Origin of the sequence: Shinella sp. WSC3-e, from assembly GCF_945994535.1 — a bacterium.
GTDB classification, from domain to species: Bacteria; Pseudomonadota; Alphaproteobacteria; order Rhizobiales; family Rhizobiaceae; genus Shinella; species Shinella yambaruensis.
In genome coordinates this window covers 1,286,679-1,343,489 of the sequence record NZ_OZ000530.1, presented here as the reverse complement: position 1 = coordinate 1,343,489, position 56,811 = coordinate 1,286,679, and the positions used below count along the sequence as shown (strand labels likewise).

At 65.4% G+C, this 56,811-nt stretch carries 52 protein-coding genes and 2 tRNA genes (2 of these 54 running past the window's edge); 19 read left to right on the top strand and 35 right to left on the bottom strand.

The genetic code is table 11. From position 1 onward, the window contains the following. Positions 1–326 carry the 5' portion of an SHOCT domain-containing protein gene (locus AABF56_RS06825; RefSeq protein WP_272805376.1) on the bottom strand. It extends 7 nt beyond the left edge of the window, so 326 of the gene's 333 nt are visible here — the first part of the coding sequence; the start codon lies at positions 324–326; its stop codon lies beyond the left edge, outside the window. Positions 327–451: 125 nt separating this feature from the next. On the opposite strand from AABF56_RS06825, the gene AABF56_RS06820 reads away from it, so the two are divergent. From AABF56_RS06820 to AABF56_RS06795, 6 genes are all read left to right on the top strand, one after another. Beyond that, positions 452–2,308, top strand: a complete 1,857-nt coding sequence (locus tag AABF56_RS06820; protein WP_244765596.1) for a PHA/PHB synthase family protein — start codon at positions 452–454, stop codon at positions 2,306–2,308. Between the two features lie 12 nt (positions 2,309–2,320). Beyond that, complete coding sequence (gene sfsA, locus AABF56_RS06815) at positions 2,321–3,040, top strand: DNA/RNA nuclease SfsA (RefSeq protein WP_272805375.1); 720 nt, start codon at positions 2,321–2,323, stop codon at positions 3,038–3,040. A 30-nt stretch (positions 3,041–3,070) separates the two neighbouring features. Next, positions 3,071–3,898 carry a type I methionyl aminopeptidase gene (map, locus tag AABF56_RS06810; RefSeq protein WP_272805374.1) on the top strand — a complete coding sequence of 276 codons (828 nt, stop codon included), beginning with the start codon at positions 3,071–3,073 and terminating at the stop codon, positions 3,896–3,898. Positions 3,899–3,906: 8 nt separating this feature from the next. Continuing rightward, positions 3,907–4,737, top strand: coding sequence for a RadC family protein (gene radC / locus AABF56_RS06805; protein ID WP_244765599.1), 831 nt, complete (start codon positions 3,907–3,909; stop codon positions 4,735–4,737). 181 nt (positions 4,738–4,918) lie between these two features. After that, positions 4,919–6,325, top strand: a complete 1,407-nt coding sequence (sthA, locus tag AABF56_RS06800; RefSeq protein WP_272805373.1) for a Si-specific NAD(P)(+) transhydrogenase — start codon at positions 4,919–4,921, stop codon at positions 6,323–6,325. Positions 6,326–6,415: 90 nt separating this feature from the next. After that, positions 6,416–7,219, top strand: coding sequence for an endonuclease/exonuclease/phosphatase family protein (locus AABF56_RS06795; RefSeq protein WP_272805372.1), 804 nt, complete (start codon positions 6,416–6,418; stop codon positions 7,217–7,219). A 949-nt stretch (positions 7,220–8,168) separates the two neighbouring features. Here the strand turns inward: AABF56_RS06795 and tig are convergent. The 4 genes from tig to AABF56_RS06775 form a co-directional block, all read right to left on the bottom strand. Further along, complete coding sequence (gene tig, locus AABF56_RS06790) at positions 8,169–9,647, bottom strand: trigger factor (protein ID WP_272805371.1); 1,479 nt, start codon at positions 9,645–9,647, stop codon at positions 8,169–8,171. Positions 9,648–9,826: 179 nt separating this feature from the next. Then, a tRNA-Leu gene (locus AABF56_RS06785) sits at positions 9,827–9,911 on the bottom strand. Positions 9,912–10,035: 124 nt separating this feature from the next. Further along, entirely contained in the window at positions 10,036–10,626 is a 591-nt protein-coding gene (locus AABF56_RS06780) for a GDYXXLXY domain-containing protein (protein ID WP_272805370.1), read from the bottom strand. Positions 10,627–10,628: 2 nt separating this feature from the next. Then, positions 10,629–11,732 (bottom strand): DUF2157 domain-containing protein, encoded by a 1,104-nt coding sequence (locus AABF56_RS06775; protein ID WP_272805369.1) that lies wholly within the window; start codon positions 11,730–11,732, stop codon positions 10,629–10,631. A 1,104-nt stretch (positions 11,733–12,836) separates the two neighbouring features. On the opposite strand from AABF56_RS06775, the gene AABF56_RS06770 reads away from it, so the two are divergent. The 3 genes from AABF56_RS06770 (at position 12,837) to trmFO (ending at position 15,019) form a co-directional block, all read left to right on the top strand. After that, positions 12,837–12,980, top strand: coding sequence for a DUF1127 domain-containing protein (locus tag AABF56_RS06770; RefSeq protein ID WP_024270460.1), 144 nt, complete (start codon positions 12,837–12,839; stop codon positions 12,978–12,980). Between the two features lie 342 nt (positions 12,981–13,322). Next, a complete protein-coding gene (locus AABF56_RS37760) occupies positions 13,323–13,466 on the top strand; it encodes a DUF1127 domain-containing protein (RefSeq protein ID WP_023511883.1) in 144 nt (47 codons plus the stop codon). Between the two features lie 143 nt (positions 13,467–13,609). Then, on the top strand, positions 13,610–15,019 hold the full coding sequence (gene trmFO, locus AABF56_RS06765; protein ID WP_272805368.1) for a methylenetetrahydrofolate--tRNA-(uracil(54)-C(5))-methyltransferase (FADH(2)-oxidizing) TrmFO: 1,410 nt from the start codon (positions 13,610–13,612) through the stop codon (positions 15,017–15,019). A 201-nt stretch (positions 15,020–15,220) separates the two neighbouring features. On the opposite strand, the gene AABF56_RS06760 is transcribed toward trmFO, so the two are convergent. Beyond that, positions 15,221–15,673: a hypothetical protein gene (locus AABF56_RS06760; protein ID WP_272805367.1), complete on the bottom strand. Its 453-nt coding sequence runs from the start codon at positions 15,671–15,673 to the stop codon at positions 15,221–15,223. A 375-nt stretch (positions 15,674–16,048) separates the two neighbouring features. Here AABF56_RS06760 and AABF56_RS06755 point away from each other — a divergent pair. Then, positions 16,049–16,802 (top strand): IS5 family transposase gene (locus AABF56_RS06755; protein ID WP_443021094.1). Its coding sequence is split into 2 segments (ribosomal slippage): positions 16,049–16,381 and positions 16,383–16,802, totalling 753 coding nucleotides; the frame shifts between segments, so codons are not numbered across the junction. 9 nt (positions 16,803–16,811) lie between these two features. Here the strand turns inward: AABF56_RS06755 and AABF56_RS06750 are convergent. From AABF56_RS06750 to yajC, 4 genes are all read right to left on the bottom strand, one after another. Further along, on the bottom strand, positions 16,812–17,624 hold the full coding sequence (locus tag AABF56_RS06750; protein ID WP_272807454.1) for a phytoene/squalene synthase family protein: 813 nt from the start codon (positions 17,622–17,624) through the stop codon (positions 16,812–16,814). A gap of 63 nt (positions 17,625–17,687) precedes the next feature. Next, positions 17,688–18,074 (bottom strand): Mth938-like domain-containing protein, encoded by a 387-nt coding sequence (locus tag AABF56_RS06745; RefSeq protein ID WP_272805365.1) that lies wholly within the window; start codon positions 18,072–18,074, stop codon positions 17,688–17,690. After that, a complete protein-coding gene (gene secD, locus AABF56_RS06740) occupies positions 18,067–20,574 on the bottom strand; it encodes a protein translocase subunit SecD (protein ID WP_272805364.1) in 2,508 nt (835 codons plus the stop codon). Before secD ends, AABF56_RS06745 begins: the two co-directional genes overlap by 8 nt. An 88-nt stretch (positions 20,575–20,662) precedes the next feature. After that, positions 20,663–20,998, bottom strand: a complete 336-nt coding sequence (yajC, locus tag AABF56_RS06735) for a preprotein translocase subunit YajC (RefSeq protein ID WP_244765610.1) — start codon at positions 20,996–20,998, stop codon at positions 20,663–20,665. A 183-nt stretch (positions 20,999–21,181) separates the two neighbouring features. On the opposite strand from yajC, the gene AABF56_RS06730 reads away from it, so the two are divergent. Together AABF56_RS06730 and AABF56_RS06725 are read left to right on the top strand one after the other, a co-directional pair. Then, positions 21,182–22,051 (top strand): ATP-binding protein, encoded by an 870-nt coding sequence (locus tag AABF56_RS06730; protein ID WP_272805363.1) that lies wholly within the window; start codon positions 21,182–21,184, stop codon positions 22,049–22,051. 125 nt (positions 22,052–22,176) lie between these two features. After that, positions 22,177–22,656: a hypothetical protein gene (locus AABF56_RS06725; protein WP_338341905.1), complete on the top strand. Its 480-nt coding sequence runs from the start codon at positions 22,177–22,179 to the stop codon at positions 22,654–22,656. A gap of 105 nt (positions 22,657–22,761) precedes the next feature. On the opposite strand, the gene AABF56_RS06720 is transcribed toward AABF56_RS06725, so the two are convergent. The 15 genes from AABF56_RS06720 to AABF56_RS06650 all read right to left on the bottom strand — a co-directional run bounded on the left by AABF56_RS06720 (position 22,762) and on the right by AABF56_RS06650 (position 40,657). Beyond that, complete coding sequence (locus tag AABF56_RS06720; RefSeq protein ID WP_244765612.1) at positions 22,762–24,342, bottom strand: peptidoglycan DD-metalloendopeptidase family protein; 1,581 nt, start codon at positions 24,340–24,342, stop codon at positions 22,762–22,764. A gap of 151 nt (positions 24,343–24,493) precedes the next feature. Next, positions 24,494–25,123, bottom strand: a complete 630-nt coding sequence (locus tag AABF56_RS06715) for a biotin biosynthesis protein BioC (protein ID WP_272805361.1) — start codon at positions 25,121–25,123, stop codon at positions 24,494–24,496. Between the two features lie 259 nt (positions 25,124–25,382). After that, complete coding sequence (locus tag AABF56_RS06710; RefSeq protein WP_244765614.1) at positions 25,383–26,039, bottom strand: protein-L-isoaspartate(D-aspartate) O-methyltransferase; 657 nt, start codon at positions 26,037–26,039, stop codon at positions 25,383–25,385. Next, positions 26,036–26,806, bottom strand: coding sequence for a 5'/3'-nucleotidase SurE (gene surE, locus AABF56_RS06705; protein ID WP_244765615.1), 771 nt, complete (start codon positions 26,804–26,806; stop codon positions 26,036–26,038). The genes AABF56_RS06710 and surE overlap by 4 nt, the downstream gene beginning before the upstream one ends. Before the next feature lie 19 nt (positions 26,807–26,825). Next, positions 26,826–28,109 carry a serine--tRNA ligase gene (serS, locus tag AABF56_RS06700; protein ID WP_272805360.1) on the bottom strand — a complete coding sequence of 428 codons (1,284 nt, stop codon included), beginning with the start codon at positions 28,107–28,109 and terminating at the stop codon, positions 26,826–26,828. Between the two features lie 69 nt (positions 28,110–28,178). Further along, positions 28,179–29,015: a twin-arginine translocase subunit TatC gene (gene tatC / locus AABF56_RS06695; protein WP_244765617.1), complete on the bottom strand. Its 837-nt coding sequence runs from the start codon at positions 29,013–29,015 to the stop codon at positions 28,179–28,181. Beyond that, a complete protein-coding gene (tatB, locus tag AABF56_RS06690; RefSeq protein WP_272805359.1) occupies positions 29,012–29,638 on the bottom strand; it encodes a Sec-independent protein translocase protein TatB in 627 nt (208 codons plus the stop codon). Before tatB ends, tatC begins: the two co-directional genes overlap by 4 nt. A gap of 146 nt (positions 29,639–29,784) precedes the next feature. Then, entirely contained in the window at positions 29,785–29,982 is a 198-nt protein-coding gene (locus tag AABF56_RS06685) for a twin-arginine translocase TatA/TatE family subunit (RefSeq protein WP_023511864.1), read from the bottom strand. 42 nt (positions 29,983–30,024) lie between these two features. Continuing rightward, the gene (locus AABF56_RS06680) at positions 30,025–31,128 is read right to left on the bottom strand and encodes an ABC transporter ATP-binding protein (protein WP_244765619.1); all 1,104 of its coding nucleotides are present in this window, start codon (positions 31,126–31,128) and stop codon (positions 30,025–30,027) included. A 164-nt stretch (positions 31,129–31,292) separates the two neighbouring features. Beyond that, positions 31,293–32,006: an SMC-Scp complex subunit ScpB gene (gene scpB / locus AABF56_RS06675; RefSeq protein ID WP_432347650.1), complete on the bottom strand. Its 714-nt coding sequence runs from the start codon at positions 32,004–32,006 to the stop codon at positions 31,293–31,295. Then, the gene (locus AABF56_RS06670; protein WP_272805358.1) at positions 31,999–32,808 is read right to left on the bottom strand and encodes a segregation and condensation protein A; all 810 of its coding nucleotides are present in this window, start codon (positions 32,806–32,808) and stop codon (positions 31,999–32,001) included. The genes scpB and AABF56_RS06670 overlap by 8 nt, the downstream gene beginning before the upstream one ends. Before the next feature lie 112 nt (positions 32,809–32,920). Further along, positions 32,921–33,940 carry a beta-N-acetylhexosaminidase gene (gene nagZ, locus AABF56_RS06665; protein ID WP_272805357.1) on the bottom strand — a complete coding sequence of 340 codons (1,020 nt, stop codon included), beginning with the start codon at positions 33,938–33,940 and terminating at the stop codon, positions 32,921–32,923. A gap of 125 nt (positions 33,941–34,065) precedes the next feature. After that, a complete protein-coding gene (locus AABF56_RS06660) occupies positions 34,066–37,545 on the bottom strand; it encodes an SPOR domain-containing protein (protein ID WP_272805356.1) in 3,480 nt (1,159 codons plus the stop codon). Positions 37,546–37,608: 63 nt separating this feature from the next. Next, positions 37,609–39,369: an arginine--tRNA ligase gene (gene argS / locus AABF56_RS06655; protein ID WP_272805355.1), complete on the bottom strand. Its 1,761-nt coding sequence runs from the start codon at positions 39,367–39,369 to the stop codon at positions 37,609–37,611. Positions 39,370–39,436: 67 nt separating this feature from the next. Beyond that, positions 39,437–40,657, bottom strand: a complete 1,221-nt coding sequence (locus AABF56_RS06650) for a deoxyguanosinetriphosphate triphosphohydrolase (protein WP_244765625.1) — start codon at positions 40,655–40,657, stop codon at positions 39,437–39,439. A gap of 218 nt (positions 40,658–40,875) precedes the next feature. Between AABF56_RS06650 and erpA the strand changes: the two genes are divergently transcribed. Next, on the top strand, positions 40,876–41,208 hold the full coding sequence (gene erpA, locus AABF56_RS06645; RefSeq protein WP_244765626.1) for an iron-sulfur cluster insertion protein ErpA: 333 nt from the start codon (positions 40,876–40,878) through the stop codon (positions 41,206–41,208). A gap of 34 nt (positions 41,209–41,242) precedes the next feature. Next, complete coding sequence (xth, locus tag AABF56_RS06640) at positions 41,243–42,034, top strand: exodeoxyribonuclease III (RefSeq protein ID WP_272807452.1); 792 nt, start codon at positions 41,243–41,245, stop codon at positions 42,032–42,034. A 145-nt stretch (positions 42,035–42,179) separates the two neighbouring features. Here xth and exoR read toward each other — a convergent pair whose 3' ends face one another. The 6 genes from exoR to AABF56_RS06610 form a co-directional block, all read right to left on the bottom strand. Then, positions 42,180–42,983 carry an exopolysaccharide production regulator ExoR gene (gene exoR / locus AABF56_RS06635; RefSeq protein ID WP_244765995.1) on the bottom strand — a complete coding sequence of 268 codons (804 nt, stop codon included), beginning with the start codon at positions 42,981–42,983 and terminating at the stop codon, positions 42,180–42,182. Positions 42,984–43,348: 365 nt separating this feature from the next. Then, complete coding sequence (locus AABF56_RS06630; protein ID WP_272805354.1) at positions 43,349–44,602, bottom strand: OmpP1/FadL family transporter; 1,254 nt, start codon at positions 44,600–44,602, stop codon at positions 43,349–43,351. A 357-nt stretch (positions 44,603–44,959) separates the two neighbouring features. After that, entirely contained in the window at positions 44,960–47,887 is a 2,928-nt protein-coding gene (locus AABF56_RS06625; RefSeq protein WP_272805353.1) for a valine--tRNA ligase, read from the bottom strand. 139 nt (positions 47,888–48,026) lie between these two features. After that, the gene (locus tag AABF56_RS06620) at positions 48,027–48,797 is read right to left on the bottom strand and encodes a PopZ family protein (protein ID WP_272805352.1); all 771 of its coding nucleotides are present in this window, start codon (positions 48,795–48,797) and stop codon (positions 48,027–48,029) included. 310 nt (positions 48,798–49,107) lie between these two features. After that, positions 49,108–50,508, bottom strand: a complete 1,401-nt coding sequence (locus AABF56_RS06615) for a TolC family outer membrane protein (protein WP_272805351.1) — start codon at positions 50,506–50,508, stop codon at positions 49,108–49,110. A gap of 258 nt (positions 50,509–50,766) precedes the next feature. Next, positions 50,767–51,417, bottom strand: coding sequence for a protein-L-isoaspartate O-methyltransferase family protein (locus tag AABF56_RS06610; protein WP_398430730.1), 651 nt, complete (start codon positions 51,415–51,417; stop codon positions 50,767–50,769). A gap of 328 nt (positions 51,418–51,745) precedes the next feature. Here AABF56_RS06610 and exbB point away from each other — a divergent pair, with 328 nt between their 5' ends. The 3 genes from exbB to AABF56_RS06595 all read left to right on the top strand — a co-directional run bounded on the left by exbB (position 51,746) and on the right by AABF56_RS06595 (position 53,521). Beyond that, positions 51,746–52,819 (top strand): tonB-system energizer ExbB, encoded by a 1,074-nt coding sequence (gene exbB, locus AABF56_RS06605; protein WP_272805350.1) that lies wholly within the window; start codon positions 51,746–51,748, stop codon positions 52,817–52,819. A 4-nt stretch (positions 52,820–52,823) separates the two neighbouring features. Further along, positions 52,824–53,261, top strand: a complete 438-nt coding sequence (gene exbD, locus AABF56_RS06600) for a TonB system transport protein ExbD (protein WP_244765633.1) — start codon at positions 52,824–52,826, stop codon at positions 53,259–53,261. Positions 53,262–53,447: 186 nt separating this feature from the next. Beyond that, positions 53,448–53,521 (top strand) — tRNA-Cys (locus AABF56_RS06595). Positions 53,522–53,732: 211 nt separating this feature from the next. Here AABF56_RS06595 and AABF56_RS06590 read toward each other — a convergent pair. Both AABF56_RS06590 and AABF56_RS06585 read right to left on the bottom strand, forming a co-directional pair. Continuing rightward, entirely contained in the window at positions 53,733–53,975 is a 243-nt protein-coding gene (locus AABF56_RS06590) for a hypothetical protein (RefSeq protein WP_272805349.1), read from the bottom strand. Between the two features lie 519 nt (positions 53,976–54,494). Next, on the bottom strand, positions 54,495–54,701 hold the full coding sequence (locus AABF56_RS06585) for a hypothetical protein (RefSeq protein WP_244765635.1): 207 nt from the start codon (positions 54,699–54,701) through the stop codon (positions 54,495–54,497). 83 nt (positions 54,702–54,784) lie between these two features. Between AABF56_RS06585 and AABF56_RS06580 the strand changes: the two genes are divergently transcribed. Next, positions 54,785–54,988 (top strand): hypothetical protein, encoded by a 204-nt coding sequence (locus AABF56_RS06580; RefSeq protein WP_272805348.1) that lies wholly within the window; start codon positions 54,785–54,787, stop codon positions 54,986–54,988. A gap of 81 nt (positions 54,989–55,069) precedes the next feature. Here AABF56_RS06580 and AABF56_RS06575 read toward each other — a convergent pair whose 3' ends face one another. After that, the gene (locus AABF56_RS06575; protein ID WP_244765637.1) at positions 55,070–55,564 is read right to left on the bottom strand and encodes a YciE/YciF ferroxidase family protein; all 495 of its coding nucleotides are present in this window, start codon (positions 55,562–55,564) and stop codon (positions 55,070–55,072) included. 492 nt (positions 55,565–56,056) lie between these two features. Next, the gene (locus AABF56_RS06570) at positions 56,057–56,632 is read right to left on the bottom strand and encodes a hypothetical protein (protein WP_272805347.1); all 576 of its coding nucleotides are present in this window, start codon (positions 56,630–56,632) and stop codon (positions 56,057–56,059) included. Between AABF56_RS06570 and AABF56_RS06565 the strand changes: the two genes are divergently transcribed. Beyond that, positions 56,598–56,811, top strand: the 5' portion of a protein-coding gene (locus AABF56_RS06565; RefSeq protein WP_272805346.1) for a hypothetical protein. 65 nt of this gene lie beyond the right edge of the window; the window shows 214 of its 279 coding nt (coding positions 1–214); it begins with the start codon at positions 56,598–56,600; the stop codon falls past the right edge of the window. The genes AABF56_RS06570 and AABF56_RS06565 overlap by 35 nt on opposite strands.

Sequence of the window (56,811 nt, the reverse complement as noted above, 5' to 3'; positions counted from 1 at the left end):
GTCTTCTCGATTTGCGAAAGCGCCGCCTTGCCATGACCGTCGCGCAGCGCCTGCAATTCGGCGAGCTGGCGGCGGTATTCGGCTTCCGAAATCGCGCCCGAGCGGCGGCTGTTGGAGAGCGCCGTCAGGCGCGCGCTGTAGCCGGCCGCCTCCTCGTCGCTCATCTGCTGCGTCTCGGCGCTGACGATCGCCGTGATGTCGGGATAGACGTCGGCCCGGTTCGCGCCGGCATTCGACGTCGTCTCGCTCGAGGCGCAGGAGGCGAGCGCCGCCGCGGCGGCGGCCATGAGAAGAGCGGCGCGCAAGCGCCTGATTTCGAACGCCATGTGGCTGTATGCTCCTGTCGAAACGACCGGTTCCCGATATTGCCTTGTGCGGCTGTCAGGCCCTTGTAATCTGTTTCGTAGAGAATGTAAAAATACAAAAGTAACAATAAAATCGGGAGGGAACCATGGCCGACGAACGCAAGGCGAATGAACGCGATGCGGCCGGAAACAAACCCGGTTTCCAGCCCTTCGACCCCGCGACGATCGAGCCCTACATCGTCAAGGATCCCGAGGCGCTGACGGTCAACTTCGCGCGCACCATCGAACAGCTCGGCAAGGCCGCCTCCGCCTGGCTTGCCCCGCGCGAAAGCGGCGAGAAGGTCGACACGGTTTCCGAGCCGATGGTCGACATGGTGAAAACCCTCTCCAAAGTCTCCGAATACTGGCTGACGGACCCGCGCCGCACGCTGGAGGCGCAGACGCTGCTGCTCGGCAGCTATTTCAACATCTGGTCGCGCACGCTGGGACGCCTTTCCGGCGAGGCGCAGGACGCCGCGCCCGATCCGCATAGCAAGGACAAGCGCTTTGCCGACGAGGACTGGGTGAAGAACCCCTTCTTCGATTTCCTGCGCCAGGCCTATTTCGTCACCTCAGACTGGGCGGAGAAGCTGGTCACCGATGCCGAAGGGCTTGACGAGCACACGCGCCACAAGGCGGGCTTCTATGTGAAGCAGATCGCCAGCGCGATCTCGCCGACGAACTTCATCACCACCAATCCGCAGCTCTACCGCGAGACGGTGGCTTCCAACGGCGCGAACCTGGTGCGCGGCATGAAGATGCTGGCCGAGGACATCGCCGCCGGCCGCGGCGACCTGAAGCTGCGCCAGACCGACACGAGCAAGTTCGCCATCGGCGAGAACATGGCGCTGACGCCGGGCAAGGTGCTGGCGCAGAGCGACGTCTGCCAGGTCATCCAGTACGACGCGACGACGGAAAAGGTGCTGAAGCGCCCGCTGCTCATCTGCCCGCCCTGGATCAACAAGTTCTACATCCTTGATCTCAACCCGGCGAAGTCCTTCATCAAGTGGGCGGTGGACCAGGGTCACACGGTGTTCGTCATCTCCTGGGTGAACCCGGACGAGCGGCATGCGGACAAGGACTGGGAAGCCTATGCCCGCGAAGGCGTCGGCTTCGCGCTCGACACGATCAGCCAGGCGACCGGCGAGGACGAGGTGAACGCCATCGGCTATTGCGTCGGCGGCACGCTGCTTGCGGCCACCCTCGCCCTGCACGGCCAGGAGGGCGACAAGCGCATCCGCACGGCGACGCTCTTCACCACGCAGGTCGACTTCACCCATGCCGGCGACCTGAAGGTCTTCGCCGACGAGGAGCAGATCGACCTCATCGAGCGCGGCATGAAGGCGACCGGCTATCTCGACGGCTCGAAGATGGCGACCGCCTTCAACATGCTGCGCGCCTCCGAGCTGATCTGGCCCTACTTCGTCAACAACTACCTGAAGGGCCAGGATCCCATGCCCTTCGACCTGCTCTACTGGAATTCGGATTCCACGCGAATGCCCGCCGCCAACCACTCGTTTTACCTGAGGAATTGTTATCTCAACAACACCCTCGCCAAGGGCGAGATGACGCTTGCCGGCAAGACGCTGTCGCTGAAGGACGTCAAGATCCCGATCTACAACCTCGCCACCAGGGAGGACCACATCGCGCCGGCGAAATCGGTCTTCGTCGGCAGCAAGTTCTTCGGCGGCAAGGTGACCTATGTGATGGCCGGCTCCGGCCACATCGCCGGCGTCGTCAATCCGCCGGACAAGATGAAGTACCAGTACTGGACCGGCGGGCCGGTGAAGGGCGAATTCGAGGACTGGGTGGAAAAGGCGAAGGAAACGCCCGGCTCCTGGTGGCCGCACTGGCACGACTGGATCAAGGCGCAGGACGACCGCATGGTGCCGGCGCGCAAGACCGGCGGCACGATGAACTCGATCGAGGAGGCCCCCGGCTCCTACGTGCGCGTGCGCGCCTGACCGCCGACGCCCATGAAATTCGATCCGCCGCTCGTTTCCGGCACCCTCGTGCAGCGCTACAAGCGCTTCCTGTTCGACGCCATCCTCGACGACGGCTCGGCGATCACCGGCTCCTGCCCCAATACCGGCTCGATGCGCGGCCTGACGGCGCCCGGCTCGCGCATCTGGATGTCGCAGAGCGACAGCCCGACGCGCAAGCACCGCCATCGCCTCGAACTGGTGGAGGCGGACGACACCGTCGTCGGCATCAATACGGGCCTGCCGAACCGGCTGGCGGAGGAGGCGATCCGCGCCGGCCTGGTCGCCGATCTCGGCACCTATCCCGTCCTTGAGCGGGAGAGGAAATACGGCCGCAATTCGCGCATCGACATCCTTCTCTCCGCGTCGGACCGGCCGCTTGCCTATGTCGAGGTAAAGAACGTGCATTTCCGCCGCGCCGCCGGCCTTGCGGAATTTCCCGACACGGTGACGGCACGCGGCGCGAAACATCTCGAGGAGCTCGGCGACATGGCCGAGGCCGGTTTCCGCGCGGTCATGCTCTATCTCGTCCAGCGGGAGGATTGTTCGCGGTTCCGCATCTGCGCCGATCTCGATCCCGCCTATGCGGCCGGCTTCCGCCGGGCGCTTTCGCGCGGCGTCGAGGCCTATGCGGTCAAATGCGCCGTTACATCCCAGCAAATCCGGCCCGTGGCGTCGATCGCCATGGACGAACCCGGTCTGGCTGATCTATGAACATGCGGACAGACTAGCGAAAGTTCGACCATGGTGACCTATATCGACGCGACCTCCGCGCCGCTGAAGAACACGGGCGTGATCCGCCTTTACGACGCCGAGGCCTTTGCCGGCATGCGCAAGGCCTGCCAGCTCACAGCGCGCTGCCTCGACGAACTCTACCCGCTGGTCAAGCCGGGCGTTGCCACCGACGTCATCGACCGCTTCGTCTTCGAATTCGGCATGGACCACGGCGCGCTGCCCGCGACGCTGAACTACCGCGGCTACACCAAGTCGAGCTGCACCTCGATCAACCACGTCGTCTGTCACGGCATCCCCAACGACAAGCCGCTGCGCGAAGGCGACGTCGTCAATATCGACGTCACCTTCATCCTCGACGGCTGGCACGGCGATTCGAGCCGCATGTATCCCGTCGGCGAGATCAAGCGCGCCGCCGAGCGCCTGCTCGAAGTCACGTACGAATGCCTGATGCGCGGCATCGCCGCCGTCAGGCCCGGCGTCCGCACCGGCGCCATCGGCGAGGCGATCCAGGCCTATGCCGAGGCCGAGCGCTGCTCGGTGGTGCGCGATTTCTGCGGCCACGGCGTCGGCCGCCTCTTCCACGACGCGCCGAACATCCTGCATTACGGCCGCGCCAACGAGGGGCCGGAAATGAAGGAGGGCATGATCTTCACCATCGAGCCGATGATCAATCTCGGCCGGCCGCATGTGAAGGTGCTCTCCGACGGCTGGACGGCGGTGACGCGCGACCGCTCGCTCTCCGCCCAGTACGAGCACACGGTGGGCGTGACGGCGGATGGCTGCGAGATCTTCACGCTTTCGCCCGGCGGCCTCGACCGCCCCGGCCTTTCCGCTTAAGGCCGCCCATGACGGGATCGCGCGGACGAACGGACACGACCTCCCCCCTTGATACGGGAAACGACCCGCCGACCGCCGACGACCTCTTCGACACGCTCGACGAGCGGGGCCATTTCTTCGAGCACCCCGCCCGCGCGACGCCCGCCAAAGCCCTTCCGGCAGCGGAAGACAAACACTATCACGGCCACCGCGAGCGGCTTCGCCTGCGCTTCCGCGACAGCGGCGACGGGGCGCTCGCCGATTACGAGATCCTCGAGCTCCTGCTCTTCCGCCTCATCCCCCGGCGCGACACGAAGCCGGTCGCGAAAGCCCTGCTCGACCGCTTCGGCACGTTGGCCGGCGTCTTCGGCGCGACGCCCGCCCTGCTGCAGGAGGTGAAGGGCATCGGCGAGGCGGTGGCGCTGGACCTGAAGCTCGTCTCGGCCGTCGCCCAGCGCACGCTGAAGAGCGAGATCCGCAACAAGACCGTACTCGCCTCCTGGTCCTCGGTCATCCAGTATTGCCACGCCGCCATGGCGCACGAGCCGCGCGAGCAGTTCCGCATCCTCTTCCTCGACAAGCGCAACACGCTGATCGCCGACGAGGTGCAGGGCCACGGCACGGTGGATCACACGCCGGTCTATCCGCGCGAGGTGGTGCGCCGCGCGCTGGAGCTCTCGGCCACCGCGATCATCCTCGTGCACAACCACCCGTCCGGCGACCCGACGCCGTCGCGGGCGGACATCGATATGACGAAGACGATCGTGGAGACCGCCCGGCCGCTTGGTATCACGGTGCATGACCACATCATCATCGGCAAGGACGGGCATGCCAGCCTCAAGGGGCTGAGACTGATCTGAAAGGAAGGGCGGCGCCCTGCGGGAAACCGCCGAATCGCGTTACAAAACAACGAAATCGGGTGCGTTCCTTCATCCGATTGAAACGGTTTGCTGCCACATTCGGTTGACGAAAATTTGCACGGCGAAGACAATTGCTGCATCGCAATATGATTCTTCCCGCAAAAGGCTGGGGCCATCTCACATGCAGGAATATGATCTCGTCGTCGTGGGCAGTGGCCCCGCAGGCCGCCGCGGCGCCATCCAGGCGGCAAAGCTCGGTCGCAAAGTCCTCGTCATCGAGCAGGGAAAACGCGTCGGCGGCGTCTCGGTGCACACCGGCACGATCCCCTCGAAGACGCTGCGCGAGACGGCGCTCAACCTTTCCGGCTGGCGCGAGCGCGGCTTCTACGGCCGCGCCTACCGCGTCAAGCAGGAGATCAGCGCCGACGACCTGCGCCGCCGCCTGCTCATCACGCTCGACCACGAGGTGGAGGTGCTGGAGCACCAGTTCGCCCGCAACCGCGTGCAGCACATGCGCGGCAAGGCGAAGTTCGTCACGCCGGAGACGATGGAGATCGTCAAGGACGACGGCGAGACCGTTCACGTCCAGGCCAAGAGCATCATGCTGGCCGTCGGCACCAAGCCGTACCGCCCGGAGAGCATTCCCTTCGACGGCGTCAGCGTTCTCGACAGCGACGAGCTCCTTGACATCAAGGAGCTGCCGCGCTCCATGGCCGTCATCGGCGCCGGCGTCATCGGCATCGAATATGCCACGATCTTCTCCGCGCTCGACACGCAGGTCACCGTCATCGACCCGAAGCCGACGATCCTCGATTTCATCGACAGGGAGATCGTCGAGGAGTTCATCCACGATCTGCGTGACCGCAACATGAAGCTCATCCTCGGCCAGAAGGCCGACAAGGTGGAGAAGCTGGAAAACGGCAAGTGCGAGATCACGCTGGACAACGGCCGCCACGTCATCTGCGACATGGTGCTCTATGCCGCCGGCCGCGTCGGCGCGACGGACAGCCTGAACCTCGCCGCAGCGGGCCTGACGGCCGATTCGCGCGGCCGCCTCAGCGTCAACCCGGAGACCTTCCAGACCGACGTGCCGCATATCTATGCCGCCGGCGACGTCGTCGGCTTCCCCTCGCTCGCCTCCACCTCCATGGAACAGGGCCGCATCGCCGCCCGCGTCGCCGTCGGCGCGATCGCCAAGGAGCCGCCGAAATACTTCCCCTACGGCATCTACGCCGTGCCGGAAATCTCCACCTGCGGCCTCACCGAGGAAGAGGTGAAGGAGCGCGGCATCCCCTATGAATGCGGCATGGCGCGTTTCCGGGAGACCTCGCGCGGCCACATCATGGGCCTCAATTCCGGCCTGCTGAAGATGATCTTCTCGCTGAAGACGCGGCGTCTGCTCGGCGTACACATCGTCGGCGAAGGCGCGACGGAGCTCGTCCATATCGGCCAGGCGGTGCTCAACCTGAAGGGCACCGTCGAATATTTCGTCGAGAACACGTTCAACTACCCGACGCTCGCCGAAGCCTACAAGATCGCCGGCCTCGACGCCTGGAACCGCATGGGCGACCTGTCGCAGGCGAAGTGATCCGCTTCGCCGGCCAAGGCCGCTCCGGCAGATATGCGAAGCGGTCTTGCGCCTGCAGCGCCGGAAGAACGGGCAGAAGGAACGGCACGCATGAGGATCCTGTCGCTGAACGTCTGGGGCGGCATGCTGCACGCGCCGCTCATCGACTATCTCAGGGCCGTCGATGCCGATGTCTATTGCCTGCAGGAGGTGCCCCGCGCCATCGCCGCGCGGTCGGCATGGCTGACCTATCGCGACGGCGCGGTGGAACTCCAGCAGCGCGCCGATCTCTACCGGGACATCGCGACGGCCCTGCCCGGCCATGACGGCTTCTTCGCGCCGGCCATGCGCGGCGAGCTGGCGGACGGCGATCGTCCCTGCTGGCAGGAGTTCGGCCTTGCCACCTTCATCCGCCAGGATATCGCCGTGATCGGCCAGGCGCTCGATTTCGTGCACGGCGCGTTCTCCCCGCACGGTTTCGGCCCCCACCCCCGCCCCCGCAACGCCCACGCCTTCCGCCTCTACGACTATGCCGCGGACCGCGCGCTCACCGTCGCACAGCTGCACGGCCTTCGAACCGTCGACGGCAAGGGCGACACGCCGGAGCGCGCGGCGCAGGCCGAGGCCCTCGTCGCCCTCATCGCGCGCCTGCACCGCCAGGACGAAGGCCTCGTCCTCTGCGGTGATTTCAACGTGCTGCCCGAGAGCAAGACGTTCAAGACACTCGCGCGGTTCGGCCTCACCGACCTCGTCACCACCCGCGGCTTCACCGACACGCGGACCTCGCTCTACACGAAGCCCGGCCGCTATGCCGACTACATGCTGGTGAACGCGCCGGTAAGCGTTGCGGATTTCACCGTCGTGGAGGCGCCGGAAGTGTCGGATCACCGGGCGTTGCTTCTCAGCGTCGGATAAAACCCGCCAAGCACGGTGCGTTGGATCCTCGGGTCAAGCCCGAGGATGACGGAGGGGAGGAAACGCCGCCTGCTCTTCAAGCGGCACGGCATGCCGCCCCCGCATTTTCCGACGAGTTTCCTCTTCTTGCATCATTTTCCGGCATCATCCGGGGATGGCGGCGAGGAGGAAGCGGCGCAAGCCCCTCCCATGGCGCGGCACGCAGCCCCTTCGCCGATACCTCCAAACCTCTCGTCTTGCGTCATCCTCGGGCTTGACCCGAGGATCCAGGCCCCACGCCGCAGCTATTCCTCATCCCCGTTCCCACCGCACATTTTCCCCGCCCCCTCCATCCATGCCTACAATCTCCCCATCCCGCCGCGGATACACCGCGAGGCGTCGTGGCGAGGCGGGGTCGGCGCGGGGCGTGGGGGGAAGACGCAGAACCCCATGCACCGGGCCTGCGGAAAATGGTCTCCCTCCGGCGACACGGGGGAAGCGGCGGGCGTTGGACCGAGCCTTCCGCTTCACGCCCCGAACGGCGCGCCGGGCGTGCCTGTGCGGCACACAAGGGGGCCGGTCTGGCGGATGCGTCGGCATCGTCCGCCGGGATGAAGCCCGTCCGGAAAGGCTTGCCTTTCCGTCCGTCATCGCCAAGGCGTGCAATGGCGGATGCAAAAACGGAAAACGGCGTCATCCCGGAAACCGACGGGAAACGTCCGCCCGGCCCGGCCTTTGCAGAGAGGCCCAGGTCGCGGGCAAAAACCGCCGAACGGGGCGCTGAAAGGCGTCATATACATATTTCTGACCCGGCGGCTTCCAGCGCCCCGTCCGATGCTCTTTGAAAACCCACGGGTGGAAACCGCCGCGTGGATGACGGTGCGAGAACAGCAGGAACGCGGCCCTTGCCGCGCAAACAAAAAGGCCGCCCCGAAGGACGGCCTCTTTACATGATATCCGGTCGGACCGATTATTCGGCGTCGCCTTCGGCGGCCTTCTTCTTGGCCGGGGCCTTCTTCTTCGGAGCGGCGTCTTCGCCTTCGGCGGCTTCGGCCTTGGCGGCGGCCTTCTTCTTCGGCGCGGCCTTCTTGGCTTCCTTCTCGGAACCTTCGGCCTCGTCGTCCGCCATCAGCTCGTCCTTGGAGACGGTCTTGTCCGTCACCTTGATCTCGCCGAGCAGGTGGTCGACGACCTTCTCTTCGAAGATCGGCGCGCGGAGCGAAGCGGCGGCGCCCGGGGTCTTCTGGAAGTATTCGAGGATCTGCTTTTCCTGGCCCGGGAACTGGCGGAGCTGCTGGTAGAGCGACTGCTGCATTTCCTCGTCGCTCACCTGGACGCCGGCCTTCTCGCCGATTTCCGAGAGAACGAGGCCGAGGCGGACGCGGCGCTCGGCAAGCTTGCGATATTCTTCGCGCGCAGCCTCTTCCGTCGTGTCCTCGTCAGCGAAGGTCTTGCCGGACTGCTGGAGGTCCGTGTTGATCTGGCGCCAGATGTTTTCGAACTCGGCGTCGACCAGGCGCTCCGGCGTGTCGAACTTGTACATCTCGTCGAGCTGGTCGAGGATCTGGCGCTTGACCTTCTGGCGGGTGACCGAGCCGTACTGGCTCTCGATCTGGCCGCGGACGATCTCGCGCAGCTTGTCGGCCGATTCGAGGCCGAGCTTCTTGGCAAGCTCGTCGTTGATCTCGACATCGGCCGGGGCGGCGACGTCCTTGACGTTGATGTCGAAGGTCGCTTCCTTGCCGGCAAGGTTGGCGGCCGGATAGTCGGCCGGGAAGGTCACGATGATGACCTTCTCGTCGCCGGCCTTCAGGCCGACGAGCTGCTCTTCGAAGCCCGGGATGAAGCGGTTGGAGCCGAGAACCAGCTCCGCGTCCTCGTCCTTGCCGCCGTCGAAGGGCTCGCCGTCGACCTTGCCGAGATAGTCGATGGTGACGCGGTCGCCGTCGGCGGCCTTGCCCTTCTTCGTCTCGTAGGAACGGGCGCTTTCGGCGATCTTGAGGATCTGCTCGTCGACTTCGGCAGCGTCGACTTCGACGACTTCGCGCGTGACGGCGATGCCGGAATTGTCCTTGAGGTCGATGGCCGGGATCACTTCATAGGAGAGCGTGAACTCGAAATCGGCCTGGCCGGCAAGGATCTTCTCGGCCTCGGCCTGGTCCTCGGTCATCGCGATTTCCGGCTGCGTCGCGGACTTTTCGCCGCGCTCGGAAAGGATGGCCGACGGACGGTCGCGGACGATCTCGTTGACGAGTTCGGCCATGATGGACTTGCCGTACATCTTCTTGAGATGGGCGAAGGGCACCTTGCCCGGACGGAAGCCGTTGATGCGGACACGGCCCTTGGCGTCTTCAAGACGCTCGTTCATCTGAGCTTCCATGTCCTTGGCCGGGATGACGACCTTGATTTCGCGCTTCAGCCCTTCAGCGAGCGTTTCGATAACCTGCATGTTCAAACCTTCATTTCGAGTTGGCGGTGCTCAAACCGGCCTGCCGGTTATGGCGAACACCCCGCCGGTCCATTTGCCGGCAGTGGCTTTACTGAATTTCGTGGCCTTTTGGCAAGCAAAATGGCGCTCTCATATATCCACAACCCGCCGAAACCTTCTGTTTCGGCGTTCGGTGGCTCTGGTGCGGGTAGAGAGACTTGAACTCCCACGCCTTGCGGCACCAGAACCTAAATCTGGCGTGTCTACCAATTTCACCATACCCGCGTCTCAGAAACCGCTTTGCCACGGGCAGCGTAGCCGCGCACCGTGGCGCCTTCCGAGCGCGGCGTCTCTATATCACCCGTTTTGGGCGGATCAAAGGAAAAATGCGGGGTTTCGGGCACCGCGCTCAATAGAGCGGTTCGTCGTAGACGGGCTCCCCCCGAAGGACCAGCCGGGCGATCTGCGGCGTGCCGTCCTTCGAGACGCGCGCCTCCACCTCCAGCTCCTCCTGGTTGCGGGCATCCTCCAGCACCCTGCCCTCGCCCTCCGGCACGTAGTAGCGCTCGATACCGTAGTTGACGAAGAGGGCATCCGGCAGGCCGCCGTCGCCGGCGGAATAGTAGTCGAAGGGCAGCGTGCGCAGGATGACGCTGCCCGCCTCCGGCGCAAGGTCGCCGAAGCGCGCCTCGCTCGCCGTCCACAGGCCGTCCGCGCCGGGCGTCAGCCGCACGGCAAGGCGCACGCGGCCGCTCGCCTTCGGCGCCTCGCCGGTGACGATCGCTTTCGGGATGGTCGAGATCGGGTAGGACAGGATGACATAGTCGCCGCGCAGCAGATCACGCGGATCGACCGGCAGCGTCTTCAGCTTGATGTCGGCGCCGCTGCGCAGGATCGAAGCACGGCTTTCGACCATGTAGCCGAGTACGGCGGTCTGCAGCGCGGCCGCGAGGATGCCGGCGACGAGCGGGGGCACGCGGAGAAAGCGGGATGTCGTCATGGTCAGGCCTCCGCCCTGGTTTCAGCCTTGGAAAAGCGCCGCTCCAGCGCGATCACCGCCCAGGCGACCAGCGCCACGACCAGGCCGGACACCAGGAAGAAGCCGGACGTGCCGATGATCGAGCCGATCGTCTCGGAGGCGAGATAGAGCGTCTCGGCGGCGAAGGTCGCATAACCGAGGTAACGCACCGCGCCGTTCTCCTTGCCGGACAGCGCGATGCCGGCAATGGCGGCGACGAGCGTGATGATGCCGAGCAACAGCCGGTTCGCGATGTCGTCGAATTCGGCATGCAGCACGAGAAGGCCGACCACCAGCACCAGGTAGGAATAGAAGGCCGGTGCCGCGCCGGCGCTGCGGGCGAGCGCATGGAGCGGCGATTGCGGCACGGCGGCAAGGAGATAGGCGACGGCGCCGAGCCCCGCGATCGCGATGGCGGTCTCGGGCGTCTCGTATTCGCTATAGATAAAGGCGAGCCAGGCGACGAGCAGCAGATAGGCGAGATGCCGCACCCGCGCCGCGCCGGTATAGCGCACCAGAAGGATGATGACGGCCGCCATCAGCGGCATCAGCCAGAGCAGCACCATCTCGTCGACATTGTAGGATTGCGTCCAGTCCGCGCCGGAGACGACGAAGGCGAGGACACCGGCAATGGCCGTGACGGCGCCGGAGCGGAAGAGCGCGGCGGCGGCGACCGCGCCGGCGAACCAGACGAGCATCGCCTGGAACGTGTCGCCGGAGAGATGATACATCTGCCCGACAAGCGCGATCGCGCCGCCGAAGGCGAGCGTGCCGAAGACGAGGAAGGCGGCCGCCAGCCGCTCCGCGCCGCGGCTGACCAGCACCGCGCCGCCAAGATAGGCGCCCCAGATCAGGCCGACGATGCCGACGAGCCGCACGAGCCGCGGGATCGCTTCCCAGTTGGCCGCAACGAGCAGCAGAACCGCGGCGGAGACGAGAAGGGCCGCGATGATCATCAGCACCCGCCCGAGGCTGAAGGAACTGGGCCGGGAATCGTATTCCTGCAGCAGGCGCCCGGCCGTCGGGGCATCGAGCAGGCCCTGTGCCGTCCAATGTTTGAGGTCGCGCTCCAGCCTGCCCCTGTACATCCGTTCCCGCTCCGTTCGGAAAAACACCTGTGGTTCACGCCGATTCCGGCTTTGTCAACAGGAACGATACAGATCGGCCGGAAATTCGCAATCGGAGCAAAAATCCGCTAAAAGGGCATTTATTCGCGCTTGTCGCCCTTGAAGACGGGCCTCCGACCACCAAGATTAACGGGAAATAAAGAAAGACTGGATAAAACTGGCCTTTACAGGCCGATTGGCCCGGTGATTTCGGACATGCAGGTGGCGCATATCATCCATGCTCATATTGCACTGCACAAAATCGACGGCCAGGGCTATAGTGCAGACATCGGATCAGAAGCGATCCGGCCCGCAAATCAAGGCGCCGCGTAGTGTAGGGCGACAGAGGAACGGGAAGGCGGAGGGGTCGAACCGCCCGGCATGATGCCGAAAGACCCGGGCCCCGCAAGCGGGGAACGACATGGAATTCGGAACGACGCACTCCTCCTCCCAGCGTCGTTTCGATACGATTGGCAACACTCCTCCTCCCAGTTGCCAATCAACTTTAGTGACGCCCGCTGGATCTCCTCCCCCAGCGGGCGTTATTATTTGCGCAAACGCATGGCAGGCCGCGCCAAAGCGGCCCGATCGCCAGACAAGCCCACCGTTTCGCCCAACACCTGGGCAACCCTGTCCCGCACAGCGCGGAATACATGCGCCCTGCGCATAGGTGCCATTCCGATCGCGCTCTACCGCGCACGGCTGCGGCGGCCTATATGGTTCTCATCGGTCGGGCGACGATCTCCTCCTCCCAACGTCCCCGACAGGATTGGCGGCCCTCCCTCCTCCTCCCAGGCTGCCAATCGATATCAGCAACGCCCGCCGGACCTCCTCCCCCGGCGGGCGTTGTTTTTTGCGTCGCAACCAAGCAATGTTGCATAGCGGCCTTAAACTTTATGGCCGAACGCCCGGAATTTGGCCTGAATTTTGCCAAAATTTCTGCTTGACATGCTCAAAACGCATAGGTGCCGTGCTGTAACAGCGCTGTTCTTTTCGGCGGCGCAGCGTATATTCCAATCATCAGATCGGGGCGGCGCCAAGGACGAGCGGCCGCCCCAGCAGGAAGCCCAAGAAAGGGGTAAGAACATGAACCTGGCACGCTCTTTCAACAACTGGCGCAAGTACCGTCAGACCGTCAACGAACTCGGCCGCATGTCGGACCGGGAACTCCGTGACCTCGGCATCGGCCGCAGCGATATCCCGTATATCGCCCGCAAGGCCGCCAACTAAGCCGATCGACCTTTAACGGTCCCGTTTCGAACGCCCTCCGGCTCCCGCCGGAGGGCGTTTTCGTTTGCGCGTCTTTTTGCGCCGCACAATGTCGCAATTTTCCATGCGCGACATGCAGGGCCGCCCTTCCCCGGCACGCATTTTTCCTATCTGCCTGGAATGGCGGCATTTTCTGCCCATTTTGCCTGCAGGCGATCCATCTGCCCGATTGATGGTCGTCTTATTGCACAAATGCATAGCAGCTGCATTTTCTTTGCACTGCACATTAACAAGGGGATCGCCTATATAGAGCTCACACACCGGCGAGACAGACCTCCCGGCCAACACTTCGAGGAGATGACCATGAACCCGATCCGCATTGCAAAGAACTGGATTTCCTACCGCCGCACGATGAACGAACTCGGCAACCTGTCGAACCACACGCTGTCCGACATCGGCCTGACCCGTTACGACATCCGCGACATCGCAGCCCGTTCCTTCCGCTAAGACATAGCCGGTTTCCGCCGCTGCGGCCGGAAACGGCGACGCGCGAGGAACGCTTCAAACGGCACCATTCGGTGCCGTTTTTGATTCGGGCTTTTGAAGTTCCGCCATGGAAGTCGGCCCGCGGGCATGGTAACGAACCGCCCATGACACAGACCTCCTCCCTCGCTCCCATCCACGTCATCGGCGGCGGCCTTGCCGGCTCGGAAGCCGCCTGGCAGATCGCCGAGAACGGCGTCCCCGTCATCCTGCATGAAATGCGCGGCGTGCGCGGCACGGATGCCCACAAGACGGACGGCCTTGCCGAGCTCGTCTGTTCCAATTCCTTCCGCTCGGACGATGCGACCAGCAATGCCGTCGGCGTGCTGCACGCCGAAATGCGGCTCGCCGGCTCGCTGATCATGCGCGCGGCCGATGCCAGCCAGGTGCCGGCCGGCGGCGCGCTCGCCGTCGACCGCGACGGCTTTTCCGCCGCCGTCACCGCCGCACTCGAAAGCCACCCGCTGATCACCATCACGCGCGAGGAAGTCACCGGCCTGCCGCCGGAGGACTGGGACCAGGCGATCATCGCCACCGGGCCGCTCACCGCCCCCTCGCTCGCCGCGGCGATCCAGGAACGCACCGGCGCCGATTCGCTCGCCTTCTTCGATGCCATCGCGCCGATCGTGCACACGGCCAGCGTCGACATGGACATCTGCTGGTTCCAGTCGCGCTACGACAAGGTCGGCCCCGGCGGCACGGGCAAGGACTACATCAACTGCCCGATGGACGAGGCGCAGTACAACGCCTTCGTCGACGCCCTCATCGCCGGCGACACGACGGGCTTCAAGGAATGGGAAGGCACGCCCTATTTCGACGGCTGCCTGCCGATCGAGGTGATGGCGGAGCGCGGCCGCGAGACGCTGCGCCACGGGCCGATGAAGCCGATGGGCCTCACCAATACGCACAACCCGACGGTCAAGCCCTATGCTGTCGTGCAGCTGCGGCAGGACAATGCGCTCGGCACGCTCTACAACATGGTCGGCTTCCAGACGAAACTGAAATACGGCGCGCAGGCAGAAATCTTCCGCCTGATCCCCGGCCTTCAGAATGCCGAGTTCGCCCGCCTCGGCGGCCTTCACCGCAACACCTACATCAATTCGCCAACGCTGCTCGACCGCTCGCTGACGCTGAAGGGCCGCCCGGGCCTGCGTTTCGCCGGCCAGATCACCGGCTGCGAGGGCTATGTGGAGAGCGCCAGCATCGGCCTGCTCGCCGGCCGCTTCGCGGTGGCCGAACGGCGCGGCGAAACGCCGTCGCTGCCGCCGGAAACCACGGCCTTCGGTTCGCTGCTCGGCCACATCACCGGCGGCCACATCGTCTCCGACGACGAGCCGGGCAAACGCTCCTTCCAGCCGATGAACATCAATTTCGGCCTGTTCCCGCCACTGGAGCCGGGCACGGTGACGAAGCCGGAAGGCATGAAGCGGTTCCGCGGCAAGGACAAGGCCCTCGCCAAGAAGCAGGCGACGGCCGCAAGGGCGCTCGAAGACTGCGCCCGCTGGCTCGGCCGCTGACCTCGGGCGGCCGGCCCGCGGCCGCACCCTCAAAATGCACGACACCCGTATAGGCCGGGAGCGCGCCTCTTGCCCTTCTCCACGAGAGGCTGCAGGCGCAAGACGGACACGCCCCCTTATCCGACCCTTCGGGCCACCTTCTCCCCGCAGAGGAAAAGGAAAAGGAGGCAATGTCGTCCCATCGGCGATTGGCCCGCCTTTTTAGATTTGCCGGCCTGCGGCCTCCGGGCCAAGACCGACCACCGCCGGCATGAAGCTGCCGAGCAGCCAGAGCGAGACCTCCGCGGCCTCCCGCTCGTCGCGGAACTCGAAGACGCCGCCCTCGAAGGCGGCATTGGCGAACTTCACGGCGAGGCGCTTCGGGCCGGCGCTTTCGACGCGCACGGTGCCGGGTTCGATCCGGTGGCAGGAATAGTGGTGGCCGTGGGCATGCATGCAGCCGGCCTTGCCGTCATGCAGGCGCAGGAACACCGTGCGGCCGTCCGTCGTGGCGATGACCTCGCGGATCGCCTCCTCGGGAAAGGCCCGGCCGAATTCCAGGATCGCGAGCCCGGCATCCTCGCCGGCCATCTCCTGCGCATCCTCCCGGCGAAACATCTGACGGAAGACGAGGCCGGCCAAGAGCAAGCAGGCGATGGTGACGGTCCAGAGCATCGGCGCGATTCCTCCACGAAAAACATCCTGCCGCTGTAGCGGACAAGGCTTGCGCCAGTTTTGCGTCTTGTCAGGTGCCAAGGCACGTCGCGCGGACATGCGCGGCGATTTTACGCGACATGCGAAGAAACGGGAACCCGGCCGGGCGCCTTAGGGTCCGTACCCCAACAGAACACCTATCCTGAGGGGGGACGGATCCTGGAGCATTTCCAACCGAAGCGAAGTCGCTTTGGCGTCGGATAATGCGGTAAAACAAGAATCTGGGCTATTTCCGGTGAACCGGAGTTCACCGGAAATGCTCTAGGGTCAAAACCCAATCAACTGATTGATTATAGTTTTCCTTTGTGATTCTCTTCCTGTCCTGGGAGGAAATTCATGAACAATCTCTTCTGGTTGAATGACCGCCAATGGGCTGCGATCGAGCCCTTGTTGCCAAAGAACCGCCCCGGCGCTCGCCGGGTCGATGATCGTCGGGTTCTCAGCGGTATTGTCCATGTCTTGCGTGTTGGCTGCCGGTGGCAGGATTGCCCTGCCGCCTACGGCCCGCCGACGACCATTTACAATCGCTTTCATCGCTGGGCAGGGCGCGGCCTCTGGCAGAAGCTGTTCGATGCGCTGGTTGAAGCCAGCCCTGCCGACATGCAGATGATCGATTCCACCACAGCCAAGGCTCACCGATCGGCGGCTGGCGGAAAAGGGGGCGCAAACGCAAGCGATCGGCCGCTCGCGGGGTGGCAGGACTACGAAAATCCACGTCCTCGTAGACGGTCGTGGCCGCCCGCTCAACCTTCTGGTCTCGCCGGGCCAGATGGGAGACGTAAAGGCTGCGGTTCCTCTGCTGGACTGCGTGAGCGCAGCATACTTCCTGATCGCAGATACTGCTTATGACAGTGATCGTCTCAGACAGTACCTGCTCAGGCGAAAAACCGTCCCCGTCATTCCGAATAATCCGACACGCAAACGAAAGCATCCTTTCGATGAAAGGCCCTATCGTCGGCGAAACGTCATCGAGCGCACCTTTTGCAGGTTGAAAGACTGGAGACGCATCGCAACCCGCTACGACAAGCTCGCCGCAAACTTCAAAGCCACAATCCTCATCGCCGCAATCGTCATATGGTGGGCTAATTGAGTCTCGTGCCTAGAACGGGCCGCGGCGCAGCGCTCGCCACATCCACCACTGTCGCCGCCACTGGGCAGGCTGGAGAGAACGCTCCAGTGCCGCCGCGCCGGCCTTCTCCACTGCATCCAGTATAGGCGAAACGAGGGCGACCGGCAAAAAGGCCGGGCGATTGGCCGGTGCAATGCCGCCGGCGGCCCTGGCCTTGGCGAGATGTTCCCGGCCGAGGCCGATAAAGGCATCCACCGCCCGCGCGGCCGCGGCGGTGTCGTCGCCGGCAAGCAGGGCCTCCGGCGTCAGGCCCGTGGCGGCGAGAAGATCGGCCGGCAGGTAGACCTGGCCGCGCCGCCGGTGGATCGGCAGCATCAGCAACGTGCCCGCGACAGTCTGCGCCACGCCGGCATGCCCCGCGGCCTCGGCCGATCCGGGCGCCCTCGCCGCATCGAGGATGAGGCTTGCGAGCTGAATCAGCGCCGAGGCGGTTTCGCCGGCATAGCCCTCGAAGGCAGCGCGGCTCTCCATCGGGTCGTTGTAGACATCGAAGATGCGCGCCTCGGTCATGTCCGCCAGCACGGCGACCGGCAGCCGGTATTCCTCCACGCAGGCCATCAGGCCGGCGGCAAGCGGGTTGGCCATGGCATCGCCCTCTGCCGTGCCGTCGAGCACGTCGCGCCACCATTGCAGGCGGATCTCGCCGGGCAGCGCCTCGCGCACCACGTCGCGCACGCGGGCGATCTCGGCATTGAAGGCATAGAGCGCGGCAAGCGCGCCGCGCTTTTCCGCCGGGGCCAGCAGGCAGGCGAGATAGCGGTCGCGATCGGTGTCGCGAAGCATCGCCAGACAGTGCGCGTAGTGGGCTTGCCGTGTATCGGTCACGTCGAAGAACCGCCTTCCGCGTCACACCGCGATCAGCGCGGCGGCGACGGCCCGGCTCTCGGCCAGCATGACATTGAACGTGCGCACGGCAGCGCCGGTGCTCATCGGGTCGGAGCGGACCTTGCGCTCCGTCAGCGCCGCCTTGATCTCGGCCGAGAGCGGACGGATCTCCTTGCCGGTGCCGACGAGCAGCACCTCGATCTCGCCCGCCTCGTCCAGCACGCGCTGGAGGTCGGCCAGCGTCAGCGGCGTGCCTTCCTGCTTGTTCCAGCCGTGGATGCCGGACGGCAGGCAGAGAATGGAGCCGCGATGCGACATGTCGGCGAAGCGGAAGCCGCCATTGCCATATGCGTCGATCGGCGCACGCCCGGGGAAATGCGCCTCCCGGATTTCGATGCCCTTAGCCATTGGCTCCCGTCGCCTCCGTGGCCGGTCCCTTGCCGCCCTTGCCCGGGCGGTAGCGCTCCGGCTGCAGGCGGAACAGGATGAGGATCGGCCCGGCAATGTAGATAGAGGATATGGTGCCGATCGCCACCCCGAAGAGCAGCGTCAGCGCGAAGGTGCCGATCGCCTCGCCGCCGAAGAGCGCGAGCGCGGCAAGCGCGATCAGCGTGGTCGCAGACGTCAGAACGGTGCGCGACAGCGTGCGGTTGATCGCGTCGTCGATCAGGATCGGCAGCGGCATCTGCTTGAAATGCCGAAGGTTCTCGCGGATACGGTCGTAGACGACCATCGTGTCGTTCAGCGAGTAGCCGGCGATCGTCAGCAGTGCGGCGACTGCGGTGACGTTGAACTCGATCTTGGCGAGCGCCAGGAAACCGAGCGTGAAGAACACGTCATGCGCCAGCGCGATGATCGCGCCGATGGCGAAATGCCATTCGAAGCGGACCCAGATATAGGCGATGAGCGCAAGCAGGCCGACGACGAAGCCGAGCGTCGCCGTATCGATCAGCTCGCCGGAAATCGCCGGGCCGACCACCTCGACGCGGCGGAAGTCGTAGTCGTCCTCCAGCTCGCCGCGGGCGACCAGCACGGAGGTCTGCTCCGCGTTCTCGCCCTCGCCCGCCGATGTCAGCCGCACCAGCGCATGGCGCGCGTCTCGCTGTTTCGTGACGGTCAGCACGTCCACGCCGGCATCGTTCAGGCGGGCGGTGATGTCGTCGAGATCGGCATTGCCGGCCTTGGCCTGAACCTCCAGCGCCGCGCCGCCGGTGAAATCGATGCCGAGCCTGAGCTTGCCGGCGACAAGCAGGCCGGCGATGGCGAGCGACAGCACCGCGGTCAGGAGGAAGACCCCGTTGCGCACCGCCATGAAGCGCAGGTTGAGCCGGTCGAAGAGGCCGGTGCGCACGCCCTTCGGCAGGTGCGTCGCGTGGCTGCGGTTGAGCCAGACGGTGACAAGGCGGCGCGTCAGCGTGAAGGTGGTGACGAGCGTCGCGAAAAGGCCGATGCCGACGGCAAGCGCGAAGGCGCGCACGGGAGCTGCCGAAAGCAGGAAGAGGACCGCGATGGCGATGAACATGGTGACGGCGGCATCGAGCACCGTGGCACGGGCACGGCGGAAGCCGACCAGGACCGACCGGGAGAGCTCCCGTCCGCCCTTCACCTCCTCGCGGATGCGTTCGAAGATCAGCACGCTGGCATCGACCGCGATGCCGACGGTCAGCACCATGCCGGCGATCATCGACAGCGAGACCGGCGCGCCGACAAGCGCCAGCACCGCGAAGGAGAGGACCATGGCGAAGGCCAGCGACAAGGAGGCGATGACGCCGAGCACGCCGTAGAAGAAGGTCATGAAGGCGACGACGGCAACGATGGCGACGGCAAGCGCGACGACCACCGTCGTGGCCGAGGTCGTGCCGAGCGCCGGCTCGATCGAGCGCTCCTCGATGATGGTGAGCGGGGCCGGCAGCGGGCCGCTCGCGATGATGCGCGCGAGGTTCGCCGCACCTTCCGCGTCGAAATCGCCGGAAAGGCGGCCGACGCCATCGGTGATGGCGCCCTGGATGCGCGAGGTCGAGATCACCTGCCCGTCGAGCAGGATGGCGATGGTGCGCCCGCTGTTCTCGCGCGTGAAGGCGGCGAGCTTTTCGGCAGCGCCGGCCTTCAGCACGAATTCGATGAAGGGTTCGTCGTTGGGAGCGGGCTCCGCCGAGGCGACATCGACGGCGGTGAAGAGATCGTCCTGCCGCACGACATAACCGACCGGCGGCTCGCCCGTGGAGTAGAGCACCTCGGAGCCCGCCGGCACGCCGTCCTCGATCGCCGTGTCGAGCGGCACGCTGTCGTCGACGAGGCGGGCGGAAAGCTTGCCGACCGTCGCCAGCATATCCTTGACGCGCTGCGGATCGGTCAGGCCCGGCATGGAGACGACGATGCGATCACGCTCGCCGCGCGCGACGACGAGCTCGGGAATGTCGAGGCTCTCGACCCGGCGGCGCACCGCATCGACGGCCCCGAGCGAGGCCGCGCTTGCGGCGCTGTCGACGGCGTCGGCGGCAAGCACGATGCGGAACTTGCCGCTTTCCGGCTCGCTGAGCGCGCCGAGGCCAAGGCCGGCGAGCGCCGTGCGGGCGGCATCGAGGCGGTCGGTCGCCGTTACCGTGACGTCGATCGTGTCTTCTGCACCGTTGAGGTCGCTGTGGGCAATGCGCGCGGCGCGCAGGGTGTTCCCGATGGTCTCGACGGCCGCGCGCAGGCGCTCGGCCGCGATGTCGCTGCGCGAAACCTCCAGCACGAGGCGGGAGCCGCCTGTCAGGTCGAGGCCGGGGACGAGGCGATGGCCCGCCATCCACCCGGGCAGGCCGACGGTCATGCGCGCCGGCAAAAGGCTCGGCAGAAGGACAAGAAGGCTCGCCGCAAGGACGAGCCAGAGAGAAAAGGTCTTCCAGCGGGCGGATTGCTGCATCGCGATCTCGACTAATCCGGCGCGCCGCCGGCTGAAAACCAGTCGGGCCGTCCGGCCGGGTCATTGCCCGGCCAGGCGGCAGGCCAAGTCATTCCTTGACGGGTTCGCCCTTGACGCGGACTTCGCTGACGCCGCTGCGCACGACGCGCACCTTCATGCCTTCGGCGATCTCGACTTCGAGTTCGTTGTCGTCGACGACCTTGGTGACCTTGCCGACGATGCCGCCGCCGGTGACGACCTGGTCGCCGCGGCGGATGTTCTTCAGAAGCTCATCGCGGCGCTTCATGGCGGCGCGCTGCGGGCGGATGATGAGGAAATACATCACCACGAAGATCAGCAGAAACGGCAGGACCGACATGAGAATGTCTGCGCCGCCTGCCCCGCCGGGTGCCGCCGTCTGCGCGAAGGCCTCGGTAATGAACATCAACTACTCCTTGAAATCGTGAATTCGGGCGGCCGGAGGGGCCGTTTCGGTTGCCGGAATATAGGCAAGCGGGCATTGAATGCAACACACGACCTTGCGAAGCGGCCTGTTTTCAAGCGCTTTCCCCCTTTTCGCGACCCGCCGCCGCATGCTACCCGGCAGGGACGCATGAGGAGAGAGAAATTGCAGGAAGATCACGTCAAGCTCTTGCTCGCCGAAATCGGCCGCATCAACGCCGCGCTGGAACGCCTCGCCGGCCCCGCCCCCGCCGTCAACGACTGGAACGCCGCCGAAGTCTTCGTCTGGTCGCCGGCCCGCCAGCACCTGCAGCCGGTCAGGCGGCCGAACCGCATCGAGATCGAGCTGATCCGCGGCGTCGACCATGTGCGCGACATCCTCGTCGACAACACGGTGCGTTTCGCCCGCGGACTGCCGGCAAACAACGTGCTGCTCTGGGGCGCGCGCGGCATGGGCAAGTCGTCGCTGGTCAAATCCGTCCATGCGCTGGCCGCGAAGGAGACGGGAAGCGGGCTGAAGCTGGTGGAAGTGCACCGCGAGGACATCGCCACGCTGCCCGCGCTGATGGACATCCTCAAGGAAGCGCCCTGCCCGATCATCATCTTCTGCGACGACCTGTCCTTCGACCATGACGACACGTCCTACAAGTCGTTGAAGGCGGCGCTCGACGGGGGCGTGGAGGGCCGGCCGGACAATGTGCTGCTCTACGCCACCTCCAACCGCCGGCACCTCCTGCCGCGCGACATGATGGAGAACGAGCAGTCGACGGCGATCAACCCGTCGGAGGCGGTGGAGGAGAAGGTCTCGCTTTCCGACCGCTTCGGCCTCTGGCTCGGCTTCTACAAGTGCAGCCAGGCCGAATATCTGGAGATGATCGACGGCTACGCCCGGCATTTCGGCCTCGACATCCCGGCAGAGCAGCTGCACGCCGAGGCGCTGGAATGGGCGACGACCCGCGGCTCGCGCTCCGGCCGCGTCGCCTGGCAATATGTGCAGGATCTGGCCGGGCGCCTCGGCAAGCCGCTGATGAAATGAGAGGGCCCCGTCGGGCCGACCTTCCTCTTGAGGGTAACCTCGCCCCACCCTCTGTCGTCATCCTCGACCCAGAGCCGAGGATCAACCGGCGTGCTCGGAAGGTGGATGGTCGGGTCAAGCCCGCCATGACGGAGGAGAGGTTCGGCGCCTTTGTCAGGAACAGCAAGGCCCGGTCGATCCGGGCCTCAGTAATATCGGGAAACCTCACCCCACCCTCCGACGTCATCCTCGGCCTTGAGCCGAGGATCAACCGGCGTGCTCGGAAGGTGGATGGTCGGGTCAAGCCCGCCATGACGGAGGAGAGGTTCGGCGCCTTTGTCAGGAACAGCAAGGCCCGGTCGATCCCGGCCTCAGTAATATCGGGAAACCTCACCCCGCCCTCCGACGTCATCCTCGGCCTTGAGCCGGGGATCCACCGGCGTGCTCGGAAGGTGGATGGTCGGGTCAAGCCCGCCATGACGGAGGAGAGGTTCGGCGCCTTTGTCAGGAACAGCAAGGCCCGGTCGATCCCGGCCTCAGTAATATCGGGAAACCTCACCCCGCCCTCCGACGTCATCCTCGGCCTTGAGCCGGGGATCCACCGACCGGCGCACGGAGGCGGATAGTCGGATCGAGCCCACCATGACGGTGGAGAGGTTCGGCAGGTACCCCCCGCAAACAGAAAGACCCGGTTGAACCGGGTCTTTCTGTTTTTCCAACCGACCAGAATCCTATTCCAGGAACGTCATCGGGTTGACCGGCGTGGCGTTCTTGCGCACCTCGAAGTGCACCTTCGGGCGGGTGGCGTTGCCGCTCATGCCGGAGGTGGCGACGGTCTGGCCGCGCTGGATCTTCTGGCCGCGCTGGACATTGAGGTCGCCGGCATGGCCGTAGACCGTGACCGTGCCGTCGTCGTGGCGCACGAGGACCGCGTTGCCGAGCTCCTTCAGGCTGGAGCCGGCATAGATGACCACGCCGTTTTCGGCGGCCTTGATGGGCGTGCCCTCCGGGACGGAGATGTCGATGCCGTCATTGCGGTTGCCCTCGACATTGGCGCCATAGCCGGCGATCACCGCGCCGCGCACCGGCCAGCGATACTTGCCGATGCCGGTCGATTCGGGCGCTTCCTCCGTGACATCGGACTTTTCCGCGACTTCGGTGACCGACACGGTCTTGACCGGCGCCTTGTAGGCTTCAGGCTTCTTCTCCGCCGTCTCGACGGCCTTTTCCTTCTTGACCGGAACGGACGCGGTCACCGTCCTGTCGGTCGTCGTCTCGGCCGCGGCCACGCTGCCGCCGGCGGGGATGACCAGCTTCTGGCCGATGCGGATCGATGCCGTCTCAAGGCCGTTCGCCTTCTTCAGCGCATCGACGGAGACGCCGTTGCTGCGCGCGATCTTGGCGAGCGAATCGCCCGGCTGCACCTCGTAGCCGCCCTTGGCCTTGCCTTCGCCGGCATCGGCGACGTTCGAATTCGTCTGGCCGCTTTCCGACTTCAGCTTCTCGCGGCTGGAGGTGGTGGGCAGGATGGCGACGTTCTGCTCGCCCTTGCGCTCCGGCGTCGGCAGCTTGTTGTCGACCTTGAGCGTGCTGTCGGTCGAGGCCTTGGCGGCGCTTGCCGTGGTGCTGAAGGTCGGGATGACGATCTTCTGGCCGGGCTCGGCATCCGACGCGCGCTTCAGGTTGTTGGCGGCGAGGATTTCCTTTTCCGGCACGCCGTAGCGATTGGCGAGCGTCTTCACGCTTTCGCCCTGGCGCAGCATGACGACCGGTGCGTTCCGCGTCGACCAGCCGGCCTTGCCCTTGTTGACGGTCGACGTCGTCAGGTTGTCGGCGCCCTCGACGATGGCCTTCGCCTTGCGCTCGGGAAGCTGCTGGCCGAGGGCGACCTCGCGCTCGGCGGACTGGCGGGCACCGAGCGTCGGATCGGCGAGCTCGCCGCGCTGGACGCTCATCGGCGTCGTCGCCAGCCGCGTGCCGGAGCCGCCGGTGGTCGCGGTGTTGATCGGGTCGTAGGAAACCGTGCCCTGATCGGGGAACGGCTGGTTGAGCGCCTCCTCGCGCGACCCCAGCTGGTCGGCCGTCGCGAACTGCTGGCCGTTGCCGACATTGCCGCGCGGAACCGGATTGCCCCCGAGCAGCGTGCGGCGCGGAACCGAACTGGTGGTGATATTGTCCTGACCGGAGGAGGAGAAGAGGCCGCCAAAACGAGACACGTCCGAGCTGCACCCGGTCGCGACGCTGGCCAGCAGGGCGGCCGCAACGAGGCGGGTCGTGGTCCTGGCAAAACTCGGCGATACACTCTTACGCATATGACTACCCAATCGGTACGCTACTTGATGTAGGCCGATTAAAGCGCGTTAGAGTTACTGCCCGGTTAAAGCAGGGCTATCCGCATCGGTTTTTTGATGAATTGATAACCATGGTTCGCCCGCACCATGGCGAAAGGCGTGCGCAAGCGGCTCAAAAGCCGGTCGCATACATGGCGTCGGCGCGCGAGATGCGGCTGGTGACGAGGCGGGCGGCGTTCTCGAAGTCCGCCTGGCTCGGCTGGAAGATCGCCGCGATGGGCGTCGCGCGCCGGGCAGCCCTGTCCCCGGCGGCGGTCGCGTTTTCCAGGGCGGCGTCGGGCGCCGTCATGTCGAGGGCGCTTTCGTTGTAGGCGATGGCGCGCAGGGCCGCGACGGCGGGCTCGCGCGTGCCGGCATAGCGGGCGCTGCGCTGGTCCTCCGCCGGCATGCTGTCGAAATATTCGATATAGGCGCGGTAATAGGCCTTGCGGTCGCCTTCCTCCAGGAAGCGGCCGAAGGCGGCATGCTCCCGCTCCTCGAGCGCGGCCGTATCAAGATTCTCCCGCTCGGCATCCGTGAGCGCCGGCTGGCTGTAGGCCACCTCTTCCCGCGCAACGCTGAGGACCAGCAGCGCGTCGACGGAAAGGCCGACATGAGCGGACGGATCGTAGCTGCCGCCGGCCAGATGCGCGGTCGAGCCCGCCTCGACATTCTCTTCGGCAGCCTTGCCCGCAGCCCTCGTCGCAAGATATGCGAGGCTGTCGCTGGTCGAGCTGCTGGCGATCCTGTTCGAGACGTGCATTTTCCTCTCCATCGGAACGCCGCATCCCTTGGGAAACCGGCGCCCTGTGTGGAAACTTCTGCTTCGTCATGGGCCTACGCCTTAAAGCTTGCGCGAAGCTTGCGTCGGTTAACAAAAGGTTAACGCATTGTATTTTCGCCCGAAACGCTCGCCTGGCGTGCAGGCGCGCCAGCTGTGAACATCGATTTTCCGGGAAAACGCCGAAAGACTCGGCAGGCCCAAGCCTGCCGAGCGAGGAGGAAACACGGGTCGGGATGGGTCAGAGGGCCTGCGCCATCTGGGGCACGATCGGCAGGTAGGGCACGTCGAAGAGGTCTTCACGATCGAAGCGGCTGCCGGTCTTGACGAGCTTCAGCATGCGGCACTCGGTTTCGCTGACCATGACGGGCGCGATCAGCATGCCGCCGGACACCAGCTGCTCGGCGAAGAACCGCGGCAGCGCCGGAAAGGCGGCGGTGACGAGGATGCGATCGAAGGTCCCCTCGCCCGGCATGCCGTTGCTGCCATCGGCCTGGCGCACGATGACGTTGCGGATGCCGGCCTTCTCGATCGACTGCTGCGCATTGGTGACCAGCGTTCGATAGCGGTCGACGGTCAGCACGCGCTCCGTCAGGCGGCCCATGACGGCGGCGGTGAAGCCGGAACCGGTGCCGACCTCAAGGATCCGCTGGCCGGCCTTCAGGTTCAGGAGATGCAGAAGGCGCACCGCAAGGTCGATGCCCTCGATGAAGGAGCCGCAATCGAGCGGCAGGACCCGGCGCGAATAGGCCTCGCCGGCGAATTGCGGCGGCACGAAAAGCGTGCGCGGCGTCTGTTCCACGGCCGTCAGCAGGTCGAGATCGTTGATGCCCTGGCCGCGCAGGCGCAGCGCCAGCGCGGCAAACCCCTCCTTCTCGATCACCCGCCCCGTGTTCAATCCGCATCCTCGCCGTTGAGAACGCGCTGGACGCGATCCAGCACCGTGTAGTCCGTGAGATCGAGCTTCAGCGGCGTCACGGAGATCTTGTGGTTCTTCACCGCATGGATGTCCGTGCCGGCGCGGAAATCGCCCTTCCGCTCGCCGAAGCGCAGCCAGTAATAGGGGAAGCCGCGGCCATCCATGCGCTCGTCGATCGTCAGGCCGAAATCGAGCTTGCCCTGGCTGGTGACCTCGACGCCGTTGAGCTCCGCGGGCGCGCAGTTCGGGAAATTGATGTTGAAGAAGGTCCAGTCCGGCAGCTCGACATCCATCAGCTGGCGGATCAGCTTCGGCGCGAAGCTTTCGGCGACCTCCCACGGCACGACGCGGCCGCCGGCATGGTTGTAGGCCTGGCTCAGCGCCATGGACTTGATGCCCTGCAGTGTGCCCTCGATCGCGCCGGCGATCGTGCCCGAATAGGTGACGTCGTCGGCCATGTTGGCGCCGACATTGACGCCCGACAGCACGAGGTCCGGCTTCTCGTCGAGCACCTCGCGCACGCCCATGATGACACAGTCCGTCGGCGTGCCGCGCAGCGCGTAGCGCTTGTCGTCGATCTTCCTGAGGCGCAGCGGCTCGGAGAGCGTCAGCGAATGGGCAAGCCCGCTCTGGTCCGTCTCCGGCGCGACGATCCAGACGTCGTCCGTCAGTTCACGGGCGATCCGTTCGAGGATCGCCAGTCCCTCGGCGTGGATGCCGTCGTCGTTCGTCAGAAGAATGCGCATGTCGTCTCCGCCTTCCGCCTCAGGCGGCCTTCTCGATCTTCTTCAGGCCGCCCATATAAGGCAGCAGCACGTCCGGCACGGTAACCGAGCCGTCCTCGTTGAGGTAGTTCTCCATGACGGCGATCAGCGCGCGGCCGACGGCCGTGCCCGAGCCGTTCAGCGTGTGCACAAACTTCGTCGCCTTGTCGTCCCTGCCGCGGTAGCGCACGTTCATGCGGCGCGCCTGGAAATCGCCGCAGACCGAGCAGGACGAGATCTCGCGGAACGTATCCTGCCCCGGCAGCCAGACTTCGAGGTCGTAGGTCTTGCGGGCGCCGAACCCCATGTCGCCGGTGCACAGCGTCATGATGCGGTAATGCAGGCCGAGGCGCTTCAGGATCTCCTCGGCGCAGGCCGTCATGCGCTCGTGCTCGTCGATCGAGCTTTCCGCATCGGTGATCGAGACGAGCTCGCACTTCATGAACTGGTGCTGGCGCAGCATGCCGCGCGTGTCGCGGCCGGCCGAACCGGCCTCGGAGCGGAAGCACGGCGTCAGCGCGGTGAAGCGCAGCGGCAGCTTCTCCTGGTCGAGGATATCCTCGCGCACGAGGTTGGTGAGCGAGACCTCCGCGGTCGGGATCAGCCAGCGGCCATCCGTGGTGCGGAACAGGTCCTCGGAGAATTTCGGCAGCTGGCCGGTGCCGAACATGGCGTCGTCGCGCACCAGCAGCGGCGCATGCACTTCCGTATAGCCATGCTCGCCGGTATGCACGTCGATCATGAACTGGCCGAGGGCGCGCTCGAGGCGCGCGAGCTGGCCCTTCAGCACGGTGAAGCGCGAGCCGGCGATCTTCGCCGCGGCCTCGAAATCCATGTAGCCGAGGGCTTCGCCGATCTCGTAGTGCTCCAGAGCCTTGTGGTTCCAGCCGGGCTTGCTGCCCCATTTCAGCTTTTCCACATTGCCGGTCTCGTCCGTGCCGACCGGCACGTCGTCGAGCGGGATGTTCGGGATGCGCGACAGGGCGTCGTTGAGCTCGGCGGTGACCTGGCGCTCCTCCTCTTCCGCCGCGGGAAGCTGGTCCTTGATAGCCGAGACCTCGGCCTTCAGCCTGTCGGCAAGCTCGGCGTTCTTCACCGCCATGGCCGCGCCGATCTCCTTGGAGGCGGCGTTGCGGCGCGACTGCATGTCCTGCGCCTTCTGGATGACGCTGCGGCGCTTCTCGTCGAGATCGATGAGGGCCTGTGCCAGGGGGCTCGCGCCGCGCTTTGCCAGGGCGGCGTCGAGAGCGGCGGCGTTGTCGCGGATCCATTTGATATCAAGCATTGTCGTTCCAGGCGTTCCGTGGATTGAGGCCCACCCGCGCCCGGCAGCACAGTGCGGCAACGCCGAAGATCAGGCCTTGTCGGCCTCTTCCGGCGTTGCGACGACCTCGCTGTCCGCATCCTGCGCGTTCGAGGCGCTCGCCCGCTGCCGTTCGATGAGTCGGGCCGTATAGATGGAAATCTCGTAGAGAAGGATGGCCGGCAGTGCAAGGCCGATCTGGGAGACCGGATCGGGCGGCGTCAGCACGGCGGCGACCACGAAGGCGATGACGATCGCGTATTTGCGTTTTTCCTTCAGCGTGTCCGACGTGATGAAGCCGGCGCGCACCAGGAGCGACGAGACAACCGGGAGCTGGAAGACGAGGCCGAAGGCGAAGATCAGCGACATGATGAGGCTGAGATATTCGGACACCTTCGGCAGGAGCTGGATCGAGACCTGCCCCTCGCCGCCGCCCTGCTCCATGGCCAGGAAGAACCACATGACCATGGGCGTGAAGAAGAAATAGACCAGCGCGGCGCCGATGAGGAAGAGGATCGGCGAGGCGATCAGGAACGGCAGGAAGGCGGCGCGCTCGTTCTTGTAGAGGCCGGGCGCGACGAACTTGTAGACCTGCTGGGCGATGACCGGAAACGCGATGACCAGCGCGCCGAACATGGCGACCTTGATCTGCGTGAAGAAGAATTCCTGCGGCGCCGTGTAGATCAGCTCGACATTGCGGTGCGTCAGCCCCGCCCACTCCACCGACCACTTGAACGGCAGGACGAGCAGGTTGAACAGCTGCTTGGCGAAGTAGAAGCAGACGAGAAAGGCGACGAAGAACGCGCCGACGGCCCACAGCAGGCGCTGGCGGAGCTCGATCAGGTGCTCGATGAGCGGCTGGGGCTTGTCTTCGATGTCGCCGCTCATGCGTCGCCCTTCTTGGTCTTTGTAGTTCTGGCCCTGGCGGGCGCCGTCTTCTTTTCGGCAGTGGTCTTCGCGGCCGGCCTGGCAGCGGCCTTGCCGACGCCTTCCGCCTTGACGGGCGCCTTGCGCGACTTTGACACCTTCGCGGCGTCGTCGGCCGGCTTCCTCGCCGTCGTTTTCCTGGTCGGCCCCGCCTTCAGCGGAACGGCGGCGACGGGCTCGGCCGAGGCAGGCTTCTGCGCTTCGGAGGGCACGGCGACCGGCGTGCTGCTGGCGGTGACGCCTTCGGCCGGCGTTGTCGCGGGCGCAGCCGAGGAGACGGAACCGGTTGTCTTCTGCAGGTCCGCCTTGATCTCGTCGCCCATCTGGCGCAGCGGATTGACCGCCTCGCGGATGGTGTTCAGCGGATTGAGCTTCTGCGCCTCGCCGATCGTCTTCTTGACGTCCTCAAGGTCCGCTTCGCGCAGCGCCTCGTCGAACTGCTGGCGGAAATCGCTCGCCATGCCGCGCATCTTCGACATCATGCGGCCGAACGTGCGCAGCATCTGCGGCAGGTCCTTCGGACCGACCACGATGATCAGGACGATCGCGATGACGAGTATTTCGGTCCAGCCGACATCAAGCATAGGGTACTGTCCTCATGGACCGCGAACCGCCGTTCGCGGCCGCCAGGTCGATCCGCACGATATCAAACCGCACGGATCGACCTGGCAAATCCAGGTTCTGCAGCGTCCTTTGCGCGTCACGGGGGACGCGGAGCGCCGTACGCCGGTCACTTGACCTCGTCGGCCTTGTGATCGACCGTCTTCGCCTTGTCGGCAGCGGCGGCTTCCTCGTCGGACATGCCCTTCTTGAAATTCTTGATGCCCTTGGCGACATCGCCCATCAGTTCCGGAATCTTGCCGCGGCCGAACAGCAGCAGCACCACCACCAGAACGATCAGCCAATGCCAGATGCTGAAAGAACCCATTGTCTTGACTCCCTTTCGAACTTGTACCCCGATGTAAGACGTTCAGCCGTCTTTTTCAAACACTAGAATGTCGCGGTGGTTAGCCGAAAGCGTGACGTCGCGCAATCCGGATGCCAACTGATCTGCCCGAACGCGGGCACGGATCGGCTGGTCCGTGCCGGGTATGGCGAGTTCGAGAAGCTCGACGACCCCGAGAAAGCGCCGCGACAATATGCGCGCGGGCACTTCGCCGTCCTTTTCCATGACGCGCAGCCCCGAAAGGCGCACCGCCACATGGACCTTCTGGCCATCGGAAAAACGCTTGCCATCGACATTGCCGAGCGGCGTTTCGACGACGCCGTCGCGCACACGGCCGGGAAATTCGTTGATTTCCGAGAAAAAGGCGGCGGCGAAGATGTTGCTCGGATGAAGATAGAGCTCTTCCGCGGTGCCGACCTGCACGAGGCGGCCATCCTTCAGCAGGGCGATCCGGTCACCCATGCGCATCGCCTCCTCCGCATCGTGCGTCACCACGATGGCGCTGGCGCGCGACTGGCGCAGGATCGCCAGCGTATCGGCACGGATCGAATCCTTGAGGCGCGAATCAAGCCCGGAGAACGGCTCGTCCATCAGCAGGACCGACGGACGCGGCGCGAGCGCCCGGGCAAGCGCCACGCGCTGCTGCTCGCCGCCCGAAAGCACATGCGGAAACTTTTGGGCATAGTGCGACAGGCCGACGCGTTCGAGCGCCACCTGCGCCTCCGCCTCGGCCTCCGCGCGCGGCAGGGCCGTCAGGCCGAAGCGCACGTTGTCGAGCACCGACATGTGCGGAAAGAGCGCGAAATCCTGGAACATCAGGCCGACGCCGCGCCGCTCCGGCGGCAGGAAGACGGCGGGGCCGGCAACCTCGCGGTCGTTCAGGAGCACGCGGCCGGCCGTCTGCGCCTCGATGCCGGCGGCAATGCGCAGCAGCGTCGTCTTGCCGGAGCCGGACGGACCGAGCAGGCACAAGACCTCGCCGGGCTCCGCCGTCAGCGAAATGCCGCGGATCGTCTCCTTGTTGTGGTAGCTGTGGCGGATATCCTCGAAGGACAGGCGCGCCGCGAAGGTTACCGCCGATGCGCGTTTCGTCTCGATACCGTTGGAGCCTGACGGATCCAGAACCATGTGCCGAAGTCTTTCCCTGTCGCCAGCCTGTGCGCTCGCGATACAGTCCTGCAGAGCATTTTCACGCCGCCTCGAAGCGCAAGGATGCCCCAGCCGTTGTGTGGGCGCAGTTCCGCGCGCAAAACCGCGGCGCACTTTTGCTGGAACTGCTCTATAAGCTTCGTCTATTCGTCTTCTTTTCCGCCCGGTGTCAAGAGACCGAGTTCCTCCAGGTCCAGCTGGGTGATCGGGTCCTCGTCCTCCGCCAGCTCGTCCTCGCGCAGCGGCATCGGCACCTGGAAGTTGGAGGGGATGCGGCCGGACAGGAGGCCGGCGCCTTTCAGCTCCTCGAGGCCCGGCAGGTCGCGCAAATCCTCCAGGCCGAAATGATCGAGGAAATCCCGCGTCGTGCCGAAGGTCACCGGGCGGCCCGGTGAGCGGCGGCGGCCGCGGAAACGCACCCAGCCCGCCTCCATCAGCACGTCGAGCGTGCCCTTGGAGGTCTGCACGCCGCGGATATCCTCGATCTCGGCGCGCGTGACGGGCTGGTGATAGGCGATGATCGACAGGACCTCCAGCGCGGCGCGCGACAACTTGCGCACCTCCGTCTCGTCGGTCCGGATGACGAAGGAGAGATCCGGCGCGGTGCGGAAGGCCCAGCTGTCGCCGAGCTGCACGAGATTGACCCCGCGCCCGGCATAGAGCGCCTTCAGCTCGCGCATGACATGCAGCACGTCGACGCCGCGCGGCAGGCGCTCGGCGATGTAGGCCTGCGAGACCGGACCGGCGGACGCGAAGACCAGCGCCTCGGCGATGCGCGCGGCCTCGTGCAGCCGGCGCGGATCGACGATCGTGCCGCCGTCCGCCTCGCGCGGTGCGTCGTCCCCCGGCTCAGCCACGCCCGTCGCTCCCGTCCTCGTCGCCCTCGGGCTTCGGCCCGCGGCGCAGGTAGATCGGCTGGAAGGCGCCGTCCTGGCGCAGCTCCAGCCGCCCTTCCCGCACAAGTTCCAGCGTCGCCGCGAAGGCGCTGGCGATCGCCGTGGTGCGTTCCGCCGGGTCGCTCAGGTATCGCAGGATGAAACTGTCGAGCGCCGCCCAGTCGTCCTCGAAGCCGCCGACGAGCAGCGACAGGATCTCGCGCGCATCGGAGAGCGACCAGACATTGCGCTTCTCGATGGTGACCTGGGTGATCGCATGGCGCTGGCGCAGCGAAGAATAAGCGCTGAGCAGGTCGTAGAGCGAGGCCTCGAAGGACGAACGCCGCTCGGTCGGGATGTGCTCCGGCATGCCGCGGGCAAAGACGTCGCGGCCGAGGCGGTTGCGGTTGACGAGCCGCGTCGCCGCATCCCGCATCGCCTCCAGCCGCTTCAGGCGGAAGGCGAGGCTGGCCGCCATCTCCTCGCCGGAGGGGCCGTCGTCCTTCGCCTGCCTGGGAATGAGCAGGCGCGACTTGAGATAGGCGAGCCAGGCCGCCATGACGAGATAGTCGGCGGCAAGCTCGATGCGGATCTTGCGCGCCCGCTCGATGAAGACGAGATATTGTTCGGCAAGCGCCAGCACGGAGATGCGGGTGAGGTCCACCTTCTGCGTGCGGGCGAGATGCAGGAGAAGGTCGAGCGGGCCCTCGAAGCCGGCAAGATCGACGACGAGGCTCTCCTCGGAAAGACCCCGCGCCTCGGCGTCCTGCCACAGGTCGGCCATCGGCGCCTCTGCGCCGCGTCCCTTCTTCGGTGGCTTCGACCCCGTTCCCTGCACGTCGCCCCTTTCCTTGCCCCGCGTGGCTGCGACCGCGGGACACCATTTGCGGCGGCTGTCAGGCCACCGCGATCATGGCATTGAATTCCTCGCGCAGCGCCGCCTCGTCCGCCCCGTCCGGCGTCGGGAAGCCCGCACGCACCGCATTCGCCCGCCGCAGGCTGTCGCCGGTGAGCGGCGGAACATTCTCGGTCACCGCGATCATTTCCTCCATGATGCCATGGCAATGCAACACCATGTCGAGGCCGGCGGCAATGATTCCCCGGCTTCTTGCGGCAATATCGCCCTTCAGCGCGTTCATCGACACGTCATCGGACATCAGCAGCCCGTCGAAGCCGATATGGCCGCGGATGATCTCGCTCACCACCGTCGCCGAGGTCGTCGCCGGGTTGTCGGCATCGATGGCGGTGAAGACGATGTGGGCGGACATCGCCATCAGCTCGTCCTTCATGCGCCGGAAGGGCACGAAATCACAGGCCTCCAGCTCGGCGCGGCTCGCGTGCACCACCGGCAGGTCATGGTGCGAATCGACCATGGTGCGGCCGTGGCCCGGCATGTGCTTCATGATCGGCAGCAGGCCGCCGGCCTTGAGGCCCTCGGCCGCGGCCTTGCCCATCTCCGAGACGATCTCCGGCTCCTGCCCGTAGGCACGGTTGCCGATGACGTCGTGCACGCCCGGCACGGCAACGTCGAGCACCGGCAGGCAATCGACATTGATGCCGAGGCGCAGGAGATCGAAGGCATGCAGGCGCGACATCAGCCAGGCGGCGCGCAGCCCCTTCTCCGCGTCGGCGCGGTAGATGGCGCCGAGCGCGGCGGCATTCGGATATTGCTGCACATGCGGCGGCCTGATGCGCTGGACGCGGCCGCCCTCCTGGTCGATCAGCACCGGAATGTCCGCCCCGCCGCCGACGCAGTCACGCATCTCGGCGGTGAGGTCCGCCACCTGCTCCGGCTCGCCGATGTTGCGGCCGAACAGGATGAAGCCCCAGGGCCGCTCGCTGCGGAAGAAGGCTTTTTCGTCGGCGCTCAGGCTCAGGCCCTTGCAGCCCGAAAGGAAGGATTTCGATTCGCTCATGTCCGCAATCTTAAAGGTTCGGTGGGGAAAACGAAGCGCGCGCCCTGCCCGCCACTCGGCGACGGCCCGCGGGAATCGAAGAGGCGCGGACCATGCCCGCGCCTCCCCAGGAATTCGGCGACACCTCAGCGGGTGACGAGGCAGCTTCCGCCGGCACTCTTGTAGCGGTTGCACAGCGCATTGGCCTCTTCGCGCGAACCGGCCGGGATGCGGACGCGGAAGTAGGTGCCCTTGTTCGGAATCTCCGCCTTCCTGATGTCCACGCCGCGCCCGCCGATGACGCTGGAGAACTTGGAGGAGAGCGAATTGTAGCTCTTCTGGGCCTCCGCCTCCGAGGGCAGCGAGGCGATCTGGATGACGTAGCTGCCCGGCGCGACGGCTGCGACCTGCGTCTGTTCCGCCGTCTGCGTCTGCGTCGGCGTGGCCTCGGCGGTCCGCGTGCCCGAGACGTTGCCGTTCTCGGTGACGGTGCCGACCACGGTGACCGGCTGATCGATCGGGCGGGTGCCCGGGATCGGCGCATTGCCGTCCGTCGAACCGGTCGTGGCGCCGATCGTCGTCGTCTTCACGGTGCGCACCGGCGCGGTGTCGTCGACTTCGGCATCGGCGACCTCCGCAAGCGCGGAGCGCGGCTGGCCTTCGCCGGCCGCCTGCTCGGCGCGCAGCGAAGCATCGGCGTCGACCGTCGCGGCGGCCTCTCCCGAGGCGCTGCCGGTGGTCGCGGTCGCCTTGGCATCGAGCCCGGCAATGTCCGTCGCAGGTTCGCCGACCGTCTCCTCGCGGGCGACGAGCGTGCCGTCCGGCTTGACGATCATCGTCTTGACCTTGCGCGGCGAGACGAGCGGCTTGCTGCCGCCTTCGGCCGTTGCCGTTTCCGGCTCGTCGACGCCCGGCAGCACGCGGTTTTCGTTTTCCGCCGCGATGACCGCCTCGACGCCGTCTTCCGGACCATCGAACGGCAGGGTCTCCGGCGTCAGCGTGCGCTGGACGACGTCGACCGGCTCTTCCGTCGAGGTGACGAGCTGTTCCTGCTGCGGCGTTGCGGCCGTGTCGCCGGCAACGCGGTCATAGACCGCCTTGTCCTGGTTCGGCACGGTCTTGCCGCCCTTTTCCTCCGGCACGATCTTGACCGGCTCCTTGTCGGCGAGGATCACCCGCGGCTCGCCGGAGCCGGCCGCACCGCCGGAGAAGGCGCTCCAGGCGTAGACGCCACCGCCGCCGACCATCAGCAGGGCCGCGATGGAGGCGGCGATCAGCAGGCCTCGGCGCGGGCGAGACTGCTCCTCGTCGTAGCCGTCGCCGGCATAGAGCGTGTTGGCCTGGCCCGGATCGACGGGGATCGCCATGCGCTCCGGCTGGTTCAGCGAGCGGCGGAAGTCCTCTTCGAGGGCACGTTCGAAATCGTCGACATCGTTGATCTGCGCCATCGGCTGGCTGATGGCGGCGGCAACGGCACCGCCGGCAACGCCGGCCGACAGGTCTTCGCCGCGCGCCTTGGCGGCGGGCTCGTTGAAGAGCTGCGCCATTTCCGCGTCGATGTCGAAATCGTAGTCGGGCTGGTAGGCCGGCGGCTTTTCCTTCTCGATGACGGGAAGCTGCGGGACGTCCAGCTCGGTGACCGGCGAGACGCCTTCGTCGGTATCGGCGATCATCGTCGGGTCGAAGGGCAGCGCGCCATCGGCCGTCTCGGCCACCACCGGCTGCGGCGCGGTATAGGTGGAAACGGGAACGGCGACGGCCGGCTCGCGGCGCACGGGCGTCTGCACCTCGACGGGCCCGGCGGCCTCCGTCCGGGTTTCCGGCGCCTTGTCCTCCTGCCGCACCGGCTCCTCGTCGAGCGAGAAATCGGAAAGGTCGAGGTCGATGTCGGAAAGGTCGAATTCCAGGTTCTCCAGATCGAGCTCAGCGCCCGAGGCAGCCGGGGTCGCCATGGCGGCGGGCTCCTGGCGGGTCTCGGCGACCGGCGTGCGATAGGTGTCCGCCACCGGCTCCTGCGCGGGCTCGAAGACCGGTTCATGCGCGGTTTCGGCGACCGGCGTCCGGGCCGTCTCGACGGCCGGCTGGCGGTGCGCGACGGGCGTCGCACGGCCGAAGATCGCTGAAACGTTGGCCATGCCGCTGCGCGGCGTCGCGCCGACGGCGGCAAGGGTGGCGGCCGTCAGGGGAGAGCGGCTTTCCGGCACGGGATAGCGCTCGACCTCCGCCAGCAGGGCGTCCTGGTCGTAGGTGCGGCCGGGCTCGACCGATTCCACCCGGTAGTCGGGCTGCGCGTCGCGCACGGGCTCGGCATCCTGCCATTGCGTCTCGGCCTCGGCCACGGCGCGGGCGCGGTCTTCCCGCGTCTCGAATGGCATTTCGGCGACGAAGTGCGGCTCGTCGCGGACATAGGCCGGCTCGGCATGGAACGGTTCGGCGGCCGCATCGGACATCAAGGCCTGGAGAACCGGCTCGCTGTCGGCCTGCGTGGTCGCGGCCGCTTCGGCATTGTGTCCCTCGGAGAGCAGGTCGTCGGCGAAACCATCGCCGATCGAAAGCTCCAGCTCGCGCTCCAGGTCGAGGCCGATCTCGTCGATCGGGTTCTCCTCGGGAGCGAGCGGCTGCAGGCCGAGCACGACGGGCTGGCGCTCGTCGGCGCTGGCGGCAACGGGGGTCTCGGCAACGGGTTCGCTGCGCACGGGCGGCTCGAAACGCGGCTCCAGCCGGTCGACAAACTGGTGGCCGGCATGCGCCGCCGGCTCGATCGCGACGGACGGCACGTCGTGCACGGCCGCCTCGAGCTCGTCGGCAAGCAGCAGGGCCGGATCGAAATCCAGCTCAGGCTCGACGTCGGCCGGCGTCGCCGCGGCGACGATCTCTTCCGCGAAGGGCGGCTCGACCGCATGTTCCTCGAAGGCGGGCTCGCGGCCGGCATCGCTCGCGACGGCATCCGGCTGCTGCGCCTCCGTCGGGCGCTCTTCCTCGACAGACGGCTCGACGCCGAAGAACTGCTCCTCGAAGGCGGGCTCACGGTGGGCGGCATCGACCGGCGCAGCGTCGAGGAGGACGTCATGCTCGGCCGCTTCGGCGAAGGCTTCCTCCACGAAAGGCGGCTCGACGGCGTGCTCCTCGAAGGCAGGCTCGTGGCCGGCATCGCTCGCAACGGCATCCGGCTGCTGCGCCTCCGCCGGGCGCTCTTCCTCGACGGACGGCTCGACGCCGAAGAACTGCTCCTCGAAGGAAGGCTCGCGATGGCCGGCATCGACCGGCGCGGCATCGCGCGTCGGCACCGTGTCGAGGATGGCGTCGCGCGCCTCGGCGGCCGGCTCCGGCATATCGAACACGGGCTCGACATGGCGCGGCGCCGCCCGCTCGGCAACGACCGGCTCGACGCTCTCGCGGCGCGGCGTGTCATATTGCTCGAAGGCCCGCATCAACTCGTCCTCGAGGGCGAGAACGGGATTGTCCAATCGCGGCACAACCCGGGCGGGCTCGGAGAAGGACCTGCCGGCACCCGGAAGCGGACGCGGCTCGTAGTCGACGAGACGGGCAAGCTCGGCCAACGGGTCGTCGTCCGCCAGGAGATCCGTGTCAGCGGTTCCGCTTCGCGCGAAGTTCTTGTCTGCCATACTGCTTCCCACTCACAAGCTACAAAAACGCGTTTGCCAGCTTATTGTGGGCAAATGGTGACGTTACCGCATTTCGTTCGGCGCAGCCGTGCCTGTAATGGACAGGCCCGACTTAAGAACAGAGGCGACAGCGTGCACCAGCCCAAGTCTGGCGATACTCAATTCTCTATTTTTATCGTTAACAAACCGTAATTCCGGCTGCTCTTTGCCTTTGTTCCAGTGAGCATGGAATGCGCTGGCAAGATCATAGAGGTAAAACGCGATGCGATGCGGCTCGTGCGCCAGTGCAGCCCCCTCGATCACACGCGGATATTCTGCCAGCTTCGCCAGAAGCTGCAACTCGCTCGGATCGGCGATGTTGCCGTCGATCGCGGCAGCCAGATCGAGCGCGGCGACATCGAGGTCCGGAAAGGCCTCGGCCGCCTGGCGGAACACCGACATGCAGCGCGCATGGGCATACTGCACGTAGAAGACCGGATTGTCCTTGGACTGCTCCGTCACCTTGGCGAAGTCGAAGTCGAGCGGCTCGCTGTTCTTGCGGTAGAGCATCATGAAGCGCACCGGATCGCGGCCGACCTCGTCGACCACGTCGCGGAGCGTGACGAAGTCGCCGGAGCGCTTCGACATCTTCACCGGCTCGCCGTTGCGGAACAGCTTGACCAGCTGGCAGAGCAGCACCGTCAGCTTCGACTTCCCCTCGGAAACGGCCCGTGCGACCGCCTCCAGGCGCTTGACGTAGCCGCCGTGGTCGGCGCCGAGCACATAGATCATCTCGTCGAAGCCGCGGTCGAACTTGTCCTTGAAGTAGGCAACGTCGGCGGCGAAATAGGTATAGGAGCCGTCCGACTTGATCAGCGGGCGGTCGATGTCGTCGCCGACCTCCGTCGAGCGGAAGAGCGTCTGCTCGCGGTCTTCCCAGTCTTCCGGCAGCTGGCCCTTCGGCGGCGGCAGCACGCCCTTGTAGACATGGCCCTTGAAGGTCAGGTCGTTGATCGCGGTGCGGATCGGCGCGCCGTTGCCGGCATGCAGCGAGCGCTCGGAGAAGAAGACGTCGTGCGTGACGTTGAGGGCGGCAAGGTCCTCGCGGATCATCGCCATCATCGCGTCGATCGTCTTTTCCTTGACGATCGGCATCCACTGGTGTTCCGGCATGGCGCGCAGCGTCGTGCCGAATTCCTCGGCCAGCGCCTCGCCGACCGGCACCAGATAGTCCCCCGGATAGAGACCCGACGGGATGTCGCCGATCGTCTCGCCGAGCGCCTCGCGGTAGCGCAGGAAGGCCGAGCGGGCGAGCACGTCGATCTGCGAGCCCGCGTCGTTGATGTAGTATTCCTTGGTCACGGCATAGCCGGCAAAGGCGAGCAGGTTGGCCAGCGCATCGCCGACGACGGCGCCGCGGCAATGGCCGACATGCATCGGGCCGGTCGGGTTGGCCGAGACATATTCCACATTGACCTTGCGCCCGGCGCCGAGGGCACCCCGGCCGTAGCCGGTCCCGGCCCGGACGATCGCGGCGAGCAGCTTCTGCCAGTAGGCGACGGAGAGACGGACATTGATGAAACCGGGGCCGGCAACGCCGACATCCGCCACTTCCGGATCCTTCTTCAGCTCGGCGACGATGAGATCGGCAAGCGCCCGCGGATTGAGGCCGAGAGGCTTCGCCAGCACCATCGCGGCATTGGTCGCGACGTCGCCATGGCTCGCATCGCGCGGCGGCTCGACGCTGATACGGCCGAAGTCGAGGTCGCCACGCTTTTCACGGACGATCTCAAGTCCTTCGAGTACGTTTTTGATTCTGCTGTCGAAGTCTGTAAAAAGGTTCATCTCATCCATCCGCGCGCAGCAACCCGTTCCGGGCCATTCCTGCGAAGAAGTTCAGGTGGGCGGCTGACTATCGCAATTCGGGGGTATGGTCAAACAGCCGGCGGTGCGTGTTGATCGCGTAGTTGTCGGTCATGCCGGCAAGATAATCGCCGACATGGCGGGCGCGGGCCGATTCCGGCATGGTCGCGATGCGGTCCACCCAGTAGTGCCCCTGCATGAGCTGCGGGTCGTCCATATAGGCGTGATAGAGGTCCGTGAGGATCGAGGCGGCGTTCGCCCGCACCCGCATCACCTCCGGATGCCGGTAGATGCGCGAGAACAGCAGCCTCTTGATCTCCTTGTCGGTGACCGCCATCTCCGCGGAGAAGGTCGCAAGGCAGCGGCGCGCCCTGCGCACGTCCTCGGCGCTTTCCGGCCGCTCGTCGCCGATCGCCTGCTGGGCATAGCCGATCACGTCCTCCACCATGGCGGTGATCTGGCGGCGCATGATCTCGTGGGTGAAGCGCGAGGCTTCGAGGCCCGGATAGCGCTGGCGAACGTCGTGCATCAGCCTGGCGAGGAACGGGACCTCCTCCAGCATCTCGAAGGTGAGGTAGCCCGAGCGCAGGCCGTCGTCGATGTCGTGGGTGTTGTAGGCGATGTCGTCGGCGATCGCCGCCACCTGCGCCTCCATGCTCGCGAAACTGCCGAGTTCCAGGTCGTGCATGGCGCAGTAGTCGAGGATCGGCCGCGGCACCTCCTCGCCATGGGTGCACTCGCCGGTCGGCCCGATCAGCGGCCCATTGTGCTTGACGAGCCCTTCGAGGCTTTCCCAGGTGAGGTTCAGCCCGTCGAACTCGGCATAGCGCCGCTCCAGTTTGGTGACGATGCGCAGAGACTGGGCGTTGTGGTCGAAGCCGCCGAAGGGTTTCAGCACCTCGTGCAGCGCGTCCTCGCCGGTATGGCCGAAGGGCGTGTGGCCGAAATCGTGCACCAGCGCCACGCCCTCGGCGAGATCCTCGTCGAGCTTCAGGGCGCGGGCGAGCGCGCGGGCGATCTGCGCCACCTCGATCGTGTGGGTCAGCCGCGTGCGATAGTGGTCGCCGTCGGCGGCGATGAAGACCTGCGTCTTGTGCTTGAGGCGCCGGAAGGCGGTGGTGTGCACGATGCGGTCGCGGTCGCGCTGGAAGTCCGACCGCGTCGGGCTTTCCGCTTCCGGATGGAGCCGTCCACGGGTCGCCCAGGGGTCGGAGGCATAGATGGCGCGTTGCCCCGCGCCAAAACCCAGCGCATGTCTGTCGAACGTCATTCTTCACCTGCATTCACGCCGGCCATTGACGCGGCCGCAATGCCTTCATACCTATAGTGTGCACAGCGGCAAGTCCGGCTGCAAGCGGAGCTTGAAATACAAGCCTTTTCAAGGATTTGTTTGAGACGGTTCGCAGCAGGTCACGCCAGGAGCGGCAGAAGCGCCGTTCCGGAAGGATAGCGATTCTCTCCGGACCTTGACCCCGGCAGGAGGCAGACATGACCGACAAGTCCGTTACCATTTCCGACGCCGCCGCACGGCGCATCGCGTCGATCCTGACGGCCTCGCCCGAGAAGCAGGCGTTGCGCGTCTCCGTCGAGGGCGGCGGCTGTTCCGGCTTCTCCTATAAGTTCGACCTCGTCGAGGACCAGCAGGACGACGACCTGGTGCTCGAGCGGGACAATGCGAAGGTCTTGATCGACCAGCTCTCGCTCATCTACATGGACGGGTCCGAGATCGATTTCGTCGACAACCTTCTCGGCCAGTCCTTCCAGATCAAGAACCCGAACGCCGTCGCCAGCTGCGGTTGCGGCACCAGCTTCTCGATCTGACCTTTCAAGAACCAAGACGGGAACCTGCATGCCGATCAAGATCGCCACCTGGAACATCAACGGCGTGCGGGCGCGCATCGACAATCTCGTCGCCTGGCTGAAAGCCTCCAATCCCGACATCGTCGCGCTCCAGGAAATCAAGACGATCGACGAAGGGTTTCCGCGCGGCGAGATCGAGGCGCTCGGCTATCATGTCGAGACGCACGGCCAGAAGGGCTTCAACGGCGTCGCCCTCCTCTCGAAGATCCGGCCGGACGAGGTGAACCGCGGCCTGCCCGGCGGCGAGGAGGACGTGCAGTCCCGCTTCATCGAGGGCGTGTTCTCCGTCGAGGGCGGCGCGATCCGCGTCTGCTCGATCTACCTGCCCAACGGCAATCCGGCGGACGACCCGATAAAATATCCCTACAAGCTTTCCTGGATGGACCGGCTGATCGCCTTTGCCGAGGACCGGCTGGCGCTCGAGGAGCCGCTGATCCTTGCCGGCGACTACAATGTCATTCCCGAGCCGCACGACTGCTGGGACGTGAAGGTCTGGGAACGGGACGCGCTCTACCTGCCGCCGACCCGCCAGGCCTTCCGGCGCCTGGAGAACCTCGGCCTCACGGACGCCGTGCGCGCCTCGAGCGATGCCGTGCCGCATTATACCTTCTGGGACTATCAGGGCGGCTGCTGGCCGAAGAATTTCGGCATCCGCATCGACCATCTCATGCTGTCGGCCGAAGCCTCGGACCGCCTCGTCTCGACGGCGGTCGAAAAGCATGTGCGCAACTGGGAAAAGCCGTCCGACCACGTGCCGGTCGTGGCAGTGCTGGATTACGCGGCGTAGAGTACAGAGCCGCCCCTCATCCCGCTGCCGCGACCTTCTCCCCGCAAGCGGGGAGAAGGAAGATGGGGCGCGGCCTTGCCACAAATCCCTTCTCCCCGCCTGCGGGGAGAAGGTGGCAGGCCGGATGAGGGGGGCTATCTTGCCGCTATTCTTCCGGGCTGAACCGGATGCTCTGCGCGAGCGCCACGCCCTTGCGGCGGTCGTCCTCGCTGGCGACGGAAAAGGCCTCTTCCTGCGTGGCCTGCAGCCAGCCGCAGTCCTTCGGCGGGCAATGATCGAGCGCGGCGGTCATGAAGGCAAGGCCGCGGGCCGTCTGGCCTTCCTGGAAAAGGATGTTGCCGAAGAGGCCCATCGCGCCGGCATGGCCGTTGTTGCGCGCGCGGTTCAGCCATTTCTTGGCCTGGTGCACGCTGACATTGCCGCCCTCGCCCGAGAGCATCATGCGGCCGAGCTGGAACTGGGCCTCGGGAATGCCGAAGGCGGAGGCGGCCTGGAAATAGAGCTGGCGGGCCTGCGCCATGTCGACCTTGACGGGGCTGTCCGGAATGCCGCGGCGATAGTAGCTGGCGAGCGCGATCAGCGCATTGGCGAAGTAGCCCGTATCCTCCGAGCCCGGCTCGACGCCGGCCTGGGCGATCTCGCTGTACATCTTGAAGGCTTCGAGATCGTTTTCCGGCACGCCGTCGCCATCGGCATACATGTTGGCGAGCGCCCAGCGCGAGCCCGTATGCCCCTTTTCGGCGGCGTAGCGGTAGGCCTCGACGGCGTCGCTCTTGCGCCCCTCCTTGTAGGAGAAGAAGCCGAACTTGAAGAGATCGAAGGGGCCGCTTTCCTTGCTGACGCCGGATTGGGGATCGAATGCGAGAGCCTGGGACGCCGCCCCGAAGGAGAGCGAGAGACAAAGGCCCAATACCACTACTTTCATCGGCATCAACTCGGACTTCGGCATCACTTCTACAATTCCGCGCCGGACCTTCTTCCTAGCGCCGAACCGGGAACGCACAGGTCTCGTGCGGGTTTCCGGCAACTCCGGCGGCAATGACATCGGCTGGCTCATCGTTTCCCTGGGCGCGGCTTCCACGCGTCTACATGTCGTTATCGCTGCGCCCCGTTTGTGGCGGGAAATGGACATTTCGTCGCTCTCCCGGTTGTGTAGCAAACTCTGGAAAAAAATGTGTTGCGATTCCGTCACATATTTTGAGGCGTCGTTGTGGTTTCCCCATCAAGCCTGCGACGAGGTAACGAAACATTAACCAAGAAAAAGGGCCCGGTGATGACACCGGGCCCGATTCTGATCGCCAATGGTCCGCCGGATCAGAACTTGATCTTCAGCGACGTGGAGATCGCCGTCACGAGATCGCTGTCGAAATCGTAGGAGACGCGGCGGCCGAAGGTGCGGCCGTCCTTGACGACCTGGCCGGACGAGCCGCTCGTCAGGATGCCCAGCGCGCCGCTCAGGCGGAACTCGACATTCTCGTTCGCCGCATAGGAAATGCCCGTGCCGACGGTCCAGGTATCGGCATGCGTGCCGATGCCGGTGCTCGTGCCGCGGTCCCAGGTCAGGCTCACCGCGCCGCTGATCTTGTCGTTGAACTTGTGGCCGATGCCGCCCGAAACGGTCCAGCCGTCGCGATAGAGCAGGTCGAGCGAGGTGACCTCCGTCGGGCCGCTCGTGCGGCAGTCGATGCCGCGCGTGGCGACCGGGCAGAAGGGCAGGCTCTGCAGCTGGCTCCAGTCGGTCCACTTGACCGAGCCGAAGGCGAGCCAGTCCGGCGCGATGCCCGTCTGGAACTTGAACTCCAGCGAATCGGGCATGTCGGCGGAGCCGAAGACCGGCGTGCTGACACCCGCAAAACCCGGCAGGACGGCGCCGGGCACCTGCCGGAGGTCCATGGTGCCGGTGATGTCGTCGAGCTTCACCGCGCTGTTGTAGACGAGGCTGGTGCGCAGCGCATATTCCTCGATCTCGTAGGCGATGCCGGCGCGCCAGCCCCAGCCCTCGCCTTCCAGCTTCAGGCGGCCCATGCCGTTCAGCGGCGAGCCCTCGGGCATGGCGAAGACGAGGCGGTCCTTGAAGCCGGAAACCTCCTGGTAGAAACCGCCGCCGATCACGCGGAACTGGCCCGGCCCCATGTCGAAGGAATAGGAGCAGGTCGCCGCGTAGTTATGGCTCTCGATCTTGGTCTCGACATTGTCGTTGGCACCCGCCCAGTTGCGGCCGGGATTGATATGGGCGCCCCAGGGCTGGGAATAGTCGGCCATGCAGTCGATCGCATCGGTGATCGACGCCTTGAAGCCGATGCGCGGCACCCAGTAGCTCTCCGTGTCGCGAATGCCGTTGCTCGGCAGGCCGTTCAGGTCGCCGTCGAGGGGAATGTTGTCGCGGACATTGTTCATGTCGCGCTGCGGGTTGACGAAGGTCACCGCCGACTCGAAAACATAGTCCGAGGGATCGAACAGCAGGTCGATATTGTACCCGCCGCGCTCCAGGCCGCCCGCCTGCGCGGATGTGGCGGCCAGCAGGGCCATCGCCGTCATCCCCAAAAGGCCGATGTTCTTCCGTTTCATGCAATCCTCCCCTGCAAAAGTCCTGCGCAAACAGCAGCTGCCTCTGCTTCGCGCCTCTCCATCCCGACTATCGAAGAGGAGCGCGGGATTGGCAAACCCCAGTTTTTGCCCATGATTTCCGATGGACGTTCAAAAAATTACGTAAGATTTTCATGAAGCCCCTCAGCAGTTGAACGACCAGAAACGATTTTTCAAATATCGGGCGCTTTCCACTAATTAAGAGTTATCTTTTCCAATCCGGTAGCCGGCTGTCACTTTTTAGACACAGCCGAGATATTGCGAGCGGTCCGCCGAATAAACAACCGCGCCGGGGGACCCGGCGCGGTTTTCAAAGCATCCCTGCAAATTTGACGGGAATCAGCCCGCTTCGCTCACGCGGGCAAGCGCCACTGCCAGGCTTGCAAGCTGCTGCTCCAGCTCGGCGAAGCGCTCGCGCTCGGCCTCCACCACCTCCGGCTTGGCATTGGCGACGAACTTTTCGTTCGACAGCTTGGCCTCGATGCGCGCGGCTTCCGCCTTCGCCTTGTCGATCGCCTTTTCCAGGCGGGCCTTTTCCGCCGCCAGATCGATCAGCGTGCCGAGCGGCAGGCAGGCGGTCGCCTCGCCGACGACGATCTGCGCCGCGCCCTTCGGCGCCGCGTCCTCCAGGCGGATCTGCTCGACGCGCGCAAGGCGGCGGATCGCCGAATCGTGCGTTTCAAGGCGCTTGCGCGTCAGCGCATTGGCGCCCACCATGACAAGCGGCGCCGTCGCGCTCGGCGGCACGTTCATCTCAGCGCGCACCGAGCGGATGCCGGAGACGAGGTCGATCAGCCAGTTGATCTCGTCGGCGGCCGCCTCGTCGCCATAGGCCGGCGACGGCCATTCGGCGTGGCAGATCAGGTTTTCGCGCGTCTTGCCCTCGCCGGCCGTGTGCGACCAGAGCTCTTCCGTCATGAAGGGCATGAACGGATGCAGGAGCTTGTAGATCTCCTCCAGGACATAGGCCGCGCAGGCCTGCGATTCCGCCTTCGCCGCGGCATCCTCGCCGCTGAACACCGGCTTCAGCAGCTCCAGATACCAGTCGCAGAACTGGTTCCAGACGAAGCGGTAGAGCGTGCTCGCCGCGTCGTTGAAGCGGTAGGTCTCGATCGCCTCGGTGACGTCGCGCGCGGTGCGGGCAAGTTCCGTCAGGATCCAGCGGTTGATCGTCAGCGAGGCCGCTTCCGGCACGAATTTCGGATCGGCCGCAACGCCGTTCATCTCGGCAAAACGCGTGGCGTTCCACAGCTTGGTGCCGAAATTGCGGTAGCCGGCGATGCGGGCCGGGTCGAGCTTCACGTCGCGGCCCTGCGCGGCCATGATGGCCAGCGTGAAGCGCAGCGCATCCGCGCCGTATTCGTCGATCAGCTCGAGCGGATCGATGACGTTGCCCTTCGACTTCGACATCTTCTGCCCGTTCTTGTCGCGCACCAGGGCGTGGACATAGACGGTGTGGAACGGCTCGACCGGATTGCCGAACTCGTCCTTCATGAAGTGCAGGCCCATCATCATCATGCGGGCGACCCAGAAGAAGATGATGTCGAAGCCGGTAACGAGCACGTCGGTCTGGTAGTATTTTTCCAGCTCCGGCGTCTGTTCCGGCCAGCCGAGCGTCGAGAACGGCCAGAGCGCGGAGGAGAACCAGGTGTCGAGCACGTCCTCGTCGCGCGTCAGGATGTCGCCCGGCGCAAAGTTCTCCAGCTTCTCCTCGACCCAGGCCTTCCAGGGGCCTTCATGGGCGATGTAGTGCTGGATGGCGGCATGCAGCGCCTCCTCCTCGGTCTTCTCGACGAAGACCTGACCGTCCGGGCCGTACCAGGCCGGAATCTGGTGGCCCCACCAGAGCTGGCGGGAGATGCACCAGGGCTCGATGTTCTCCATCCACTCGAAATAGGTCTTCTCCCAGTTCTTCGGGACGAAGTTCGTGCGGCCCTCGCGGACGGAGGCGATGGCGGGCTTGGCCAGCGTCGCGGCGTCGGCGAACCACTGGTCGGTCAGCATCGGCTCGATGACGACGCCGGAGCGGTCGCCGAACGGCTGCATGACTTTCTTGTTCTCGACGAAGGGCACGTCGTTGCCTTCGGCATCCTTGACGGTGACCGCGAGGCCCTCGGCGTTGATCGCCTCGACGATGCGTCTGCGGGCCTCGTAGCGATCGAGGCCGCGATATTCGTCGGGAACGAGGTTGATGTCGTCGACCTCGGCCTCGTTCGGCAGGTCGCCGGATTTGGCGATCTCCAGCGCCTGCGCCGCGTAGAAGGCGTAGGGCTCGCCATCGGCGCGCATCGCCGCGCGCGTGTCCATCAGGCGGTAGAGCGGGATGTTGTTGCGGCGGGCGACCTGGTAGTCGTTGAAGTCGTGCGCGCCCGTGATCTTCACCGCGCCGGAGCCGAAATCGGGTTCCGGGTACTCGTCGGTGATGATCGGGATGAGGCGGCGATGTTCCTTGGGACCGACCGGGATCTCGCAGAGCTTGCCGACGATCGGCGCATAGCGCTCGTCCGAGGGATGGACGGCGACCGCGCCGTCGCCCAGCATCGTCTCGGGACGCGTGGTGGCGATGGAGATGTAGTTGCGCTCCTCCTGGAAGACGACGTTGCCGTCGGCGTCCTTCTCGACATAGGTGTAGGTCGCACCGTCGGCGAGCGGGTACTTGAAGTGCCACATATGGCCGTCGACTTCCCTGTTCTCGACCTCGAGGTCGGAAATCGCCGTTTCGAATTTCGGGTCCCAGTTCACCAGCCGCTTGCCGCGGTAGATCAGGCCTTCCTTGTAGAGCGAGACGAAGACCTCGAGGACGGCGTCGGAAAGCCCCTCGTCCATGGTGAAGCGTTCGCGCGACCAGTCGCAGGATGCACCGAGGCGCTTCAGCTGGTTGAAGATCAGGCCGCCGGATTCCGCCTTCCACTCCCACACCTTCTCGACGAAGGCCTCGCGGCCCATCTCGCGCCGGCCCGGCAGCTTCTCGGCGGCGAGCTTGCGCTCGACGACCATCTGCGTCGCGATGCCGGCGTGGTCCATGCCGGGCTGCCACAGCACGTCCTTGCCGCGCATGCGCTCGAAGCGGACCATGATGTCCTGCAGCGTGTTGTTGAGGGCGTGGCCCATATGCAGCGAGCCCGTCACGTTCGGCGGCGGGATGACGATGGTGAAGGTCTCGGCTCCGGGCTTTGCCCCCTCGCCGGCGCGGAACGCGTCCGCATCTTCCCATGCCTTGGCAATGCGCGGCTCGACCGCTGCGGAATCATAGTTCTTTTCAAGCATTTTCGTGCGTGGCCTGCTGTTTGTCGGTTGTGTTTTCTAAACCGGATGGCCGGGGCGAAGTCAACAATATCAGAAGAAAAGCCGCCCCGGGGGCTCCGGCGCGGCTTAAACCAATCTTTTGGAGAATTGGCGGCGTCGGTCAGCGGCGCGGGCCGCGCGCCACCCGTTCGATCTCTTCGCGCACCAGACGCTCGACGAGGGTCGGCAGGTTGTCGTCCAGCCATTCCTGCAGCATCGGGCGCAGCATCTCCTCGGCGATCTCGTCGAAGGACCGGCGCGGGCCGGCGTCGAGCGCCTGCGCCAGCGCGCCGAAGGACTGGGCCACGCGCTCGCCGACGGCCGGCGAGACGATCGCGGCGACATCCCGGCCGGCAGCAGCCGGCTGGGCGGCGCGTTCCTCGGCATGGGGCACGACGGCCGGCGCCACCACGTCCTCGGCAACGGGCTCAGCCTTCGCGACGGCCTCGAACGCCGGCAGGGTGCGGCCGGCACTTGCCGCCATGCGCGCGGTCACGATCGGGTTTTCCTCCCGCACGGGCATCTGCACCGGCTCGGCGGAAACGGGTTCGCGCTCCGGCATGTCACGGCTGGCGACATGCCGCTCGGAGGCGGCGCGAACGCGGGCGGCGACATCGGCAAGCGACAGGGCCGGCTGCCCGCCCTGCACCGGCTCGGCACGCGGGATCGGCTGGATCGCAGCGGAGACATGCTCCTCGGCATGCCCCTGTTCGATCACGCCGGGATGATCGAGCAGGGTGCGGCCCTCGCTCCCCGTCGTGATGTCGAAGCCCCGGTCGTCCGCGGCATCGGCCGCAAGATCCGGCATGGCTTCGTTGTTCTCGATGATCTTGCGAATGGACGCCAGGATTTCATCCATGGACGGTTCACGCGCGACATTTGGCTGAGCCATTTCTATCCCCGTTCTCTGCGGCGTCCATGGCCAGCCGCTGCGGGACCTGCCGGACATCCCGAAAACCCTAGGCGAGTTCGACGGCGAACTAAATCGCCGCGAATCATGTGTTACGAGTGATGCACAGATTTGTTTGCCCTGCCAAGGGCGAGGCTTAGGGTCTGTACAGGATAGGTGTTCTGTTGTCATGGACGGGACTGGATGGAGGCAAACAAGCGCAAGGCAAGGCACCTTGGCCTTGTCGAGCATTGTTTGCGATCAGGCGGCCCGTCCATGACAACAGAACACCTATCCTGATGGAGTCCAGACCCTAGCGACCGTCGACGGTCCGCAGGCCAAACCACTTGTCCTTGACGGCCTCGTAGTGCACTTCGGCGCGGTATTCCGCGACTTCCAGGCCCTGGCTGCGCACCGTCAGGCTGCCGGTGGCGGCCAGCAGCGAATAGCTCGCCACGACCGCATTGCGCTGCACGGCGGCAAGGTCCTCCTGCGCATCGAGCACGTTCTGCTGGGCGTTGAGCACGTCGAGCGTCGTGCGCTGGCCGACATTGCGCTCCTCGATGACGCCGCTCAGCGCCTGGTTGGCGGCGTCGATCTGCACCCGGATGGCCGCGATCGAGGCCTTGGCCGCTTCGTATTGCGCATGCGCCGTGGCGATCGTGCGCTGGACTTCCATGCGGGCGGAATCCACCAGCAGCTGGCTTTCGCCGAACCGCTCCTTGGCACGGCGGATCTGGCCGTATTCCGCGCCGCCCTGATAGATTGGGACGGTAAGCCGGGCGGACACGGTGCCTTGCAGACTGTCGCTCGGCCCGTCCTCGGTATTGACGGACTTATAGACGCTGCCCTGCAGGGAAACACCGGGCAACATGGCGCCTTCGGCCTCCTTCACGCTGAAGCCCGCGGCATCGACACTGCGCATGGCCGCGAGGATGTTCGGGTTCTCGCGCATGCCGGTCGCCACGGCATTGTCCAGCGAATTGGGCATCGCCTTCTTGGCCGGCGACGGCTGCTTGATGCCTTTCGGCATTTCACCGACGATCTGCACATAAGCCGCCTCGCTTTGCTTGAGCGAGGAGACGGCCGCGGTGAGCAGAGCCCTGGCGGAGGCAAGCTCCGCCTCGGCGAGGCTGACATCCGTGCGCGTCCCTTCGCCGACATTCAGGCGCGCATTCGCGGCGCTGAGCTGCTCCTGGAGAAAGGCGATGTTCTTCTTGCGGATCGACACGATCTGCTGGTCACGCGCAATGTTCGAATAGGATTCCACCGCGGCAAGGAGGATGGAGATCTCCTGGGCCCGCAGCGACTCCCGGTTCGCCAGAACATTCGCCTCGGCCGCCCTGACGCGGTTGAGCGTCTGGAAACCATCGAAGACCTGCTGGCTGATCGTGATGCCGTAGCTGGAGGCGACGTAATCGGTCTGCCGGCCGGCGCGCTGCCCGAAAATGTTGGCCGCCGGCCGAACGTCGAGGTTCGTGCGGGTACCCTCCACCTCGGCCACGCCCGTCACATGCGGCCGCATGCCGGCCTTGGCGATCGTCACGTTCTCGTCGATGGCGCGCAGTGCGGCGCGGGCGGCGTTGAGGTCGGGGTTGTTCTCGTAGGCCTTGGCCATGGCGCCGGCCAGCGTCTCGGCCAGGGCCGCCTGCGGCAGGACGTGGACGGCAGTGGCGAGCGCGAGCGCAAGGGCGGTTCGACGAAGAAGGGACACAGTACGAAACTCCGATCCTGGCCAGCCCGTCGCGGGAGCTGCCTTTACACACTTCTCACCGGCACGAAGGCCGGGCACACTCCATCCGGCATCGGCGGCCGGCCGCGGACGGGTCCGCTCCGCCCGCGATAATGCCTCTTCGTTCAATCAGGAACAGTCGTCAGGCCCATCAGGAAGGATTTGGTAACGACAATAGGACCGGCCCGTTGCGAAAGTGCAACAAACGGGCCGATCGAAACGATTCGCGCCGGCGCTGGCTCAGAAGACGAATTCCTTCGCCTTGCGGAAGCCCGGGAGCGGCTTGACGGCGGTGTTGAAGACGTTGCGTTCGGAAACGTGCACGCCTTCCTTGATATAAAGACGGGCCTGCGAGGCATTGCCGTAGCCCTCGACGACGACGAGGCGGCCGCCATCACGCAGCTGGGCGAAGAGCGCCTCCGGAACGAATTCCACCGCGCCATGCACGAAGATGACCTCGTAGGGCGCTTCCGGCGCATAGCCGGCCTCCAGATCGCCGGTGACGACGGCGACATTGTCGTAGCCGAGGCGGGCGAGCGTTTCCGTCGCGCGCGCGGCCAGTTCCGCGTCGCTTTCCAGTGCCACGACGGAGCTGCCGAGGCGCGACAGGATGGCCGAGGCGTAGCCCGTGCCGCAGCCGACCTCCAGCACGACATCGGTGCCGGCGATCTCGGCAAGCTGGATCAGCTTGGCGAGCGGCGACGGCTCCATCAGGTAGCGGCCGGGGGCAATCTGGATATCGTCGTCGATGTAGGCGAGCGGCTTGACGGCCGCGGGCACGAACTCTTCGCGCGCGACGGTCAGGAAGGCGTCGAGCACCTCGTGCGCCGTCACATCCGTCGTACGGATCTGGTTGTCCACCATCTTCGTGCGCGCTGCTTTGTAGTCAATCATCTCTAGCCCTGTGAGTAAGCGGCAGACCGCGGCACGAAGGCCCGGTTGCGATGCCGGATGCGTCGCAATCCTCTTAGAGCGGTTTCGGGCCGGGTGTCCATAGGCGGCGGTCGTCTGCGCGCAAAAACCGCGCTCCCGCGGTTTCGCCCGGATCGCCCACCGGAATTTCCGGGGTTTATCATGAATAAATTACTCAACATATTATTGCCTGCCCCCTCCATAATGTCGTATTGAGCAGTCAGGTTTTAGCGGCGCCTAGCGTCCGCGCCATGCCCGTTTGTCGGATGGGCACCGTTTAAATTGAGACATGCAAGAGGAATACGCCGTGCTGAAACGGTCTCGACTGCTATTCGCGATCATCCTGATGGCGCTCGCCACCCCGCCGGCCGCCCTGGCCCAGACCCAGGAAACACAGACCGGGGCAACCCAGGGCCAGGCCCAGGGAACCGCCGCCCAGACGGACGGCCAGCCGGATGCCGGACAGCCCGCCGGCGACACGACGAACGGTACGTCGGCGACAACCACCACGGAAACGACCTCGCGGCCCACGACGGGCGACGCGGCGACGACCGCCGCGGGCGAAGCCGACGGGATGGCGGACGGCGAGGAAGCGACCGAGCTCGACGCCGTCGACGATGCAGCGACGGGCGAGCGGCAGGCCGGCCTGCCGCACGACCTTTCCCCTTGGGGCATGTTCATGGCCGCCGACATCGTCGTCAAGGGCGTGATGATCGGCCTTGCCTTCGCCTCCGTCGTCACCTGGGCCGTGCTTCTCGCCAAGCTCGCCGAGCTGGCCGCCGCCCAGCGCTCGGCAAGCCGCGCCGTGCGGCAGCTGATCGTCGCGCGCGGCCTCGAGGACGGCGAACAGGCGCTCGGCCGCAACCGCGGCACGGTCGCCCGCATGACGCGCGCCGCCCGCGAGGAAATGGATGCCTCCGAAGCGGTGCTCGACCACGTTTCGGACGGCGGCGTGAAGGAGCGCATCTCCTCGCGCCTCGCCCGCATGGAGGTCCATGCCGGCCGGCGCATCGCCAAGGGTACGGGCCTGCTCGCCACCATCGGTTCCACCGCGCCCTTCGTCGGCCTGTTCGGCACCGTCTGGGGCATCATGAACTCGTTCATCGGCATCTCGAAGGCCCAGACCACGAACCTCGCCATCGTCGCGCCCGGCATCGCCGAAGCGCTTCTTGCGACCGCGATCGGCCTCGTCGCCGCCATTCCCGCCGTCGTGATCTACAACTTCCTCGCCCGCGCCATCACCGGCTACCGCCAGAACCTCGGCGACGCCTCGGCCGCCATCGAGCGGCTGGCCAGCCGCGACCTCGACGTGCGCCGCTCGCTGCGCCACGGCGCGCAGCGCAGCGAACGCGCCGCCGGCTCCGTCGTGAAGATCGGGTGACGTCATGGCGAGCAAGATCAAGGAAGGCGGCGGCGACGACCTGGAGGAGAACAGCGAGATCAACGTGACGCCGTTCATCGACGTCATGCTGGTGCTGCTGATCATCTTCATGGTGGCCGCGCCGCTCGCCACCGTCGACATCAATGTCGACCTGCCCTCCTCCGTCGCCCAGCCGACGCCGCGCGAGGACAAGCCGGTCTTCATGACGCTGAAGAAGGACCTGACGGTCTCGATCGGCAATGGCGAGATCGCCCGCGACAATTTCGGCCCGGAACTCGACGCGGTGACGGAAGGCAACAAGGATGCCCGCATCCTGCTGCGTGCCGACAAGGCGGTCGACTACGGCAATGTCATGGATGTGATGAACCTTCTGCGCGGTGCCGGATACGGCAAGATCGCCCTCGTCGGCCTCGAAGGCGGCGCCCCGGCGCAGCAACAATAAATGTGGCGCGCGCCTGCGGGCGCGCCACCCTGCCCCTGCGCCCTTCCATCGTATGTCGGATCTCTGGCCGAGGCGGAAGCAAAGACGAGCGCGAATGAAAAAAATTGCGTGTTCGGAATAAGCCCCTTGCGCCCTTTCTCAATTCGTTCTAAACGCCCGGCACCACTCGCTTTATAGCAAACGGACGGCCTCGTGGCGGAGTGGTTACGCAGAGGACTGCAAATCCTTGCACCCGAGTTCGATTCTCGGCGAGGCCTCCATTCCCTTCAAAAACGCATCGTAATTGCTTGAAAATACGAATGTATTTTTCAGGTGTGGCTGTGCCGCCGGCGGACTGCGCCTCTCTGCGCTGGCAGTTCGAGCCCGCCGGCTGGGCAATGAGCCGCGGCGTTGTTCGGGGCTGACACCCCGGGCCCGATCGAGACCGGCGGCGCGGGTGAAGCCGAAGGGTTCGTGCGGCAGTCGCTGTACTCAGCCCAACCAGAAAGTTCGGTCCCACACAGGCGTTGGCCCGGCAACCTCGTAGATGATCACGCGCACACGCCGTGCCACATCCGGCGGCACGCGTCCGTGGATGACGATGGCCTGCGCCTCGAAGACGAGTTCGATCTTGTGACCGGAGCAAAGCTCGTCATAGGCGATCGCGGCTCGGATAGAAGCGCGCAGGCCGTATTCTTGCGCGCCGAAGCCGCCGCCGAGAGATGCCTGAAACATCTCATCCTCCCTTGTTTTCGTGATTTATTGAAAACAAAGATGAGGTCGCGATGTTCCACGGCGGAGGCGTCACCCGTCTTTTCCGCGAAAGACTGCTCCGTCCGTTCAACGCCTGAGACCTTCAAAGGCGTGTTTTTCGGATGGTGGACGAGTTTCCGGGCAACGATGGAACAAAGCGCGCGCGTCCGGATTGACGCGCCAAAGTTTCATCGTGGAGGAACTGCAATGTTGGAAAGAGCGAAGGAGCGGAAGGAAACCGACAAGACGCTGATGGCGGCGGCTGTGTTGATCTTCGCGGGGCTGACGGCACTCGGCGTTCCGCCGTTCCTGCTCTTTGGGACATAACGGGGCCGGCGACAAAAAATGTCCCGGGCTTCTGGAACATCGTGCAGGGCCGCCGGTTACGGATGCGCCTCCGCGATGGTCCCCTGGCGGAGTCTTGGGTGGGGCGGGCCTTTCCGGTTTACCGGAAGGCCCGCCCCTGCCTTTATGCGAAATCGCCTTCCCAGGCATCGACGCCTATACGCCGCCCATGGATGACGCCAAAACCAGACCGAGCCCGTAGAGACTTGCGACCACAGCGCCCGCTACCAGCAGGGCAAACAGTATCCGACGGCTTGCGCGCTCCTCATGCAATCGATTTGGCTTTGGGTCTTCAAAGGATTCGACCTGATTTTCATACCGCATCGCGTGACCTCGTTCCGACCCGTCAATGGTGACCGACATCTGACGCCATCCCGCCCGGATGGAACGCCAGAATGCGCCGTACGTTTTTCAAACTTGGCACAAACAAGTTTAAGGAGAACATCATGGACGACAACCTCTTTAACCGGCTGAAAACGGACAGTGCCGCGTTGCGGAAGCGAGCACTGGAGACCAGCCAATCTGGCCAAGAGCGCGACATCGCCCTGTTGATGCAAGGCCTGGCGACTGCGCTGGATGCGATCGGCGCGCTGGCGGCGACCACGGGTCGGCTGGATGGACCGCCAGGTCTTGGGAAAAGCGGCGACTAGATGAACGAGAGCCGGGTATCAAGCCCGGCTCCCGATGTCTGGTGGTGACGTTCGATGTGTCGCAGCGTCCCGTCGTGCGGTTCAGGCCGCCTTCTTGGCGGTCGTCGTCTTGTTGATGGCGGTCACGGCGAGGTTCGTCAGCTTGTTGTTGGTCGCTTTTTCCTGGTCGAGGATTTCGCTCAGGAGCTTGTGCGCCTCGTCATGACCGAGATCCTTCGCCCATTCGCGAAGCGAGCCGTAGCGCGCGATCTCGTAGTGCTCGACAGCCTGGCATGCGGCAAGCAGGCCGGCATCAAGGGCAGTGCCTTGTGCTTCTTCCATAAGGCCGTCGGCTTCCTTGATCAGCCCTTCGATGGCATCGCACTTCTCGCCCGACGCCTTCTTGCCGATCGACTTGAAGACCTGCTCGAGCTTCTTGATCTGGTCCTTGGTTTCCGAGAGGTGCTCCTCGGCCGCCTTCTTCAGCTCGGCGCTCTTGGCGGCCTTCGCGACCTTGGGCAGGGCCTTCGTGATCGCGTTCTCTGCATAATAGACGTCCTGAAGGGTGTGCTCAAAGATATCAGCCAGCGATTTCATGATGTCTCTCCTTTGCAAGATGAAATGCGGTAGAGAAATCGTGAAGGCGGCGAAACGTTCCGAAGAGATTGGTTGTCGCTATGTCCGTCGCGCGCTGTTGGCGCGCTGCCTGGTGGCGCCCCTGACGCCAAGTTTCCAGCCTTACGGCTCTGGGACACGGAATGGAATAAAAGGCGACTGGAACGACCTCTCTTACGGCGTATTCTCCTATCGCGCCGAATGCAAGGTTCGACGTGGCAAGTCAGAACGAAGCAATGGCTGCGCAACGAATCCATTGAACTCTGGATCTCAAACGTTATCGTCTGTCTCGTTTGTTACCGAAAGGAGGATTATATGCGGCTGTTGTCGATTGTAGCCCTTGCGTCTGCGTCCCTGTTCATCACGGGGTGTGTCACGGAGACCAGTTATAACCGTGCTCAGGAAATTGTCAGGGGCAGTCCCGCCGCCAAGCGTGATGGCGTCAACAAGTGCTATGCTGGCGCTCGCCGCGCGTCACCGGCGCGCAAAGCGGAAATGGCGAAGATCATGAATGTCAGCCCCCGCCGCGACGTCGCCCGGATCTATTGCCAGCGCGCATTCAACGGTATCGCCAGCGGCCGCATCACCTACAGCGATTTCAGGACAAAGAGCCCGAGGTTCATTCGCGTGATACAGGGGCGGTAAAATCTGCTTGGGCCGGCGTTGTGGCGATTGGGCAGCAACCCGAGCCATCCGCCGGCCCTCTCCTGTCGTGATCGCCGCGCCGTCGTCGATTATGTCGCTCATCGGCACTCCGCATCGCATGGCCTTCGCGTGATGGATGCTATTGAGAGATGGCCGGGGAATGAGGTCTGAATTTCCCGCGAGGAGGCGGGCGACAACCTTCATCGTGCCCGGCTTCTTCGCCTTCGCAGATGTCGAGGCACTGAATACACTCCCAAGCAACAGGTGCGACCGGATCGCCAGTAGCGCCACCATCATGTCGCCCCCGTGCTGCGGAACCCTCAAGGCCGCCGACATACGGCCGATGTGCGCGAGATAAGGAGAGATTTCGATGCCCAGCCTCAAAACCGTCGTGGCGATCGCCATTGCCTTTGCCCTGACCGGCTGCACGGCCGCGTCCGCCCTGGAACCGATCCCGGGGAGCATCATCTACAAGGGCCAGCCGCGCACGAAGCTGATGAAGGCGCCGATCGGCAGCACGTTCGAACACCGGTTCCGCGATCGGTTCGGCGATGAATATATGGAAGTCTACCGGATCGCGCCGG

Bases quoted from the DNA above. Each gene is read 5' to 3' on its own strand.
- AABF56_RS06820 (WP_244765596.1), top strand. From the start codon at position 452: ATGGCCGACGAACGCAAGGCGAATGAACGCGATGCGGCCGGAAACAAA.
- sfsA (WP_272805375.1), top strand. From the start codon at position 2,321: ATGAAATTCGATCCGCCGCTCGTTTCCGGCACCCTCGTGCAGCGCTAC.
- map (WP_272805374.1), top strand. From the start codon at position 3,071: ATGGTGACCTATATCGACGCGACCTCCGCGCCGCTGAAGAACACGGGC.
- radC (WP_244765599.1), top strand. From the start codon at position 3,907: ATGACGGGATCGCGCGGACGAACGGACACGACCTCCCCCCTTGATACG.
- sthA (WP_272805373.1), top strand. From the start codon at position 4,919: ATGCAGGAATATGATCTCGTCGTCGTGGGCAGTGGCCCCGCAGGCCGC.
- AABF56_RS06795 (WP_272805372.1), top strand. From the start codon at position 6,416: ATGAGGATCCTGTCGCTGAACGTCTGGGGCGGCATGCTGCACGCGCCG.
- tig (WP_272805371.1), bottom strand. From the start codon at position 9,647: ATGCAGGTTATCGAAACGCTCGCTGAAGGGCTGAAGCGCGAAATCAAG.
- AABF56_RS06780 (WP_272805370.1), bottom strand. From the start codon at position 10,626: ATGACGACATCCCGCTTTCTCCGCGTGCCCCCGCTCGTCGCCGGCATC.
- AABF56_RS06775 (WP_272805369.1), bottom strand. From the start codon at position 11,732: ATGTACAGGGGCAGGCTGGAGCGCGACCTCAAACATTGGACGGCACAG.
- AABF56_RS06770 (WP_024270460.1), top strand. From the start codon at position 12,837: ATGAACCTGGCACGCTCTTTCAACAACTGGCGCAAGTACCGTCAGACC.
- AABF56_RS37760 (WP_023511883.1), top strand. From the start codon at position 13,323: ATGAACCCGATCCGCATTGCAAAGAACTGGATTTCCTACCGCCGCACG.
- trmFO (WP_272805368.1), top strand. From the start codon at position 13,610: ATGACACAGACCTCCTCCCTCGCTCCCATCCACGTCATCGGCGGCGGC.
- AABF56_RS06760 (WP_272805367.1), bottom strand. From the start codon at position 15,673: ATGCTCTGGACCGTCACCATCGCCTGCTTGCTCTTGGCCGGCCTCGTC.
- AABF56_RS06750 (WP_272807454.1), bottom strand. From the start codon at position 17,624: ATGCTTCGCGACACCGATCGCGACCGCTATCTCGCCTGCCTGCTGGCC.
- AABF56_RS06745 (WP_272805365.1), bottom strand. From the start codon at position 18,074: ATGGCTAAGGGCATCGAAATCCGGGAGGCGCATTTCCCCGGGCGTGCG.
- secD (WP_272805364.1), bottom strand. From the start codon at position 20,574: ATGCAGCAATCCGCCCGCTGGAAGACCTTTTCTCTCTGGCTCGTCCTT.
- yajC (WP_244765610.1), bottom strand. From the start codon at position 20,998: ATGTTCATTACCGAGGCCTTCGCGCAGACGGCGGCACCCGGCGGGGCA.
- AABF56_RS06725 (WP_338341905.1), top strand. From the start codon at position 22,177: ATGACGGAGGAGAGGTTCGGCGCCTTTGTCAGGAACAGCAAGGCCCGG.
- AABF56_RS06720 (WP_244765612.1), bottom strand. From the start codon at position 24,342: ATGCGTAAGAGTGTATCGCCGAGTTTTGCCAGGACCACGACCCGCCTC.
- AABF56_RS06715 (WP_272805361.1), bottom strand. From the start codon at position 25,123: ATGCACGTCTCGAACAGGATCGCCAGCAGCTCGACCAGCGACAGCCTC.
- surE (WP_244765615.1), bottom strand. From the start codon at position 26,806: ATGCGCATTCTTCTGACGAACGACGACGGCATCCACGCCGAGGGACTG.
- serS (WP_272805360.1), bottom strand. From the start codon at position 28,109: ATGCTTGATATCAAATGGATCCGCGACAACGCCGCCGCTCTCGACGCC.
- tatC (WP_244765617.1), bottom strand. From the start codon at position 29,015: ATGAGCGGCGACATCGAAGACAAGCCCCAGCCGCTCATCGAGCACCTG.
- tatB (WP_272805359.1), bottom strand. From the start codon at position 29,638: ATGCTTGATGTCGGCTGGACCGAAATACTCGTCATCGCGATCGTCCTG.
- AABF56_RS06685 (WP_023511864.1), bottom strand. From the start codon at position 29,982: ATGGGTTCTTTCAGCATCTGGCATTGGCTGATCGTTCTGGTGGTGGTG.
- AABF56_RS06680 (WP_244765619.1), bottom strand. From the start codon at position 31,128: ATGGTTCTGGATCCGTCAGGCTCCAACGGTATCGAGACGAAACGCGCA.
- AABF56_RS06670 (WP_272805358.1), bottom strand. From the start codon at position 32,808: ATGGCCGACCTGTGGCAGGACGCCGAGGCGCGGGGTCTTTCCGAGGAG.
- nagZ (WP_272805357.1), bottom strand. From the start codon at position 33,940: ATGAGCGAATCGAAATCCTTCCTTTCGGGCTGCAAGGGCCTGAGCCTG.
- AABF56_RS06660 (WP_272805356.1), bottom strand. From the start codon at position 37,545: ATGGCAGACAAGAACTTCGCGCGAAGCGGAACCGCTGACACGGATCTC.
- argS (WP_272805355.1), bottom strand. From the start codon at position 39,369: ATGAACCTTTTTACAGACTTCGACAGCAGAATCAAAAACGTACTCGAA.
- AABF56_RS06650 (WP_244765625.1), bottom strand. From the start codon at position 40,657: ATGACGTTCGACAGACATGCGCTGGGTTTTGGCGCGGGGCAACGCGCC.
- erpA (WP_244765626.1), top strand. From the start codon at position 40,876: ATGACCGACAAGTCCGTTACCATTTCCGACGCCGCCGCACGGCGCATC.
- exoR (WP_244765995.1), bottom strand. From the start codon at position 42,983: ATGCCGAAGTCCGAGTTGATGCCGATGAAAGTAGTGGTATTGGGCCTT.
- AABF56_RS06630 (WP_272805354.1), bottom strand. From the start codon at position 44,602: ATGAAACGGAAGAACATCGGCCTTTTGGGGATGACGGCGATGGCCCTG.
- AABF56_RS06625 (WP_272805353.1), bottom strand. From the start codon at position 47,887: ATGCTTGAAAAGAACTATGATTCCGCAGCGGTCGAGCCGCGCATTGCC.
- AABF56_RS06620 (WP_272805352.1), bottom strand. From the start codon at position 48,797: ATGGCTCAGCCAAATGTCGCGCGTGAACCGTCCATGGATGAAATCCTG.
- exbD (WP_244765633.1), top strand. From the start codon at position 52,824: ATGGCGAGCAAGATCAAGGAAGGCGGCGGCGACGACCTGGAGGAGAAC.
- AABF56_RS06590 (WP_272805349.1), bottom strand. From the start codon at position 53,975: ATGTTTCAGGCATCTCTCGGCGGCGGCTTCGGCGCGCAAGAATACGGC.
- AABF56_RS06585 (WP_244765635.1), bottom strand. From the start codon at position 54,701: ATGTCGGTCACCATTGACGGGTCGGAACGAGGTCACGCGATGCGGTAT.
- AABF56_RS06580 (WP_272805348.1), top strand. From the start codon at position 54,785: ATGGACGACAACCTCTTTAACCGGCTGAAAACGGACAGTGCCGCGTTG.
- AABF56_RS06575 (WP_244765637.1), bottom strand. From the start codon at position 55,564: ATGAAATCGCTGGCTGATATCTTTGAGCACACCCTTCAGGACGTCTAT.
- AABF56_RS06570 (WP_272805347.1), bottom strand. From the start codon at position 56,632: ATGGCGATCGCCACGACGGTTTTGAGGCTGGGCATCGAAATCTCTCCT.